Origin of the sequence: Aurantiacibacter zhengii (assembly GCF_003584125.1) — a bacterium.
GTDB lineage: Bacteria > Pseudomonadota > Alphaproteobacteria > Sphingomonadales > Sphingomonadaceae > Alteraurantiacibacter > Alteraurantiacibacter zhengii.
In genome coordinates, this window is record NZ_QXFL01000010.1 from 1 (window position 1) to 56415 (window position 56415).

The window sequence follows — 56415 nt, forward strand, 5'->3', positions numbered from 1 at the left end:
ACCTACGTCGAGCACGACTGCGTCGATTTCGGCATGCAGGACCAGAAGATACCGGGCGACGGTGTCGTGACCGGCAGCGGCACGATCAACGGGCGGCTGGTCTATGTCTTCAGCCAGGATTTCACCGTGTTCGGCGGCTCTCTCAGCAAGCGTCACGCGGAGAAGATCTGCAAGGTGATGGACAATGCCATGAAGGTCGGCGCGCCGGTGATCGGGCTCAATGACAGCGGCGGGGCGCGCATCCAGGAAGGCGTGGCCAGCCTTGGCGGCTATGCCGAGGTGTTCCAGAAGAACGTGCTGGCATCGGGCGTCATCCCGCAGCTCAGCCTGATCATGGGGCCGTGCGCGGGCGGGGCGGTGTACTCACCGGCCATGACAGACTTCATCTTCATGGTGAAGGACAGCTCCTACATGTTCGTGACCGGGCCCGAGGTGGTGAAGACCGTCACCAACGAGGAAGTCACGCAGGAAGACCTCGGCGGCGCGGTGGTGCACACGACCAAGACGAGCGTTGCCGACCTTGCTCTCGAGAACGATATCGAGGCGCTGCTGGCCGCGCGCGAACTGATCGGCTTCGTGCCGGAGAGCAACCGCGACCCGCTGCCGCACCTGCCGACCGACGATCCGTGGGACCGGCGCGAGGACAGCCTCGACACGCTGATCCCCGCCAGTTCCAACATGCCCTACGACATGCACGAACTGATCCGTAAGGTTGTCGACGACGGCAACTTCTTCGAGATCCAGCCAAAGCACGGCGCGAACATCATCACAGGCTTTGGCCGGATCGAGGGCAAGCCCGTGGGCTTCGTCGCCAACCAGCCGATGGTGCTCGCCGGCGTGCTCGACATCGACGCCAGCCGCAAGGCGGCGCGCTTCGTGCGCTTCTGCGATGCGTTCAGCATCCCGATCGTCACCTTCGTGGACGTGCCCGGCTTCCTTCCCGGCACGAGCCAGGAACACAACGGCATCATCAAGCACGGCGCGAAGCTATTGTTCGCCTATGCCGAGGCGACCGTGCCCAAGATTACCGTGATCACCCGCAAGGCCTACGGCGGCGCGTATGACGTGATGGCATCGAAGCACCTGCGCGGCGATCTCAACTACGCGTGGCCCACGGCAGAGATCGCCGTGATGGGGGCGAAGGGCGCGGTGGAGATCATCTTCCGCCAGGACCGCGACAACCCGGACAAGATCGCCGAGAAGACCAAGGAATACGAAGACCGCTTCGCCAACCCCTTCGTGGCGGCATCGCGCGGCTACATCGACGAGGTGATCTACCCCCACTCCACCCGCCGCCGCATCGCCCTGGGCCTGCGCAAGCTGGCCGGCAAGAAACTCGAAAACCCGTGGAAGAAACACGATAACCTGCCGCTTTAGCTGACATGCATAGGCTCACCACCATCGGCTACGCTCACGCCACGCAGGATGCACTGGTCGCGGCGCTGCGTGAAGCGAACGTCGAACTCCTCGCCGACATCCGCGCATTGCCGCTTTCGCGCCGTGCGGGCTTCTCGAAAAACTCGCTCAAGGCGGCAGTGGAAGAGGCGGGCATCGAATACCGTCACTTCAAGCATCTCGGCACGCCGAAGGAAGGCCGCGATGCTGCGCGCAAGGGCAATTACGCCGCATTGCTCCGCGTGTACGAGGGACAGCTCGAACTGCCCGAGGCGCTGGCGCAGATGGTCGAGTTGCAGGCGCTCGCCGCCGAAAAGCGCACGAGCCTTTTGTGCTATTGCGGCGAGGCGGAGAAGTGCCATCGCTCCCTGCTGATCGAGCACGCCTTTGCCGACACGCCGGTCGCCCATCTGCATCCGCAACTACCGACTTAGGACCGTAATGCGCCCTCATGCGTAAGGAAGGCATGTGGTTCGATACCTCGTCCGACATGTGGCAGATATTTGTCACCACGATCGCCATCTACGTCGCGCTGATCCTGATCCTGCGCGTAGTGGGCAAGCGATCTCTGGCCAAACTCAACATATTCGACCTTGTGGTGACCGTGGCGCTCGGCTCCACGCTGGCCACGATCATGCTGAGCGCGGACACTACCTGGTCCGAAGGGATCGTCGCCTTCGTTACCTTGTGCGGCTTGCAGTGGGGTCTTTCGTGGCTCAGCTTGCGGGTTACATGGTTCAAGGCACTGGTGCGTTCCGAACCGCGGCTCCTGCTGAGCGATGGACAGTTCCTCGACAAGGCCATGCGCGAAGAACGCATCCTGCGACAGGAAGTCCACGCGGAAGTGCGCAGCCACGGCTTCGGTGACCTGGAAGACATCGCCGCAGTTATTCTGGAGACCGACGGCTCTTTCAGCGTCATTCCCAGAAGCCGGGTGGATACAGGCAGCGCGCTAGAGACCGTGCTACGCGAACCGCACGATCCGGTGAAAGGAGCGAAACCCGCGCGCTAGCCGGACCCGTTCGGGCGAGCGGCGCGTTGATGCATCATGTGGTTCGACAACTGGCCAGACATTGGCACCATCGCCCTCACGACCCTCGTGATTTACGCCGCGCTGATCGCGATCCTGCAGATCGCCGGCAAGCGGAGCATTGCCAAGCTCAATATCTTCGATCTGGTCGTTACGGTTGCGCTGGGCTCGATCCTGGCATCGGTCATGCTGACCAGCAGCCTTTCGGTGGCCGATGGCCTGGCCGCCTTCATCGTGCTGGCATTCCTGCAATGGGTGGTATCGTTCCTCTCGGTGCGGTTTGGCTGGTTCAAGCAGGTGGTCCGCTCCGATTCGCGCATCCTCTTCAAGGATGGCGAGTTTCTGGAAAAGGAGATGAAGTCCGAGCGCGTTACCCATGGCGAAATCGAAGCCGCGATAAGGGGCAAGGGTCATGGCGACATGTCGCAGATCGCCGCCGTCGTTCTGGAAACCGATGGCAGTTTCAGCGTGATCGAGGGGCCACCTGCCAGCCAGTACAGCGCTCTCGATCGGATGCTGAAGGGCAACGACAAGTCCGAAACCGGCGGCACCTAGTGCGCCTGTAGCTGCTCGCTCAGGAAAGCGGCGACATCTTCCATCGCTACCTGCCTGTCGACGAAGGCCTCGCCGATGCCGCGCAGCAGGATGAAGGGCAGGGTGCCAGCATCCATCTTCTTGTCGTGCAACATGTGCGCTGCGAGGTCCCGGCCGGTGCAATCCATGCCCAGCGCAGCAATCTCGGTACGCAGCCCCGCCGATGCGATGGCCTGCGTCACCCTGTTGGCATCGTCCAGCGAGATATAATCAAGCCGCGCCGAATACCGTGCCGCCAGCACCATGCCGAGCGCCACCGCTTCACCGTGCAGCAGCCTGTCCGAAAACCCCGTCTCCGCCTCCAGCGCGTGGCCGAAGGTGTGTCCCAGGTTGAGCAGGGCGCGCGTGCCTGTCGTCTCGCGTTCGTCCTGCGCCACGATGCGCGCCTTCGCCTCCACGCTGCGGGTAACCGCGTATTCGAGCGCTTCGGCTTCTCGCGCGGTGACCTTTGCGCCGTTTGCCTCGCACCAGGCGAAGAAGTCCGGATCGCCAAGAATGCCGTATTTGATGACCTCGGCATAACCCGCGCCCATTTCGCGCGCGGGAAGAGTGCCCAGCGTTGCGGTATCGGCCAGGACCAAAGCGGGTTGATGAAAAGCACCGACGAGGTTCTTGCCCGCGCGAGTGTTGATCGCGGTCTTGCCGCCGACACTGCTGTCGACCTGTGCCAGCAAGGTGGTGGGGATCTGCACGAAACCGCAGCCGCGTTTCAGTACGGCTGCGGCAAAACCCGTCAGGTCGCCCACCACGCCGCCACCCAGCGCAAATATATGGTCGCCGCGCTCGACACCGTGTTCCAGCAGCCAGTCGACCAGCTTTTCCAGCACGCCCCAGCTTTTCGCGCCCTCTCCCGGCTCGGCGATGAACCAGTCCACGCCCACCCCGCTCGCGCCAAGGGCGGCTTCCAGCCTGCCGCCATGCGCGGCATGAGAATTGCGATCTGCCACGGCTGCGACCCGGTCCTTGCGAATGAAATCGCGGGCAAGGTAACCCGCATTATCGAGCAACCCGTGGCCGACATGCACGTCATAGCCGCGCCCGGCCAGTTCAACGCGGATCACAGCCATCGGTCGAGTTCCTTCAGAATGCGCGCCACCGCCTCGGTGTGGGGGCCGGCGCTGCTGGTAACGTGTATCGGCGCCCTGGTGTAGGCGGGTTCGCGCTCCGTCTTCATACGCGTCACGATTTCGCGTGTATTGCCGCCCCGCAGCAGCGGGCGCCTGTCGTTGCGGCTGACCCGCTCGACCAGCACGTCGATATCGCTGTCCAGCCAGACGGCGATGCCGCCGTCCAGGATGATTGCGCGCGTTTCGTCCTGGACGAAGGCGCCGCCGCCGGTTGCGATGACGCAGTTGCGGCGGTTCTCTTCCAGTAACCGAGCGATCACGCGGCGTTCACCGTCGCGGAAATAGGCTTCGCCAAATTGTTCGAATATCTCGGGAATGGACATGTTGGCCGCTTCGGCAATTTCGTCATCGGCGTCGATGAACTGCGCGCCCAGCGTCCCTGCCAGTTTGCGACCGACCGTACTCTTGCCCACGCCCATCATGCCGACCAGCACGATCGGGCGTTCGATCCGCCTGCGGATGGCGCGGATTGTCGCATCATCGGGTAAGGGCGTGGCAATGGTCATTGCCGCAAGGCCTATAGTTGGGCTAGTCGCGCTGGCAAGCATGAGCCGTGTTTAGGGCGGCCAAGGGAAGCTATTTGCAAAAGTGTCGAAACGACGGATGACGATTGTGGTTCTTGTGGCTGTGGCGCTGGCGGTGATGCTGGGCGTTGCCTGGTACGATGGCGGGCGCGAAGAACAACGACTGATCGTGGAGCCCGTTTCGCTGCCGGAGGGCAATTCGTGAAACGCGCCGTATTCTTCATTAGTGCTGCCGGGCTGACGCTGTCTTCCTCGCTGGCGATGGCAGGCGGCCCGGAAGACCTGCTGCCCGATATCTTTCGCGATCCGCCGCCGCAGCAGCAACCGTCGCCCACACCTACACCCACGCAAACGCGCCCGGCCACGCCTTCGCGGCCTTCGACCCCGTCCGCTCCTGGTGGCAGCGGCGAGGTGGTGCAGCCCATACCCGACACGTCCAACTCGTCCGGCAGCACTTCGGTCAACGTGCCTGCCGATTTCCCTTCCCTGGCAGAGTTGGAAGGGATGGAAGAGGACGAGATCAACGAGCTGCTGGGCCTGAGGCCGAAGTTCGACATTCCCGCCGCGGCCCGCCGCGCGGTGGAGAATGTTGGCGTGATAGCGCAGGCCGAAGGGGGCTTTCCCAGCCGTTCGCTGGCCAACCAGCCCGCGGCCCTGGTGTCCGCCGTGCTGCAGGCCAGTGACGGTCCGGTGGTTTCGCGCTGGGGCCACATCCTGATGCGCCGCGCATTGGCGAGCAGGCTGGAAACGCCGCGCGGTCTGAACCCGGTGGCCTTTGCCGCGATGCGGGCGCGCGTACTTGCCAACATGGGCGAGGGCGCGGTGGCGCGGGCTTTCGTGCAGGATATCGACGGTTCGGAGTACGATCCCGCGCTCGCGTCTGCTGCATTCGATGCCTATCTCGCCACAGGTGACGTGCTGGGGATGTGCCCTGTTGCCCGCCTGCAGAGCGATCTTGTCGACACGCCCGAATGGGAGATGCTGCAGGCCATCTGCTCTGCCTATCTCGGCGATACGCGCAGCGCCGATCGCCGCCTGCAACGCGCCTTCGGCACCGGCGTGGCGGACGAGATCGACGTGCGCCTCGCACAACGGTACGCCGGCGCTGCCGGGGAAGGTGGCCGTGCAGTCAATATCGAATGGGACGGTGTGGATGAACTGACTCCGTGGCGGTTCGCCATGGCGCGAGCGGTGGGCGAGGACCTGCCGGAGAACCTGCGCAATGGCGGTGGCCTGTCCTATGATATTTCCACCGTCCTGATCCCGGCAACCCCGCTGCTGCAGCGGGTGGAAGTGGCAGACACAGCCGCGGCGCGCGGCGTGCTTTCTTCCGCCGCCATGATCGATCTCTATTCGCAGCTTTGGTCCAGCGACAGCTACGATGCGGCTGACAAGAGCCTCGCCGCCCAGTTGCGAGAGGCATACGTCGCCAATACCCCCGCACAGCGTGTGGCGGCGATGCGCCAGTTGTGGGGGGAGGGTAATGACTATGGCCGCCTTGTCCTGACAGCCTATGCCGCAGCCCGCCTGCCGGTCAGCGAGGATATGGAGGACGACGCGGCAAACCTGATTGCCTCCATGCTGGCGGCGGGGCTCGATCGCAACGCCATGCGCTGGGCCGATGTAGTACCGGATGGAAGCAAGGCATGGGCCCTGCTGTCGCTCGCCCGCCCAGGTGCCGATGGCGCCGTGGACGGGGGCGATATCGACAGTTTCCTCGACGATGATGGCAGCGCCAACATGCGCACGTCCGCTTTCCTCCTTGCTGGGCTGGCGGGGCTTGGCCGGATCGATAGCGACGACCTTGCCGATTTCTCCGAGCGTGTAGGGGCCAACTTCGAACGCCGTAGCGCATGGAGCGACAAGATCGGACGCGCGGGCGAACTGGGCAATTCCACCCTCGTCGCGATGCTGGCCGGGCTTGGCATGCAAGGCCGAAGCTGGGAGCAGATGACGCCGCGGCACCTCTATCACATCGTGCGCGCGTTGAACGCAGCGGGCCTTTCCGCCGAAGCACGGATGATCGCCGCGGAGGCGGTCGCGCGCGGCTAGGCCTGTGTCCGCCGCCATCGACAGCTTCCTGGCCATGCTCGCTGCAGAGCGGGGCGCGGCACCGAATACGCTGGCCGCCTACCGACGCGACCTCGAGGGGAGCGAAGCGGTGATTGGCGACCTTGTTGACGCGACCCGGTCGGACCTCGAAAAACTCCCGCGAGCGTGGAGCGATCTTGCTGCCTCCACCGTCGCGCGAAAGGTCTCCGCGCTGCGACAGTTCTTCGACTTCTGCATCGATGATGGCTTGCGCGACGATGACCCCTCTGCCGCGCTGCCGCGTCCGCAGGCGCGCCGTCCGCTGCCTAAATTGCTGAGCCATGCAGAAGTCGCGAAGCTGTTCGACCAGGCTGAAAGCGAGGCCGCCAGCGACCGTCCTGCGCCGGTGCGCATGCTCACGCTGCTCGAACTGCTCTACGGCTCGGGCTTGCGAGCCACCGAACTTGTCGCCCTGCCGCTGGCCGCCGTGCCGCGCGACGCGCCGTTCCTGACGATCACCGGCAAGGGCGGGCAGCAGCGCTTGGTGCCCGTATCGCGCCGGGCGCAGCACGCCATCGGCAGGTGGCTGGCGCTGCGCGAGGGCAAGTCCGCGTTCCTGTTCCCCTCTCGCCAGAAACATCTCAGCCGCATCAGGCTATACCAGATGCTGAAGGAACTTGCCGCGCGCGCCGATCTCGATCCGGCGAAGGTCAGCCCTCACGTGCTGCGCCACGCCTTTGCCACGCATTTGCTGGAGGGCGGGGCAGACCTGCGCGTGCTGCAGACCCTGCTCGGTCATGCCGATATCGCGACCACGCAGATCTACACCCACGTCGATTCGGCGCGGTTGGTGGCGCTGGTGAATGAACGGCATCCTCTTGCAGGCGGGCGCGGAGCGGAGTAGCGGCTCTGGCATGATTTCTTATCTGGAATTCGAAAAGCCGGTAGCCGAACTGGACGCCAAGATCACCGAACTGCGCGACGCCGCGGGAGAGGATGGCTCGGTCGACATCTCCAAGGAACTGAAGCGCCTGGAGAAAAAAAGCGCGACCCTGCTGGAAAGCACCTATCGCGACCTGTCGCCGTGGCAGAAGACGCAAGTGGCGCGCCATCCCGGGCGCCCGCACTTCCACGATTATCTGCGCCACGGTTTCACCGACTTCATGCCGCTAGGCGGAGACCGCGCCTATGCCGACGACCAGGCGATCATGGGCGGGCTCGCCCGCTTGGGTGAGCGCAAGGTGATGCTGATCGGGCATGAGAAGGGCAACGATACCGAGAGCCGGATCCGTCACAATTTCGGCATGGGCAAGCCCGAGGGTTACCGCAAGGCTATTCGCCTGATGGAACTGGCGGACCGGTTCGGCCTGCCGGTGGTGACGCTGGTGGATACGTCTGGCGCATTTCCCGGTATCGAGGCGGAGGAGCGCGGCCAGGCAGAAGCGATCGCCCGTTCGACCGAAGCCTGCCTTGGGCTGGGCGTGCCGATGGTCGCCGCTATCGTGGGCGAGGGCGGCTCTGGCGGGGCGGTGGCACTGGCCAGCGCGGAACGGGTCCTGATGTTCGAGCATGCCGTCTATTCGGTGATCTCTCCCGAAGGCTGCGCTTCGATCCTGTGGCGCACCGCTGCCAAGGCTCCGGAAGCGGCGGAAGCCATGAAGATGACGGCGCAGGATCTTGCGAAACTGGGCGTGATCGACCGGATCGTGGCGGAACCCGTTGGCGGGGCGCAGCGCGATCCGCAAGCCGCGGCAGAGGCACTGGCAACGGCCATCGGCGAGGAGCTGGACGCGCTGGCAGGACTGGATGCGGACACGATCCGCCGCAAGCGCGAGGATCGCTTCCTTGCCATCGGCAGCAACATCTCTCGCTGATCGCAGCAGGGTCTCTCCGCCCGGTCGGGAACATCATTGCGGCAATTAGGTTTCCTCCTGCAATAACTGCAACGCCAGGTCGTGTGCGTTGCGTGTCCCTTGAGGAGGCCCGAATGCCGCTGAAAAACACCCGAAAATTCACTGCAATGGCGCTTGCCGGAGCCGCCTCGCTAGCGCTGGGCGCCTGTGCAAGCGTTCCCGGTGCGAATGTCGCTCCCGGATCGCCCATTACCGCCGAAGAGGCGCAGCTCGGGGCTGAAAATCACCAGGCCTTCGTTAACGAGTTCGGCGGCGCGATGACCGGGCCCTACGCCCGCTATGTCGACCAGGTCGGCTCCAACATCGCATTGCAGTCAGGCCTCGCCACCCGGCCCGACGCATTCGAGGTGACGCTGCTGAATTCCAGCGTGAACAACGCCTTCGCTGTGCCGGGCGGCTACGTCTATGCGACCCGCCAGTTGGTGAACCTGATGAACAACGAGGCGGAACTGGCCGCCGTGCTGGGGCACGAGGTCGGCCACGTTGCCGCGCGCCACTCCGCCCGGCGGCAGCAGGCCGCGCAGCGCAACCAGTTGCTCGGCCTGCTGGGTGCCGTGATCGGCGGCGCGGTACTGGGCAGCTCCGAACTGGCAAATCTCAGCCTGCAGGGCTCGCAGCTTGCAACGCTTGGTTATTCGCGCAGCCAGGAACTGGAAGCGGACCAGCTCGGCATCCAGTACCTGAACCGCGCGGGCTATGATCCCAACGCAATGTCCACCCTGCTCGCCAGCCTGGCCGCGCAAAACCAGCTGGATGCGCAGTTGCAGGGCCGCGAGAACGCGACGATTCCCGAATGGGCAAGCACGCACCCCGATCCCGCCAGCCGCGTGCAGAACGCGCGTCAGCTTGCCGCAGGTGGTACGGGCGTGGTCAATCGCGAGACCTTCCTCAGCCGCATCGACGGCATGATCTATGGTGACGATCCCGAACAGGGCGTGATCGAAGGGCGGCAGTTCATCCACCCGATCCTTCGCTTCAGTTTCACTGCGCCGCAGGGCTTCTACATGGTCAACGGCACGCGCGCCGTTACCATTAATGGCGAACAGGGGCGTGCACAGCTTACGGTGGGACCGTACAACAACGATCTCAACGCCTACGTGCGCAATGTCTTCAACGCGCTGGGCGGAGAGCAGCAGCAAATCACGCCCTCAAACATAGAGCGCACCACGGTGAACGGGTTGCCCGCTGCCTACGGAACTGCACGGGTGAACAATGGCCAGCAGCAGGTCGATGTCACAGTCTTTGCCTACGAGTTTAGCAACGACACGGCCTATCACTTCGCCGCTATTACTCCGGCAGGACAGGCGGGCGTCTTCAATTCGCTCTACCAGTCGATGCGCCGCGTCAGCGCGAGCGAAGCGGGCAGCGTCGTTCCGCGGCGGGTTGACGTGGTGACGGCGGCGCGCGGTGATACGGTGCGCACCTTGGCCAGCCGGATGGCTTACACCGACGCCCAGGAAGCCCGTTTCCGCGTGCTGAACGGGCTGGGTTCGGGCGATCAGATCGTGCCGGGACGCGAATACAAGATCGTCGTCCGCTCTAACTGAGCCGACGGTAATAAAACGAAAAACGGGCCGGCGCGTGCGTCGGCCCGTTTTTCATGGCGCGTTTGTTTCGCGCAAAGAAAAGGGGGCGCCAGGTTTCCCTGACGCCCCCGAATTCCGTCCTAACCAGTTAGCCTTGGTTGGCGTCGTTTGCAGCGCTCAGCTCGGTCTGAACGTTCACGAAGGTGTTCGTCAGTTCGCCGCCGAGGCTCTGCATGGCGGTGATGGCAGCAACAGCGATAAGAGCGGCGATCAGGCCGTATTCGATGGCGGTCGCGCCCTGTTCGTCCTGGACGAGGTTCTTGAAGAAGGTCATTTCAAATCTCCTGGTTGTAATCTTCGGTACCCGGCTCAACCGGATGTCACCGTTCGAGCAATTTGATTTCTACGTAGAAGGTGTTGAGAAATTCCTAACCGCCTTCATTGTTGTTGACGGCTTCATATTTGTCGCTCACGTCGCCCCACATTCCGACGGTCTCGGTTGCGAGACCCTGCAGGGCGGTTACCATCGCGATCACGATAAGCGCCGCGATTAGGCCGTATTCGACAGCTGTCGCCCCCTGGGTGTCGCGCAGCAGGCGCTTGATGAAATGTTTCGCAAACAACGCTGGTCCCCTGGTTAAACTGCGACAGCATGCGGTTTCGCACTTGAGGTTTAAGGATTCCTTTAGTCGTATGGTTGACGTGCAAAATATTCCGACATGGTTGCTGGTCGTGGCGCTTGCCCTGTTCGACCAGGAAGGCCGCGTCCTGCTGCAGCAGCGTCCCCCCGGGAAGCATCACGGCGGCATGTGGGAATTTCCCGGCGGCAAGGTCGAAGTGTCTGAAAAACCTGTAAAAGCGCTTATCAGGGAGATTGCGGAGGAGCTGGGCCTGGAACTCGACGCAGCGATGCTGGAACCGGCCTTCTTTGCCGAGGAAGGCACCGATCCGGCGATTGTCCTCAATCTTTACACTTCGCGCCAGCCGGTGGGAGAGCCGCGGGCACTGGAAGGGCAGGACTGGGGCTGGTTCTCTCTTGCACAAGCGGCGGCATTGCCACTGGCACCGATGGACCGAAAACTATTGTCACGCTTTGCCGGATAGGGGTTGCCAAGCTGCAAAACCCTCCCTATTTGCCCGCCTCTCAAGTGCGCCAGTAGCTCAGCTGGATAGAGTACCTGACTACGAATCAGGCGGCCGGAGGTTCGAATCCTTCCTGGCGCACCAAGAAAGGGACTGACCTGAAAGGGTCGGTCCCTTTTTTGGTTCTGTCGCAGAAAAGTTCGGACGGCCGCCTTATTTCGTGATCGGTGCAGGGCCAGGAATCGGTGACCCTGCCTTTTCGTCCATGCTGCGGAACCCTTGCCTGCGCTCGCCTGTTCATGGTGCAAATACATTCAACAGGAGTTCGCCACGTGTCCCACGACATCTTTGCCCGCCTCAAGGAAGATCACGAATCGCACCGCGCCATTCTCGACAAGCTTGCCGAGACCCACGGCGAGAGCAACGAGCGCAAGGAATTGCTGGAGCAGTTCACCAAGGAAGTGAAAAGCCATGCGGCGGCGGAAGAGCAGGCGCTCTATTCCACGATGCTGCGCAAGCCGCCGACCACCGACATGACGCGTCACTCTGTGGCCGAGCATCACGAGCTGAACGAGCTGCTGAACGACCTAGCGGCGCAGGACATGTCGACCTCTGCCTGGATGGCCGCTTTCAAGAAGCTGGACCACGATTATCGCCATCACATCAACGAGGAAGAGGAAGATCACTTCCCCGAATTCGAGCCATACCTTACCGACGAAGACCGCGAGCACATGCGCAGCGTCTTCGACCGCCGCAAGGCGGAGGAAAAGGACGAGGCCGAGGTGACGCCTGAAAAGATGGAAGACGCGAAGGAATAGGCGCGAGCCGCAGCGGAGGGCGCGTTATTGGAAAGAGTTGAAAACCGGGTCGAGGACTACGATGATTCCTCGATAGAACCGGGCGTCTGGCGTTATGCCAGGGCCCGCAAGGTTCGAGTCGTCATTGACGGAGCGGATTATTTCGACCTGATCCAGCAGGCCATGCTGAAGGCGCGCCAGCGCATCCTGTTGATCGGGTGGGATTTCGACACCCGCATCCATCTCAAGCGCGGTCGCCGCTGGTGGCAGAAGGGCTGGAAGAGCGAGTACCCCTCGCGCCTGGGCAGTTTCATCATCTGGCTGAACAACCATCGGCCTGATCTGGAAATCCGCATCCTGAAATGGAGCTATGGCTTCCTGAAGTTCTTCGGGCGCGGGGCCATGGCGTTCGACCTCCTTCGCTGGTGGCGCCACCGGCGAATCGATTTCAAGTTCGATACCGCGCACCCGGTAGCATGCTCACACCACCAGAAACTGGTGATCATTGACGACGATTTCGCCGTCTGCGGCGGCATCGACATGACAACCCGGCGGTGGGACACGCGCGAACACCTGGAGGACGAGCCCGGTCGCAAACGGCCCGACGGGACACCCTATGGCCCCTGGCACGATCTTACGATGATGATGGAAGGCGAGGTAGCCAGCGAACTGGAGCGCCTGGGCCGCGCTCGCTGGGTAAGGGCAGGGGGAAAACCGCTTTCAAAGCCGCATCCCGACCCTGGAAGCGCCTGGCCCGATAACCTTGCGCCGCATTTCGAGGACGTCGAGGTCGGGATCGCCCGCACCCGTGCCGAATACGACAAAGACCCCAAGGTCGACGAGATAGAAACGCTCTTCCTGCGGCAGATCGCCGGCGCGAAGCGGTTCGTCTATGCGGAGAACCAGTATTTCACCTCGCGCACCATCTGCGAAGCGATTGCCAAGCGCCTGTCGCAACCGGACCCGCCCGAGTTCACCATCGTCATGCCGCATACCGGGGAAGGCTGGGCAGAAGCGACCGCGATGGATCCCGCGCGCGACGAGCTGGTCGCCGCGCTGGAGGAACTCGACACGCATGACCGCTTCAATCTCTACGTCCCCCACAGCGGAGAGACGCCTATCTATGTTCATGCCAAGCTGATGATCGTGGACGACCGCATCCTGCGCGTCGGCTCCGCCAACATGAACAACCGTTCCATGGGACTGGATAGCGAATGCGATGTGTTCATCGACTGCGACAGGCCGGGTAACGCCAAGGCAGAACCGGCCATCCGCGCCATCCGCGAATCGCTGCTGTCCGAGCATCTGGGCATCTTCAAGCAGGACGTGTCTTTCCTGATCGAGAAGCACGGCAGCATGGCGGGGATGATCGATTACATCGGTGACCGGAACAGGCGTTACCTGCGGCGTCTGCGGCCTGCCAGGCACGAAGACTGGGAACGCGGACTGGCGCTCGACGAAAGGCTCGATCCGGAACAGCCGGAGGAGCTTTTCGATTTCGACAAGTCAGACCGTGGCCTTTTCCGGCGGGGCAGCCTATTGGCCAAGGCGCACAGCAAGCTGAAGAGAAGGCGCAAACCCGCGAATGAGTAGCCTTGTAGGTCCGGACGAGGACGATCCCCGGGGCAAACCCCCGGTTCCCGAAGACGTGCAGGAGGCGATCCGCACGCTTATCAAATGGGCGGGCGACGATCCTACCCGCGAAGGGCTGCTCGACACGCCGAAGCGCGTGGCACGGGCGTGGAAGGAATACTGCGTCGGCTATGCCGAAGACCCCTCCCATCACCTTGCCCGCGTGTTCGAGGAAGTGGGCGGTTATGACGAGATCGTGCTGCTGAAGGACATTCCGTTCCAGAGCCACTGCGAGCATCACATGGCCCCGATCATCGGCAAGGCGGCGATTGCCTATCTGCCGACCGACCGGGTGGTGGGCATTTCCAAGCTGGCACGCGTGCTGCACGGCTTTGCCCGCCGGCTTCAGGTGCAGGAACGCCTGACCGCAGAGGTGGCCCAGTGTATCCAGGATCATCTCAACCCCCGCGGCGTTGCCGTGGTGATCGAAGCCAGCCATGCCTGTATGACCGCCCGCGGCGTGCGCACCCCAGGCGTGAGCATGGTGACCAGCCAGGTCATGGGCACATTCCGCAGCGACCCGCGAAGCCGCGAAGAAGTACTCAAGCTGATGGGTTACTGAGCAGGCCGACTGGCCGCCGAGACGAATTGAAAGGAAAAGAATGACTGCATTGCGCGTAAGAGGCGGGCAGAAGCTGGTCGGCAAGATCGAACCCTCCGCCAACAAGAACGCGGTGCTCCCGGTGCTGTGCGCCACGCTGCTGAGCGAGGCGCCGATCATGCTGCGCAACGTTCCCGAGATCACCGATGTGCAGCGCATCCACGCATTCTTCAGCGAGCTTGGCTCCACGGTTGAGTGGGACAAGTCTGCCAAAACCCTCAGGATCGATCACTCGACCATTTCATCCAGCGCGAAAGCCAAGCTGCCGCAAGCCATGCGCGCATCGATCATGATGATCCCCGGTCTTCTCTCGCGCCTTGGCGAAGCACGGCTGGAACACGAGGTGAAGGGCTGCACGCTGGGCGCGCGCGAGATCGATCCGCACGTACAGGTGTTCAAGGCGTTCGGCGCGGATGTGTCCTACGAAGGCAAGGACATCGTGTTCCGCAACAGCCACAAGGCCGACGGCACGCGCATGTGGCTGGAATATGCCTCCGTCACCACGACCGAGAATTTCATCATCAGCGCGCTGACCGCCAACGGCACCAGCCAGATCGTGAACGCTGCGTGCGAACCGCATGTGCAGGAAATGTGCACCTTCCTGGAATTGATGGGCGGCACCATCCGGGGGAAGGGTACCTCGATGGTTTCGGTCGACGGGTGCAGCAGCTTCAAGGCAGTCGATTACACCTTCGTGGAGGATTTCCACGAGATCGCCACCTTCCTCGCGTTGTCCGCGATCACCGGCGGCGATGTCTCGGTGCGCAATACGCGGCCCGAGGATTTCATGCTAATCGACAAGACGTTCGAGAAGTTTGGCGCCCATGTCGAGCACAAGGATGGCTGGTCGCGCCTTGCCGCGCCAGAGGAGCTGGTGGTGCAGAAGAACTTCACCAGCCACCTGACGACCAAGGTGGAAGCCGCGCCGTGGCCCTATATTCCGGCTGACCTGCTACCGATCTTCATTGCCCTTGGCGTGAAGGCGCGGGGACAGACGATGTTCTGGAACAAGGTCTACGAAGGTGGCCTGACCTGGCACACAGAGCTAAGCTTGTTCGGCGCGCACACGCTTCTGTGCGATCCGCACCGGCTGATTACCTTTGGCGGACAGAAGCTGGTTCCGGCCACCGTGACCAGCCCATACATCATTCGCGTGGCTATTGCCCTGCTGATGGTGGCTGCATCGATCGAAGGCGAATCGACCATTCTCGACGCCGATCCGATGCGCCGCGCGCATCCCGATTTCGTACCCAATATCGACAGCCTCGGCGTCGACGTATCCTGGGACGACTAGACAGGGGGAAGGGGCCGTATGGTTCCGCTCCAATTTGCAAACTCGATTGAAAACAAGGAATTGAAAATGCGCAAGATCGTACTCGCTGCAGCCATGGCCGGCACGGCCCTTACCCTCAGCGCCTGCGGCGAAACCGCCGAAGAGCCTGAGGAAGCCGAGCCGATGGAAACCGTCGAAGCCGGCATTCCCGCCGACACCGAAACCGGTGCCATTACCGACGCCAGCACGGCTTCCGTCGAGGAACTCATGGCTGTCGACGGCGTCTCGCAGGAACTGGCCGATGCCATCGTCGCCGGGCAGCCCTATGCCGACGTTACCGAACTGAACGCCGTGCTGCTAGCCAACGTCAGCGAGGAAGAGGCGGCAACGGTGCTGGAAAACGTTTTCGTGCCGATCAACCTCAACGAGGCATCCAACGAAGCCATCGCGCTGATCCCGGGCATGAGCGACCGCATGATCGGCGAATTCCTGGAATATCGTCCCTACGAGAACATGGATGAGTTCAACCGCGAAATCGGCAAGTACGTTGACGAGGACGAAGTCGCTCGCCTGCGTCGCTACGTCACTCTCTGACGCTGCTGGATAGCTATCTTCACGATCTCGATGGCGGCCATGATCCCGATGTGGATCCAGGCCGTCGTCGGATCGAAGCTGGCCAGAACCCAGTGCACGAACATCAGCACCGCCGCCGGGTAAACGAGGCGGTGCAGTTTTTTCCATGACCGCTTCATGGCCCGAACGGCCTTGTCGTTCGATGTGATCGCCAGCGGGATGAACAGCGCCAGCGCTAGCCAGCCTGTCAGCATGTCGGAATTGCCGGCCTCTTCCAGCACCGGCTGAAACGCCCCCTTGTGCCATAGGTAGATGGCGGTGTGAGCGGCTGCATAGGCGAAGCTGGCCACGCCAAGGTCCCGCCTCCTGCGCAGCAACCAGATGGCCCAGGGAGACTTGCGAAACAGCAGGCGGACCGGCGTCACGGCCAGTGTCACCATCAGCAGCCACGCGGCCCAGTCCCCGGTGTCGCCGATCGCGTGACCGTATCCGTAAAGGTCCGGGGTCATCACCCAGCGCCAGCCGATCCAGATTGCGGGAAGGGCGAGGGTCAGCCAGAGGAATGGCCGTGATCTCAGAAACTGCATGGTTTGTCCGTAGCCCTGTTCCATAGCTACAAAAAGGGCGCCGCAGCGGGCGCCCTTTTCTTTGGTCGATGTGGCGAAGGTCCTAGAGCTGGCCGAGCATGTGCTCCGCGCTCGATACCTTGAATTCGCCGGGATTTTCCACGTTGATCTCGGTAACCACGCCATCTTCCACGATCATGGAATAGCGGTTGGAACGGGTGCCCATGCCATAGCCGCTCATATCGGCGGTAAGGCCCAGCGCCTTGGCAAATTCGGCACTGCCGTCGGCCAGCATCGTGATCTCGTCGCCGCCATCGGCCTTGTTCCAGGCGCCCAGCACGAAGGCATCGTTCACCGATGTGCAGGCGATCTCGTCCACGCCCTTGGCCTTCAGTTCGTCGGCCTTATCAACATAGCCCGGCAGGTGCTTGGCAGAGCAGGTCGGCGTGAAAGCGCCCGGAACCGCGAAAAGGGCGACCTTGCGGCCCGCGAAGAAATCGCTCGACTGCACGGCTTCGGGGCCATCGCTCGTGGGCTTTACCAGCTTCACGTCGGGAAGCTTGTCACCTTTGGAAATCGTCATTTAATAATCCTCCTGTCACCGTCCGGGCTCCGACATAGGTGCTGCCGCCAAGTCCGCAAGCGGAATGCCATTTACCCGGCATTAAACAGGGGTTGTCCCCCGTCGCGCCGCCCACTATGTGCGGTCGCAGCATAGGCGTTGCATGGAGCCCCGGCGACGCATTACCCGAACACGACAGGAGACGTGCCCGTGGCCGACGCCGCTTTCAACGACTACATCATCAAGGATATTGCGCTTGCCGACTATGGCCGCGCGGAAATCAACATTGCCGAAACCGAAATGCCGGGCCTGATGGCCACGCGCGAGGAATTCGGCGACGCGCAGCCGCTGAAGGGTGCCCGCATCACCGGCAGCCTGCACATGACGATCCAGACCGCCGTGCTGATAGAAACGCTCACCGCGCTGGGTGCGGAAGTGCGCTGGGCCACCTGCAACATCTTCTCCACGCAGGACCACGCGGCCGCTGCCATCGCCGCGCAGGACATTCCCGTTTTCGCCGTGAAGGGCGAAAGCCTGGCCGAATACTGGGACTATGTCGGCAAGATTTTCGACTGGTCGACCGATGACGACCAAGATCAGACCGCCAACCTCATTCTCGACGACGGCGGCGACGCCACGATGTTCGCGCTGTGGGGCGCGCGCGTGGAAGCGGGCGAGGACCTGCCCGAGCCCAACAATGCCGAGGAAGTCGAATTCCAGCGTTCGCTGAAGGAATTCCTGAAGCGCAAGCCGGGCTACCTGACGAAATCGGTGAAGAACATCCTGGGCGTTTCGGAAGAAACCACCACGGGCGTCCACCGTCTCTATGGCCTTGCCAAGAAGGGCAAGCTGCCGTTCCCGGCCATCAACGTGAACGATTCCGTCACCAAGTCGAAGTTCGACAACCTCTACGGTTGCCGCGAATCGCTGGTGGATGCCATCCGCCGCGCGACCGACGTCATGCTGTCGGGCAAGGTTGCCTTGGTTGCCGGCTACGGCGACGTGGGCAAGGGCAGCGCACAGTCGCTCCGCAATGGCGGCGCGCGCGTTCTCGTGACGGAAATCGATCCGATCTGCGCGCTGCAGGCGGCGATGGAAGGTTACGAGGTCGTGACGATGGAAGAAGGCGTGAAGCGCGCCGATATCTTCGTCACCACCACCGGTAACGAAGACGTGATCACTGCCGAGCACATGAAGGCGATGAAGCCCATGAGCATCGTGTGCAACATCGGCCACTTCGATTCCGAGATCCAGATCAGCGCTCTCGACAACTACGAGTGGACCGAACTGAAGCCGGGCACCGACCTGGTGAAGTTCCCCGATGGCAAGGAAATCATCGTCCTGGCCAAGGGCCGCCTGGTTAACCTAGCCTGCGCCACCGGCCACCCCAGCTTCGTGATGAGCTGCTCCTTCACCAACCAGGTGATGGCACAGCTGGAACTGTGGGAGCGCCACGAGCAGTACGAGAACGATGTTTACGTCCTGCCCAAGAAGCTGGACGAGAAGGTCGCGGCCCTGCACCTCGACAAGCTGGGCGTTAAGCTGACCAAGCTCAGCAAGCAGCAGGCCGACTATATCGGCGTGCCGGTAGAAGGTCCGTTCAAGCCGGAACACTATCGTTACTGATCTGCGGTTTGCACCGATGAAAACACGAACGCCCCGGCCATTCGCGCCGGGGCGTTCCTTTTTGGGCATCAGGACTGTCGGGATTTGCCTGCCGCCCATTGCAACTGCGCCCCCTGTCCCATAGCTGCATAGGCAATGGAATTGACCCCATCCGCGATGGCCCTGCTGGGGCTGATGCTGGCCGCGTGGACCTTTGGCGCGGTGTGGCTGGTCGTGGGCTCCCTCCAGCGCGCCCGCGCGGCGCGCCATGCCCGCAACACCGTTCGCCGCCTGTCGCGCATGATCGACGATGCGCCCGCCATTCCGCTGCTGGTGCGTGCCGATGGCAAGATAGAGGGGCCGGACAGGCTGGCCAAGTGGATCGGACTGGATACCCTGCCGGGATTTCTCAGTGAGCTGGGCGGCGGTCTGGTGGACGAGGAACTGAAGGACCTGCGTGAAGCCGTGCGCCGCACGCAGAAAACGGCCGCACCGTTCAGCATGGTCGTGACACCCAAGGGTTCCACAAAGAGCCTTGCCGTGCGCGGGCAGCTGGCCGATCCGGTCATCGCCACGGGCGGAGCTGCCATGGTATGGTGGTTCGACTTTTCCGAAAGCCAGGGCGAACTTGCTCGCCTGCGCGAGGAAACCGCCCGCGCGCGCAACGATTTCGCTGCGCTGGTCGGCCTGATTGAGGCCGCGCCCATGCCGATGTGGTTCCGCGGCCCGGAAATGGACCTGCGCCTGGTCAACAGCGCCTATGTCACCGCAGTGGGCGCGAAGGATGCCGCGAGCGTGGTGGACAAGCAGATCGAACTGGTGGAACCGGTGGACGGTCTTTCAGCAGCGCAGATCGCCGGACAGGCGCACAGCCGCGACCTGCCGGTGGAGCGGATCGTCCAGGCAACCGTGGGCAACCAGCGCCGCACACTCCGCGTGTCGGACCTGCCGCTGGGAGAGGAAGGCGTTGCCGGATACGCCATCGATATCGAGGAGATGGAGGAGCAGACACGCGCCTTCCGCGCTTTCCGTGCGGCCCAGCGCTCAATGCTCGACCAGCTTTCCATCGGCGTGGCGCAGTTCGATCCCGACCGCCGCCTCGCCTTTTCCAACCAGCCATTCCAGCGCATCTTTGCATTGCCCGGTTCCGCCCGTGTGGACCCGCCCGATTTCGACCGGTTCCTGGACCTTGCCCGCGACGCTGGCCGACTGCCCGAAACGCGCGATTTTCCGTCGTGGCGGGCAGAACTGGCGGCATGGTTTACCCAGGATGCCCCGGTGGAGGATGCCTGGACGCTGCCTGACAGCACCCACCTGCGCATCGTCGCCCAGCCGCTGCCCGACGGCGGTCTCGTGCTGGTGGCGGAGGACAGGTCCGAACAGCTTGCGCTTTCGGCCACGCGCGACACGCTGCTGCGCACCCGGACCGCCACTTTCGATTCGCTTTTCGAATCGCTCGCGGTGTTCGCGCCCGACGGCCGGATGCAGCTGTGGAACCGCCGGTTCCCCGCCATCTGGAACCTGCCGGAAGAGTTCTTCGACGAGCATCCCCATGTCGACGAATTGCTCGACCGAATTGCGGACCGTCTGGCGCGGCCCGGTCAACGCACCGCCATTGCCGAAGTCGTGCGCGCTGCCACGCTGGACCGGCAGCAGCGCGGCGGGCGGGTAGTGCTATCCGACGGGCGTACGCTGGAATTCGCCGGTGTTCCCTTGCCCGATGGCAACGGCCTGCTGACGGTGCTGGACGTAACCGATTCCACCAAGGCGGAAGAGGCCCTGCGCGAACGCAACCAGGCGCTGGAGGAGGCGGACGCGGTGAAGACGCGGTTCCTTGCCAACATGAGCTACGAATTCCGCACGCCGCTGACATCCATCGGCGGCTTTGCCGAATTGCTGCAGACCGGGGTCGCGGGCGAACTCTCGGACCAGGGCAAGGAATATGTGGGCGCGATCATCGCCTCGGTGGAGCGGCTGTCGCAACAGATCGAATCGGTGCTGGACCTGACGCAGAGCGAGGCTGGCCTGCTGCCCATCGCCACCGAGGAATTGGAACTGCTGAGCTTTGCCACACAGGTGGTGCGGGCGCGGGAAGACGCCATCGAGGCAAAGAATATCACCCTGGACCTGCGCGGCGACAAGAGCGCGGGATCGGTACAGGCAGACCGCCGCCAGTTGAGCCGCGCGGTGGGCAACCTGCTCGACAATGCCATTGCCGCGACGCCTGAAGGCGGGCGTATCCTCGTCGCGCTGGGCCGCCGTAAATCGGGCGCCCGCATCGTGATTTCAGATAATGGCGAGGGGATGCGCCCCAGCGAACTCGCCCGCGCGCTGGACGGCTATCGCCTGAGCGGCAGCGACGGAAAGGATGGCAAGCGCGGCCTCGGCCTGCCGCTCGCCCGCCAGTTGATCGAGGCCCATGGCGGCAGGCTGGAAATCCAGTCGGAGAAGGGCGGAGGCACAACGGCGACGGTGAAGCTGCCTTGAGGATCGAACTTCCGGACCTGAAGGCGATGCAGGGCTTCGGCCAGCGCATCGCGGCCCGGCTGCAGTCCGGCGATGTCGTGGCGCTGACAGGTGGCCTCGGTACTGGCAAGACGACCCTCTCGCGCGAAATCCTGTCCGCACTGGGCCATGAAGGCGAGGTGCCTTCGCCGACCTTTACGATCATCGAAACCTACGACCATCTCGATCCGCCGGTGGTCCACGCTGATTTCTACCGCCTCGAGCATCCGTCGGAGGCAGAGCAGCTTGGCCTCGACGATTACCGTGAGGGCGCAGCCTTGCTGGCCGAGTGGCCCGACCACGCTGGCGGATTTGCGAATGAGGCAGCCTGCCTGCAAATCACGCTGGAAATTGCCGGTGTCGGACGCATTGCCGTTGTGGAACCGGGCGCAGGTTGGCAAGGACGCTGGCCATGACATCGACTCTTCCCGCAGGGCTGGACGAATTTCTGGAAACCGCCGGTTGGCATGGCGCCGAGATCGAGCCGCTGCCCGGCGACGCCAGCTTCCGCCGCTATTTTCGTGTCCGCTCCGGTGACAATCACGCCATGCTGATGGACGCACCGCCTCCGCACGAGGACCCCGGTCCATTCCTGCACGTCGGTAAATGGCTGACAGGCCAAGGCCTGCGCGCACCGCAAATCCTGGCGGAGGCGCCGGAGCGCGGTCTCGTGCTGATCGAGGATTTCGGACACGACCGCATGCGCGACTGGCTGGAGGTCAATCCGGCGGAAGAACGCCGCGCCTACCGCGATGCCATCGATGCGCTGGTGAACCTGCACCAGTGCCCGCCTGGGCCGTTCGAAAGCTATACGCTGGAGACCTACCTCCGCGAGGCTTCGCTGTTTCCCGACTGGTTCTGCAAGACCGCGGGCATGAACGTCGATTCGATGGGCTTTGCGACCGCGTGGCGCGAAGCGCTGGGGCCGCTGCTGATCCGCCAGCAGCCGGGCGTCACCGTTCTGCGCGACTATCATGCCGAAAACATCATGCTGCTTGGCCCGCAGGGGGAATATTCGGGCGAGCAGGGGCTGATCGACTTTCAGGATGCGCTTGTGGGGCACCCCGCCTACGACATTGTCTCGCTGTTGCAGGACGCGCGGCGCGATGTGTCCGCCGATCTCGAAGCCGAGATGTTGCAGCACTACAGTAGCCGGATGGACGTGGGCGAGACATTCGCGGCGGATTACGCCGTGCTGGGCGCGCAGCGGAATGCGAAGATCGTGGGCATCTTCACCCGCCTGTGGAAGCGTGATGGGAAGGAGCGTTACCTGCCGATGATCCCGCGCGTCTGGGCTGCCATGGAGCGAAACCTTGCCCATCCCGCGCTGGAACCTGTCGCCCGCTGGTTCGCTGCCAACATACCGGATACGGTCCGCGCAAGGCAGGGAGGCATTTTCGGGTGAGCAAATTGGCCAGCGATACCGCGATGGTGCTTGCTGCCGGTATGGGCAAGCGCATGCGCCCGCTTACGGCCACCCAGCCAAAGCCGATGGTGCGTGTCGCGGGCAAGGCGCTGGTGGATCACGCGCTGGACAAGCTGGCCGATGCCGGCGTCGCGCGCGCGGTGGTGAACGTGCACTACCTCGCCGATTCCATCGAGGCGCACCTGGCGGAGCGCAAGCATCCGCAAATCATCATTTCCGACGAGCGCGAGCAGTTGCTGGAAACCGGCGGCGGGATCGTGAAGGCGGCAGAGCACCTTCCCGATCCGTTCTTCTGCCTGAACTCCGACAACATTTGGCTGGATGGCCCGGTCAACGCCTTTGCCGACCTGTCGGCCTTCTGGGATGCGGACAAAATGGACGCCCTGCTGCTGCTGGTGACGCACAAGGCGGCGCACAATTTCAGCGGCAAGGGCGATTTCCACATGGATGCAGAGGGCCAGTTGCGGCGCCGCCAGTCGGGCAGGATCGCGCCCTACATCTTCACCGGCATCCAGCTGATTTCCACGCGGCTGATGCGCGATGCGCCGGATGGCGCGTTCTCCACCAACGTGTTCTGGACCCGCGCGATAGAGGAGGGCCGTCTGTACGGTACGGCCTTTACCGGGCAGTGGTTCGAGGTGGGCACGCCGCAGGCCATCCGCCCCACCGAAGAAGCCCTTTCGGAAGTATGAAACCGGGTCTAGGCTGACCTGATGGCGGGGCGGCAAGACATTCAAACACCTCAGGTTTATTCCATTGCTGCGCATCGCGGATTCGCCGATGCGCTGGTGGCGGGGCTGGTGCCGCGCTACGGCGAGGACGCCTTCGGCCTTGCCCGCTTGACGCTGCTGCTGCCCAGCGCGCGAGCCGCGCGGACCATGAGCGAAGCGTTTGTCCGCCATGCGGGCGAGACTGGCCGGCCGGGTCTGCTGATGCCCCGCATGGTGCTGGTGGGCGATCTCGATCTCGACGAATCGCTGGGGCCGCTGTTCGATTCGCTGGGTGCAGGCGCTGCGATCCCGCCCGCCGCCGATCCGACACGCCGATGGCTGCGCCTTGCCACGCTGATCCGCGAAGTCCGCGGCGACAAGGCCCCGCGGGGCGCCGCGCTGCTCCGCTTGGCGCGCGAAACCGGCCAGGTGATGGACCGCCTGCTGGTGGAGGAGATCGCCCCGGACGATCTGCTGTCGGACGGCGTGCTGGACATGGTGGGCGACCTGTCGGAGCACTGGCGGTACAACCTGCACCTGTTCGCCACGGTACAGCGCTTGTGGCTCGACGACTTGCAGAAGCGCGGGGAGCGGGACGCTGCCGCCCGGCGCAACATGCTGTTCCGGGAGGCCGCGCGGCGCATGCGCGAAACACCGCCCGAAACGCCTTTCGTCGCCGCCGGTGTCACCAGCGCCGCACCCGCACTGGCACGGTTGCTGCGTACGGTATCCGAATTGCCGCAGGGCGCGGTGGTGCTGCCCGATCTCGACCTGTCGATGGGAGACGAGGTGTGGGACGAACTGGGCAGCGCGGGAGATACGGCAGGCGAAACCCCCTTCGCCAGCGGCGATGCGCTGACCCATCCGCAATATCATCTGAAACTGCTCCTGAACCGCATGGGCGTGGCGAGGGCCGAGGTGCAGCAATGGCACCGTGCCGGTCTCGCCAAGGGTCCGCCAGAGCGCACGCACGCCATTTCCAGTCTCTTCCTACCGCCCGAAGCGAGCAAGGCATGGGTGAAGCTGCCCGCGGCAAAACGACGTATGTCGGGCGTGAGACTGGTAGAGACTGCCAATCCGGAAGAGGAAGCGCAGGCCGTCGCGCTGATGGTGCGGGAGGCGCTGGACGAGCCGGAAAGGCGTGTTGCCGTCGTCACCCCCGACCGTGGCCTTGCCAGCCGTGTGGCCCAGCACCTGCGGCGCTGGCACATCGAGGCAGACGATTCCGCTGGCCGCCCGCTGGGCGAAACCGCTGCGGGGCGCGTCCTCCTTTTGCTGGCCGAAATTGCTGCTGAGCCCGCCGCACCCGTTCCCCTGATTGCCCTGCTGGAGCACCCCCTGGTGGCAGCGGGTGAGGGCAGGGCCGCGTGGCTGCGCGCCGCCCGCCGGTTCGAGCTGCAACTGCGCGGTCCGCGGAAGGCACCCGGTCTCGCCCCGCTGCACCCGCTGGCCAGGAAGGCGGGCGTCGAGCCGTGGTGGCAGGATGTCGAAGCTGCTCTTACCCCGCTGCTGGGTGCCGGTAGCGAAGCCGATCTCGCCACTTGGCTGGACCTGCTTGCCGAGGCGGGGGAGGCGCTGTGCGGCGAGAGCCTTTGGGCACGCGAGGATGGCCGGTCGTTGTCGGCCTTTGTCGAGGACCTGCGCCTTCACGCGCGCGATATCGCCACGCCGCTGGAAGCCGACGAACTGCCTTTCGTGCTGCGCGATGCGATGGACCGCGTTGCCGTGCGACCTCCCTATGGGGGTCATCCGCGGGTGGCGATCTACGGCTTGCTGGAAGCGCGCATGACGCGCGCGGACCTGGTCATCTGCGCGGGCCTGAACGAAGGGACCTGGCCGCCGCGTCCGGCAACCGATCCGCTGTTGGCACCGGGCGTCCTGCGTGCGCTGGGCGTGCCGGGCGCGGATTTCCGCATCGGCTTTTCCGCGCACGATCTTGCCGGGGCTCTCGGCGCGCCGGAGGTGGTGCTGACCCGCGCGCGGAGGGATCTTGCCGGGCCTGCCATCGCCTCCCGCTTCCTGCTGCGCGTGCGGGCCTTGCTGGGGGAGGACCTTGTTGCGAGGCACGAGGACAGGGAAGTCGTCACGCTCGCCCGCGCGCTCGACGATCCACCGCAAGTGCCGCACGCCCCGCGCCCGCAACCGTGTCCTCCTGCCGAAATGCGGCGGCAGGACATCAGCGTTACCGCGCTCGATAGGCTGCGCAGCGATCCCTACCAGTATTACGCCGCCAAGCTGCTGCGATTGGGCGAACTCGACCATGTCGATGCCCAGCCAACGCCTGCCTGGCAGGGCGAACTGGCGCATGCGATCCTGGAGGACTGGCACAACGGCAAGGGTGAACTTGCCGAGCTGGCCGACCGTCACCTGCGCGAAATGTCCGCCCACCCATTGATGCGCGCCCTGTGGCGGCCACGCCTGCTGGCGGCGCTGCAATGGGTTGCCGAAGCGATAGAGGCCGACCCGGAGCGCAAGCCAGTCGCCATAGAGCAATGGGGTGAAATGACCGAACGAGGCATCCGGATCTTCGGCAAGGCCGACCGGATCGACAGGCTGGCCGATGGCTCGCTCGCCGTGGTCGATTACAAGACCGGCAGTCCGCCAACCGGCGCGCAGGTAGAGGAAGGCTTTGCGCTGCAACTCGGCACCATCGGCCTGATTGCGCAGGCCGGCGGGTTCGACAACATCACCGGCGATCCGGTGAAGTTCGAATACTGGTCGCTGGGGAAGGCCAAGGCCAAGGACCACAAGACCGGCTTCGGCTATGTCTCCACCCCGCTGCTGGAAGGAAAGAAGCGCACGGGCATCCCCCCAGAAGATTTCCTGCCCGAAGCGCGTCGATACCTCGACGACGCCTTGGATCGCTGGCTGCTGGGGAATGAGCCTTTTACCGCGCGCTTAAACCCCGATGCGCCGGGCTACGACACCTATGACCAGTTGATGCGGCTTGCCGAGTGGCAGGGGCGGGACGAGGCATGAGCGGCCCAAGAACAGGTCGGGTCTTCCCCCTCAAGGACAACCAGTCGCTGGCTGTCGATCCGCGCGACAGCGTGTGGCTGTCCGCGTCGGCGGGCACCGGCAAGACGCAGGTGCTGTCCGCCCGCGTGCTGCGCCTGCTGCTGACGCCGGGCGTGCGGCCCGAGCATATCCTGTGCCTCACCTTCACCAAGGCAGGCGCCGCCGAAATGGCAACCCGCGTGAACGAGGTGCTGGCGAACTGGGTCCGGATGGAGGACGACCGGTTGGTGGCCGACCTGCGGGCCATCGGCGCGGATATCGATCCCGAAACCCGCGCCCGCGCCCGCACGCTGTTCGCAGCCGTGCTCGATTGCCCCGGCGGGGGGCTGCGGATCGACACGATCCACGCGTTCTCGCAGTGGCTGCTGGCTGCATTCCCGGAAGAGGCTGGCCTGATCCCTGGCACCCGCCCGATGGAAGATCGCGACCGCGACATGCTCGCCGAGCGCGTACTGCGCGAACTGCTGGTGGACTGGGAGAAAAGCGACGCCGCGACGCAATCGGCGCTGGAAAGCCTGTCGCTGCGCATGGGCTCGGACGGGGCGCGAGGCTGGCTGATGCGCTGCGCGGCGGCGCGCGGCGTGTGGTTCGGTCCGGGTGCATGGCAACCACCAATGGAACCGCGCGTGAAGCGGCTGCTGGGCTTGGATGCCGACGCCTCACGCCAGGATCTTGCAAAACTGTGCGCGGATGACGCGTTCGATACCGATGCATTGCGGCAATGGCGGGCCGCGCATGCGGCGTGGGGCACGAAGACGGCGCTCGGTTGCCTTGAAGCGATCGATGGGTGGCTTGCGGGTGACCACAATGCGCGCTTCGACAGGTGCGAGGACCTGACCAAGGCGCTGTTCACCCAGAAAGGCGATGTCCGCTCGCTCGCCAGCCTCGAAAAGCACGACCCATACGTTGCCGATAGCGCCGCCCGCGTTGCAGAGCATCTCGCGGCCATACAGGAGCAGGCGACCCTGCTCGACCTTGTCGACACCATCACCCCCGCACTGGAAGTAGGCCGCAAGTTCGCCATAGCGTGGGACGAGGCCAAGGCACGCGAGGGGCTGGTCGATTTCGACGATCTGATCATGCGCGCCGCCCGGCTTCTAGGCAATTCGGACATGTCGGCATGGATCCGCTACAAGCTGGACCGCCGCTTCGACCATATCCTAGTGGACGAGGCGCAGGATACTAACGCGGCGCAATGGGCCATCATCGACGCGCTGACCGATGATTTCTTCGCCGGGCTGGGACAGGCCGAAGACAGGCTGCGCACGATCTTCGTGGTGGGCGATTACAAGCAGGCGATCTTCCGTTTCCAGGGAACGAGCCCGGAGAACTTTGCCGCAGCACGCGCCAGCTATGCCAGGCGGCTGTCCGACTGGGTGCAGGGCGCCGCGCAGGCGCGCCAGGGGATCGATGCGCGCACCTTGCAGGACCTTGGGCTGGGCCGGTCATACCGCACGGCGCAAAGCGTCCTCGCCTTTGTGGACGAGGCGATCGAGGCTATCGGTCACGGCAATTTCGGCCTCGACCGCAAGCCCGACCCGCACATCGGCGATGATCGCCCCGGACTTGTCACGCTGTGGGCGCCTGTTCACGGACACCCGGACGAGGTGGAGGAGGAGGGCGAAGACGGCCCCGAGATCGGCGTCTCCGAACCCGAACGCCGCATGGCCGAAAAGATCGCCGACCAGATCAAGCGCATGTGGGACGGCGGCTTCCCGCTGGTGAAAGACAAGGCAAACCCGCGCAATGCCACGCCGGGCGACTTCATGGTGCTGGTGCGCAAACGCAAGGAACTGGCCGGGCTGATCGTGGCGAAGCTGCACGCTGCGAACGTGCCCGTGGCCGGTGTCGACCGGTTGCGGCTTGGCGCGCCGCTGGCGGTGAAGGATTTGATGGCCGCGCTCCGTTTTGCCGCGCAGCCGCGCGATGACCTGAGCCTCGCCTGCCTGCTTGTCTCGCCGATTTTCGGATGGAGCCAGGGCGACCTGCTGGAATATGCCGCGCGCGACAAGGGCGTGGCGCTGTGGGATCACCTGCGCGATCTCGACGCTGGAAGGCCGCAGGAAGCTGTCGCCATGCTCTCGCAACTGCTGGCCCTCGCTGATTTCGAGACGCCGCAGGCCCTGCTCCACTGGGTGCTGCTCGGTCCGTGGAAAGCGCGCGGCAAACTGGTCGCGAGGCTGGGCCGGGAAGCCAACGACCCGATCGACGAACTGCTTAACGCCGCGCAGCAATTCAGCGCCTCCAGCACGCCCAGCCTGCAGGGCTTTATCCGCTGGTTCGATGCGGGCGACGGGGAACTGAAGCGCGAGGCGGAAGGTGCGGGCGACATGGTGCGGGTGATGACCGTGCATGGATCGAAGGGTTTGCAGGCACCCATCGTGATTCTGGCCGATGCCTGCGGCGATCCCGATGCCTCGCGCGCGTCCGGTCTCGAACTGGAGGAAGATCTGCCGGGCGGGGAGGGGCGCACCATCCCGTTACCGGCGCTGCGCAGCGAAGAACGGGTGGGCCGCATCCAGGCCGCTGCCGATGCCGCCAAGGCGGCCGAGCGGGAGGAGCACTGGCGACTGCTTTACGTGGCGATGACCCGCGCCGAGGAAGCGCTGTTCATCGGCGGTGCGCTGGGCAAACGGGAGAAGGAGCCTGCCGAGGACAGCTGGTATGCCCGCCTTGCGCCGCTGTTCGATGCCGTGCCGCTGGACGATCCCACTTGGGGTTGGCGGCTGGAGCGCGGAGAGCATGCCGAAGCCGTGCCGCACAAGTCGCAACAGGCATTGCCGATCCCGCCGGTGCTGCCGAGGTGGGCGACCACGCCCATCGGACCCGAACCGCGCCCGCCGCGCCCTCTTGCGCCGTCTGCCGGGATGGATGAGCAGGGCGCGGATCCGCCGCTACCCGCCGATCAGGCCGCCATCGCCGCGCGGCGCGGGGTGCTGATCCACGCGCTGCTGGAGCGTCTGCCCGACACCCCGCGCGACCTGCGCGAAAGCGGCGGGCGGGCCTGGCTGCAACGGCACGGGCCGGATCTGTCCGATGCCGAACGCGACGAGATGCTTCAGCGGGCCTTGGCAGTTATCGACGAACCCGAGTGGCAGGGCCTGTTCGGCCCCGATGCACTGGCGGAGGTGCCGCTTGCGGCGACCGTCGGGGAACAGGTGATCGCCGGTACCGCAGACCGGCTGCTGGTAACGCCCGACCGGGTGCTGGTCGCCGATTTCAAGACGGCGCGCCGTCCACCGGGCAGTCTGGCGCAGGTTCCCGAATCGACGCTGCGGCAGATGGGCGCCTATGCCGCAGCACTGGCGGTGATCTATCCGGACCGGGCGATAGAGGCCGTCGTGCTCTACACCCAGACACCCCGGCTCATCGCCATTCCCGCGGACGTGCTGGCCCGTCACAAGCCCTAGTGTTGGCGGCCCCAAGGAAAGCTTTTGTTACCCAAGCATTGAGTCCCTGAACGAAGCGCCTAGTTAGGGTGCCAATTGAATTCAGGAGAACATTGATGGCGACCGTGAACGTAACCGATGCCAGCTTCCAGTCAGACGTGCTGGACGCCGACAAGCCCGTGCTGGTGGATTTCTGGGCCGACTGGTGCGGCCCCTGCAAGATGATCGCGCCCGCACTGGAAGAGATTTCGGACGAGATGGCGGACAAGGTGACGATCGCCAAGATGGACATCATGGAAAACCCCGACGTGCCCGGCCAGATGGGCGTGCAGTCGATCCCCTACCTGGTCGTGTTCAAGGACGGAAAGCCAGTGGCCCAGCAGATGGGTGCCGCGCCGAAGAACGCACTGAAGAGCTGGCTCGAAAGCGTTCTCTAAGGCCGTCAGGCTTCAAGCGAATTGAGCCGCGCCGCCATGTCGTCCCACAGGGACGGTGTGGCGGCGGCGACCAGACCTTTGCGGTCCCATTCGTCCACCCTGTAGGGTGACCCGTCATCGGGGCGCGCAACCTTGCCGCCCGCTTCCTCCAGCCACAGGCAGCCCACGGCATGATCCCATGCCAGCGTGCGCTCGAATATCGACACGTCGTTCTCGCCCAGTGCGAGGCGCGGGTATTGCTCGGCAGCGCAATAGGGAATGTCGGTGAGGCGATAGTTCGGGCAGATGTGCTCGATCATCGCGGCGCGCTTGGTATCATCCATGAAAATCAGCGAGATCGCGGCCACGGGCGGGTCCTCTCCGGTGGTACGTGCGGTGATGCGCTCTCCGCCGACATAGGCTCCCTTGCCGCGATGGGCGGCGCAGAACCGGCCCGAAAGGCAATCGTAGATCCACCCGCTTTGCGCGACGCCATGATCGGCCTGCGCAATAAGAATGCCGAAGGGCGGCTGTCCGCTAGCGAAGTTGCGGGTGCCGTCGATCGGATCGACGATCCAGCACGGCCCCTTCAACCGTTCGAGCACCGACTTGTCCTCGTGCGCGGCTTCTTCCCCTACGCAGAGCAGGCCGGGGGCAAGCTTTGCCAAACCTTCCTGCAAGGCGACCTCGCTCTCCCTGTCGGCGATGGTGACGGGGTCGTTGCCACCCTTGTCCTCAACTTGGTGATCGGCAAGGTTGCGGTAGCGTGGCAGGATGACCCGTTCGGTCACGTCACGGCACAGGGCCAGGATCTCGCGGTCGATGACGCTCATGACCGGTAATCCGCATTGATCGCAATGTAACCGTGGGTGAGATCGCAGGTCCATACCGTTGCCCGGCCTTCGCCAAGCCCCAGGTCGACGTCGATGTCGATCTCATTGCCCTCAAGATGTTTCGCCACGGGTGCTTCGTCATAGTCGGGAAGGGGAAGTCCATTTCTCGCCGCCCACACGCCGCCAAATGCGATGCCCAGCTTGTCGCGGTCGGCAGGCTCGCCCGCCTTGCCCACCGCCATCACGACGCGGCCCCAATTGGCATCGCTGCCCGCAATCGCCGTTTTTACCAGAGGGGAATTCGCGATGGCGAGCCCCACGCGACGGGCGCTCTCGTCCGATTCTGCGCCAGTGACATTCACCGCGATGAATTTCTGCGCGCCTTCGCCGTCGCGCACCACCAGATGCGCCAGCTGGCGGCACACATCGTGCAGCGCTGCCATGAAGGCATCGGCCCCGGCATCGTCGAAACCTGCAAGCGGCGCGTTGCCTGCCTTGCCGGTGGCGAATGCCAGCACGGTATCGCTGGTGGACGTGTCGCTGTCCACGGTGATGCAGTTGAACGTGCCGGCACTGGCTGCGGAAAGGCACTGTTGCAGGAAGGCCGGGTCGACCGCCGCGTCGGTGAAGATGTAGCCGAGCATCGTCGCCATGTCGGGCGCGATCATGCCGCTGCCCTTGACGATACCGTTCAGGATAACCTTCGTATCGCCCAGCATGGCGGTGGCGGTGGCACCCTTGGCGAAGGTATCGGTGGTGCCGATGGTTCGGGCTGCGTCCTCGTAGGAAACCTCTGGTGCATCCAGAACCCGTGCGATGCCCGCCTCGGCCTTGTCCTTGGGCAGCGGCACGCCGATGACCCCGGTGGAGGACACCAGAACGTCCGACGGCTTGCAATCGAGATGATGCGCCACCTGCGCCATGATCTGCTCCACCGCTTCGCGTCCGCGATAGCCGGTAAAGGCGTTGGAATTGCCGGCATTGACCACCAGCGCACGGGCCTGGCCCAGCTTCACCTGTTCGCGCCCCAGCTCCACCTCGCTGGAACAGCAGACGTTGCGGGTGAACACGCCTGCCAGCGCCGTGCCTTTTGACAGTTCGGCATAGGTGAGATCGGCCCTGTCCCAGTTCTTGTAACCCGCACGGCCAACGCGGAGTGTCACACCCTCGATCGCGGGCATATCGGGAAAGGGCAGGGCGAGGGGCGATCTTTCTAGGTCCATGCCCGCCGCCATAAAGGCCCTTTACCTGCGCGCCAACACGACAATTCACGGCTGTAAAAGCATCGCTGGTGGACTTTGGGGAATGACGCGCTATCTGGAAGGCGAGATGTTACGCCAACTGCTTACCCTCCTTGCGCTTGTTTCGGGCCTCGGCCTGGTTGCCACGCCTGCCGTGGCGGCACAGGCCAACGTGGTCAGCGTGGCGGCATCGGGCGATACTTCGGACTGCCAGGTCGTCAGCCTGCCGCTGGAACTGGTGCGCGGCAAGGCGCGTGATCCGCAGGTCCGGCAGCCATGCAGGCCGCGGCCCCTCATCGTCCACACGCCCACCGTGCAGTTGCAGGCAGACCGCGCGCACGAATAGTGCCGCATGCTCCTTACATCGCCTGATTAATTCCGGCTGCGCACCCATGCGCGGCCTCTTTCCATATTATCTGACAGGATAGGCCCATCATGTGGCAGACCATCGCCAAGTCCGTTTTCGGTTCGTCCAACGACCGTTACGTCCGTTCGCTCGACAAGATCGTCGGGCGCATCAATGCGCTTGAAGAGCAGCTCGAGGATTTCTCCGACGACGAGCTGAAGGCGCAGACTCTCAAGTTCCGCAAGAAGCTGGAAGAGGGCGCGACCCTCGACGATATTTTGCCCGAAGCTTTCGCCACCGTGCGCGAGGCATCGAAGCGCGTCATGGGCATGCGCCACTACGACGTGCAGATGGTCGGCGGCATCGTGCTCCATCGCGGCGAAATCGCCGAAATGAAGACGGGTGAGGGCAAGACGCTGGTCGCAACGCTGGCCACCTACCTGAACGCCATCGAAGGCAAGGGCGTCCACGTCGTTACCGTGAACGACTACCTCGCCCGCCGCGACGCGGAATGGATGGGCCAGCTGTACGGCTTCCTGGGCCTGACCACGGGCGTGATCGTGCCGAACCTGCCCGAAGCTGCCCGGCGCGATGCCTACGCCGCCGACATCACCTATGGCACGAACAACGAATTCGGTTTCGACTACCTGCGCGACAACATGAAGCAGGAGCGCCGCCAGATGGTGCAGCGCCCCTTCAACTACGCCATCGTCGACGAGGTGGATTCCATCCTGATCGACGAAGCGCGTACCCCGCTGATCATCTCCGGCCCGACCGAGGACAAGAGCGACCTTTACATCGCGCTGGACGCGATGGTGAAGCAGATCGTGAAGGACCAGGAGGCGCTGGAGAAAGAGCGCGGTGATGAGCTGACCGAAGAGGAAAGCTTCTACACCAAGGACGAGAAGACCCGGAACATCCAGCTCACCGAAGAGGGCGTGGAAGAGATGGAAAAGCGGCTGATCGCCGCCGGCCTGCTCGAAACCGACAACCTCTATGACGTGGAGAACACGCAGGTCGTCCATCACCTGGACCAGGCGCTGCGCGCGGTAGTGATGTTCAAGAAGGATACCGATTACATCGTCAAGGACGACAAGGTCGTGATCATCGACGAGTTCACCGGCCGTATGATGGACGGGCGGCGCTGGTCGAACGGCCTGCACCAGGCGGCAGAGGCCAAGGAAGGGGTGGAAATCCAGCCCGAGAACCAGACAATGGCCTCGATCACTTTCCAGAACTATTTCCGCATGTATCCCAAGCTTTCCGGTATGACCGGCACCGCCGCCACCGAGGCGAGCGAGTTCTGGGACATCTACAAGCTGAACGTGGTGGAAATCCCCACCAACGTTCCCGTGGCGCGCGTGGACGAGGAGGACGAGTTCTACAAGAACACGCTCGACAAGTTCGCCGCCATTGCGAAAGCTATCAAGGAAAAGAACGAGATCGGCCAGCCGGTGCTGGTGGGTACGGTCTCCATCGAGAAATCCGAGCTGCTCAGCCAGTTCCTCGACAAGGAAGGCGTGAAGCACGCCGTCCTGAACGCCCGCATGCACGAACAGGAAGCCCACATCGTGGCGCAGGCGGGCCGCATCGGTGCCGTTACCATCGCCACCAACATGGCCGGTCGCGGTACGGACATTCAGCTTGGCGGCAACGTGGAATTCCGCGTCGGCGACGAGCTTGCCGAGATGGAAGACGGCCCTGAAAAGGATGCCGCGATCGAGCGCATCAAGGCCGAGGTGAAGGAAGAGCGCCAGAAGGTGAAAGAGGCAGGCGGCCTGTTCGTGCTCGGCACCGAACGCCACGAGAGCCGCCGCATCGACAATCAGCTGCGCGGCCGTTCGGGCCGCCAGGGCGACCCTGGCTTGTCGCGTTTCTACCTCTGCCTGGAAGATGACCTGCTGCGCATCTTCGGGCCGGACACGCTGTTCTCCAAGATGATGAACGCCAACCTTGAAGATGGCGAGGCCATCGGCTCCAAGTGGCTTTCCAAGGCCATCGAGACCGCGCAGAAGAAGGTCGAGGCGCGCAACTACGAAATGCGCAAGCAGGTCGTGCAGTACGACGACGTGATGAACGACCAGCGCAAGGTCATTTACGACCAGCGAGCCGAAATCATGGATTCGGAGCGCGTGGACGATGTCGTGCTCGACATGCGCCAGGATGCCATCAACTCGCTGGTGGTCGAAGCCTGTCCGCCAGGCTCCTACCCGGAACAGTGGGACGTCGAGGGGCTGAAGGAAAAGGTCGCCGACGTGCTGGGCCTCACTCCGCCGATCAACGACTGGATGGAAGAGGATGCGGTCGAGCCGGAACTGATCGAAGAGCGCCTGCAAGACCTGGCCGAGGAGCGGCTCAACGAACGGACTGCGGAAATTCCCGAGAACTCGTGGCGGCGGGTGGAGAAATCCATCCTGCTCGAACGGCTCGACTATCACTGGAAGGAACACCTCGCCACGCTGGATGCGCTGCGCCAGGTGGTGTTCCTGCGTGCCTATGCTCAGAAGCAGCCGATCAACGAGTACAAACAGGAAGCCTTCGGCCTGTTCCAGACCATGCTCGACACCCTGCGCGAGGACGTGACGAAGGTTCTGATGACGGCGCAACTGCGTCCCGCGGCTCCGCCGCCGTCGCCGCGCGCCCTGCCGGATCTGCCCGACTTCCTGACCGGGCACGTCGATCCGTTCACGGGTGAGGACGACAGTAACGATGGCGACGGTTCGGAACGGATGCAGCCGCTGTTCGGCACCCTGGCCAGTTCGCCCGTGGCAAGCACCGGCACCGCCGGTTCCGCCCAGCGCGAAAATCCCTATGCCGACAAGAACGTCAGCCGCAATGCGCCGTGCCCGTGCGGTTCGGGCAACAAGTACAAGCATTGCCACGGCGCGGTCGCCTAACGGCTTGCCTGCAAGTTTGAAGCAGATAGCATGGGGGCGAAGGAGAGCCCCCATGCCATCCACTTTCAGGCCCATCGTCGCCGCCACGTCGAGCCTTGCCGCACTAACCCTCGCCGGCTGTTCGGCACTCGAATCGCCAGCCCCGGTCAGTTACGCGCTGGCCGACATGGGCGATTACATCATGGCCGCAGTGCTCAGCCCGGCGCGCCCGGCCGAGGACAAGGCTCGCGATGAAGCGCGCCAGCCGGAGGAGATCGTCGCATTTGCCGGCGTGCAGCGCGGTGACACGATTGCCGAGATGGCGCCGGGCGGCGGTTATTACACGCGCATCCTGTCACAGACAGTCGGGCCAGAGGGCAAGGTCTATGCCCTGATGCCGGCCTTTTATGCCAACCGCGAAGGCGGGCTCGACACCATCAATGCCATCGCCGAACAGTATGGCAATGTGGAGGTTGTCGTGGTGGAAGGCTACGATGCGATGTCCCTTCCGGAACAGGTCGATCTCGTCTGGACGACGGAAAACTACCACGACTTCGCCAACGGCGATATCGGCGTGACAAATGCCTGGGCCTTCGATGCGCTGAAGCCCGGCGGCATCTACTTCGTGGAAGACCACGCTGCCCCCGGCACCGGCCTTGCAGCCACCTCGACCCTCCACCGCATAGATCCTGCCGCCGTGCGCGAGCAGGTAGCCGCCGCCGGCTTCACGCTGGAAGCGGAGAGTGACGTGCTGCGAAACCCGGCAGACCCGCACACGGCCGGACCGCGCGAATTCGGCGGCGTGACGGACAAGTTTGCTTTCCGGTTCAGAAAACCGGGTTAACAAACCCGACCTCTGGCCTTGATTGCGCCGCCCGAAATAGTTGCAAAAAATTTTTTGTACGTGGCGGAACCGCTCGCGATTTAGTGCATTACTGCGATTACAAGGCTGCGCTTTCTCCCTGGCTGACGAGTCAAAGAAGCGCGGCCTTTGTTTTGTCCGGACTGGACAGCTTTGCGTGAGCAGCTCGCCATCCCGCACTGCTGGTAGCCAACTTTGCCCGCATGGCTCCCATGGTTAACTTCATATTAGCCGCTTGCTGCGACACCCCCTGGTGACACACGCGAAGGGGCCAGTGATGCTGCACTCGATTTCTTTCTCGAAGAGCCAACCCCTGTCGCCGACGCATGTCCGCTAGACAGGGCAGGGCGCTGGGTATGACACGGCTTCACGGTCTCGACGCGCTGCGCGGCGTGGCGGCACTCGCCGTGTTCCTGCACCACCTTTGCCACTATTACTTCCTGCCGGACCTGCTGCCGATTGCGGGGCGCTCGGTCGACCTGTTCTTTGCGCTTTCCGGCTTCGTGATGGCGCGAACCTATGACGCCAAGCTGCGCGAAGGGCTTGGTGCCACCCGCTTCCTGCTGAAACGATACAACAGGCTCGCCCCATGCGCCTTCATAGGCGGGGGGATCGGCCTCGTCTTCGCCGTGGCGACCGGATATTTTCCGAACCATGTCGTGGTAGCAGGTGTGATCGGGACGATCCTGTTCCTTCCCGTACCCATCGGCGCATTCACCTATCCCCTCAACGGCGCGGCATGGTCTTTGACGGTCGAGCTGTTCCTGAACTGGGTGCACGGCGCTTTCCTGGCCCGGCGCGAACGGCTGTGGCTGGTGCTTGCCGTGGCTGTCGCGCTCTATGCAGTCGTCGCCTGGCGCGACGGCGGTACGCACTCGCTCAGCAGCATGGCTTACCTGCCCAATACCCTGCTGCGAGGGCTGTCGTGTTACGTGATCGGGGTGATCCTTTACCGCACCTGCGGCGACCGCGCCCTGTGGCGCAGTGCTGCGCCAGCGGTGATCGCCTTTCCGTTCGTGACAGCGGCCTTGCAGTACGCCCTCGCAGACTGGATAGCCTCGCTGGTATTCCTCGGCCTGATCCCCGTGTTCATCCGCGGTACGCTGGGGCAGATGCCGGCTGCCATCGGCGGCGTACTGGGCGGCCTGTCATACCCGCTTTATGCGACCCATTTCCCGATCATCCTGTTCAGCAGGGCGCTGGGCATCAGCCCGCTTGGCACCACCGTAATCTGTCTGGCGGTCGCCGCATTGCTGATGCTGACAGTGGAAGCGGCGCGGACCGGGAAGAGCAATACGCGCGCGTCCGATCAGATGCGTGCGCCGCATCCGGGTTGATCGCTTCCGGCTGATTTGCGTTGAGCTTTCCACCGCGAACCGCGTTCAGCGAAGTGGAAAATGGCTCCCCGAGTTGGAACCATTCCCTTTATCGCTGGCCTTCGCTTGCCTTCGATCTTTCCCAGATTTCCTAGGGCCTTCCTCGCCGCATCCTTCGCACCCCTTCGTTGCAATTCGCTAGAAGCCGCATTATGATGTGGGAGTAAATGAGGGATAGACCTGTGCCGAAGCTTACTGCTCTGAAAGTCCAGAAGGTAAAGACACCCGGTCGCTACGGTGACGGGGGCGGGCTGTATCTGCTCGTCGCAAAACCGGGCAAGGGATCGTCGGAACCCATCGGTTCGAAGTCGTGGATGCTGCGAACGGTGGCAAAAGGTTCGGATGGGAAAACCCTTCGTCGCGACATTGGCCTTGGTCCTGTCGATCTCGTTTCCCTGGAGGAAGCGCGCGACAAGGCGCGAGAATTACGCAAGGTGGCTCGCGCTGGCGGCAATCCGATTGCACACCGCGATCAGCGGGACGAAACGCCCCCGACATTCCGTGAAGCCGCGAAGGCTTGCCATGATGCCAAGCGGGCAGGCTGGTCCGAGAAAAACGCAACGTCCTTCCTTTCCAGCTTAGGACAGCACGTGTTCCCTGTAATCGGAGATAGCCCGGTCAACATGGTGAGCGATAAAGACGTGGCCGCTACGCTTGCTCCGCTCTGGACCACAAAGGCTGCAATGGCGAAGAAACTGCGCGCCCGGATCGGCCTCGTTCTGAACTACGCGAAGGCAGAAGATTGGCGGGCAACTGGCGCTCCGCGTGAAGCGCTTTCAACCCTGCTGCCTAAGCAACCCAGCGAAGGCAACTTTGCCTCGATGCCATACGATCAGGTGCCCGCGTTCTTTGCCAAGCAAACCGGCAAGGGTGACACGCCTTCACGGCTGGCCCTGCTGCTTCAAATACTGACAGGCGCTCGTCATGGTGAAGTGCGGTCGGCCATGTGGTCGCACTTCGATCTTGAGAAAGCGCTCTGGCACCGGCCAGCCGAATTGATGAAGTCGGGCGAAGCGCACACCGTCACGCTGTCTCCCCAAGCCCTAGCCATATTGGAGCGGGCGCAGGCGATCAGGACAGACGCGCGGGATTGCCTCGTATTTCCTAATCGCAACGGTGCTGCGCTGACCGACAACGCGATAAGCAAGCTGGTGCGGCCTACTGGTTTCACGGCCCACGGTTTCCGCGCGTCGTTCCGCACTTGGGCGGCTGAACGCATGTCTTCAATACCGGAGGCGGTCGCGGAAGCTGCGCTTGCCCACAAGATACCGGATCAGGTCGTGCGCTCCTACAATCGCGCGAAGTTCCTCGACCTGCGGCGAACCCTGCTCGATGGCTGGGGCGCGTTTGTCGCGGGCGAGGGCGCGAAGGTGGTTCAACTCCCGCTTCGAATGTGAAAACTACGTTAAATCATGTATTTAGTGCGTTAGGGCGTTAAATAGCGAAGATCGCGCATTTCGTGAACATTCCTCTGCACCCGCTGGCCTTCGCCAGCTTCTCGCAGAAGGAAATACAGATGGAACCTCTTGCCCTACCTCCGAAAGAAGCCTTTGCCGCAATTGGTGTGGGAGTCACCAAAGGCTATGAACTGATTGCTTCCGGCGATCTTCAAACGTTCAAGGTTGGCCGCGCCACGCGGGTAACAACCGAGAGCATCCGTGCATACGTCGCCCGGCAGATTGAATTGTGCAGCAAGGCTGCATGAGAAATGGAACGCCACGAAAGGGCCGGCACCCATAAATGCCGAAGCCGCCACCCTGGGCAAGGGCAGCGGCTCTGGAATGATCAGCTTGGCGGCGATCACCGATTTTCTACCGCGAAACGCCCGCTGCTGCAAGCCAATCGCGCCATGAGGGACCGCCTCGCGATCCTTCGATGGTCGCACCCCTGGTATCCGCGCCGGAGGGTTTTAGCATGACAGTCCTGAAACACCCGGCGCGTCCGGTCAGGGCCATCCACGTTCGCGGCGTCTTCGGCGATTGGCAAACAAGCTTTGCGGGCGACAACTGGCGTCCTGCCTTCCGAACCGAATGGGGAAGCCTGCAATCTGTATTGCGCGAAGTCGAATTTTCCAACGTGCGACAAGGGCTACCGATCATCGTCCATACCGAGGATTGGGAGGTTGCGATATGATCCCGCCACTCGACCCCTCTCGCGCGGCCACTGACGCTGCGCGGCCTACCGCAGTTCGGTGTGGACTGACACACGTGTCGGTCGGCCCCCTCGGTGATGATTGGACTGCTGTGTCATGGTCGCCCAAGAGTGGCCCGAACCCGCTCTGTTTGCCGCGTCCGTATGAACTCGCGGTGGATCATGCGCGGGCTTTCGTCGCCTTGCGCCCCCTCCGCTGTGTTCTCGACCTGCCCAATGGGCTGGGCGATATGGAGGGGCGCGGCCTTATCCACGTGGAGGCAAGGGGCGCCGCCGTTGAAATCGTCCACGAAAGCGCGAGCGGCAGTAGCTTCGCAATTCTGCACCGCTTCATGCTGGGCAATGAAAAGCGCGCTCTCCTTTTCGCCCTCGACAAGCTGACGGAATATCCGAACCGGAAGGGCGCCAGCCGCCTTGGGCGGGTGTCGGTATGATGGACTTCAATCAGCGAGTCTATCGTGGCGATAGCCAGAGGCCTCAGCCTCTCGACCTGGACGCGATACGCGCCGACCATCCCCTTCCGGCAGTTGTCGCCAATGCCGGTGTCAAGCTGCAGCGAGCCGGAGCGGAATGGAAGTGTTGCTGCCCGCTTCATAGCGACCGCACTCCCTCGTTCACGATCTTCGACAATGGGCGGCGGTGGTGGTGCTTCGGCTGCGGTGTGGGCGGTGATGTGCTGGACTTCATCCAGGCGCTGCACGGTGTCGGGCTGCGAGAAGCTGCAGCGATGTTGGGTGAGCATGGCACCCCTGCAGTATCGCTGCCTACAAGACCGGCGGAGGAAACCGGCGACCGGACTGGCGAAGCACGGGAAATCTGGCGCGCCGCCTCTCCCGTGAAAGGCACGCCAGCCGAAAGCTACCTGCGCTCGCGCGGTATCACGGTAGACCTCCCGCCTTCGCTGCGGTTCACCTCGATCCCCTACGGCAAGCGCGGTGGTGCAATGCCCTGCCTTGTCTGTTGCATACAGTCGCCCGATGGCCCGGTTCAGGGCATCCAGCGCGTCTATCTTGCGCCGGATGGCTCTGGAAAGGCCGATGTGCCGAAACCCAAGCTGTCGCTTGGCAAGGTGGCGGGGGGTGCCCTGCGTCTCGCCCCACTTGATGGCAAGGAACTCGTCGTAACAGAGGGCCCGGAAGATGGCCTGACGCTGTTGCAAGAGCTTCGTCGACCGGTCTGGGTGGGATGTGGAACATCCATGCTCCCTGCGATGCAATTCCCTTCCACGGTGCGCAGCGTAGCGATTGGTGGGGACAACGATGAGGCCGGGCGGACGGCGGTTGAAAAGGCCGCCCACACCTACGCCAGCCGGGGCCTGACGGTGCGGTCATTCTTCCCGCCGGAAGGCAGCAAAGACTTCAACTCGTTTCTGAACAAGGAGGCCGCGCAATGACGGCTCAATCTATCCAGTCGCGTTTCGACGAGGGCGAACGTGTAAGCATATGGCCGGTCCCGGATATGTCGGTGCTCAATGCCGGTCGTCGTTCTCCGGTGCCCATGCCCACTGGCCTTTTCGGGGATGCCTTCTCCCTGCTGGCCGATATCGCGGAAGGGACCAGCACGCCGCCCGATTATCCCGCGATTGCATTTCTCACTGCCTGCGCCAGCCTGATCGGCGGCAAGCGGCGAGTTCGTCCGTATTCTACTGCGTCCTGGGCTGAGCCTTGCATAATCTGGGCCGGTGCCGTTGGAGACCCCAGTTCGCGCAAGTCTCCTGCCCTCGACACGGTGACCGAACCCCTTCGCAATATCGAGCGGGATCATGCCGAGAATCATAAGTCCGCCCTGCGAACGTGGCAAGAGAACATGGAGGCCGCGAAGGCCACCAAGAAGAACTGGCAGGACAAGCTGTCGAAGGCTGTGAAAGAGAACCTGCCGCCACCATCGATGCCGGACGGTGCTGAAGAGCCGCAGGAGCCTGTTCGTCGCCGCACGGTAATCATGGATGCGACTCCGGAGGCGGTTGGGGCCATCCTGGGAGGCAATCCGCAAGGCACGCTCCACTTTCGCGACGAGCTCGCCGGGTGGCTGGGATCATTCGAGCGCTACAGTCCGGGCGGGCGAGAATTCTGGCTAGAAGCCTACGGCGGTCGCGCGTTTACGATCGACCGGAAGGGATCTGCCAAGGGGCCGATTATCATTCCGTTCAACGGCGTCTCGGTCTGCGGGGGCATTCAGCCTGCCAAGCTGGCCGATGCGCTGCTCTCGTCGCCTGACGATGGTCTGGTTGCCCGCTTCCTCTGGGCATGGCCGGACAAGTTGAGCGTGGTGCAGCGCCCTCGTCAGGCTGCCGATATCGGTGCGCTTGAAGGGGTCTATCGCCGCCTTGATGGTCTTTCGTGGGGTCAGGATAGCGAAGGTCGGCAGACCTACATCACCTTACCGCTGTCGGACAACGCGGCGGATATCTTCGAGCGCTGGCAGCAGGACAACGCGGCCCTCGATGATGACGCCTCGGCGCTGTTCAAGTCCTTCGTCGGCAAGATGGACGGCACCGTTCTGCGCCTCGCGCTGGTTGCAGAACTGATCGCCTGGGCATGGAACGGCAGCGCGGAGCCGCGCGAAGTCTCGGCCACATCGCTGATCGCAGCGGCAGAATGGGTGGACGACTATGCGAAGCCGATGGCTGAGCGGGTCTATGGCGATGCCGCCCTCCCCAAGGTGGAGCGCAACGCTTCAGTCTTGGCGCGCTACATCGTCAAGCAGGGCTTCGACCGGATCAACCTGCGTGCGCTCAAACGCTCCCCGCACAAAAGCAAGTTGTCGGGGCTGCGTTCCGGCGATGCGATGAACGCTGCGATCGAATGTCTGGTGGACGCGGGTTGGTTGCTTGCTGACCTGGCACGCGATGGCGAAGCACCCGGACGCCAGCGTTTGGATTATCTCGTCAACCCAGCCGTTCATGGAGGTGCATGATGAGCTGGAAAGAATATGCCGAAAGCATCCAGAGAGCCGGGGACGTTAGGGACAATAGGGACAGTAGGTGCGAAAGAGCGACTAGCGCCCCTCGCCCTTCCCCTGTGCCAAGGGTGGTTGCCGATAGCCTTTACCGCGAATGGGTGAAGGCATTGAACGCCATTGATCCCTGCGACCCGAACGACGGCTTCCCCCAAGAGCACTGGAGGCGGTTACACACCGCCTCTTTCTGGTGGCTTGAGGGCTACGGTAGGCAGGCAGCGCGTGACGGCTGGGTAACAGGGGACGTGTTCGGTCTCCGGAAAGGTTGTGAGCGAAGGGGCGGACTGATCGACCAGATGGACGGTTGCCGCGCTTTGGTAATGGAGGGCCGTCGGGCGCGCTGGCGGTCCTATGGCGTGGCCTTCAGCTATGCGGCTGGGGCATATCCTGATCTGCCTGCTTGGTGGTCGGTTTGAGGATATCCGCAATCACACGGGTCAAAGCGACTGCAATCGGTTTCGGCGCGGCTCAGTCCAATTCGACCTGCTTGCCGAAGGACTTGCGCATTTGTGCTTCCCAAAGACTGAAGTCTGCCCTTTCAAGCACAGCGATCTCGCCGCTCGCACGATTAAGACTTACTGCGATGCGGGCCAGCCGGACTCTCCCGAAAGCTGTTCTGTAAATCGCCGCGCCATAAATGAAGGCGATCAAGCTGTCGTGACCAATCTGTTGGGCCCCGCCGCCGAAAACGTATGAGCTGTCAGCACCAATAAGTGCGTTGGTGGCATAATCGGTATCGCTCAACACTAGATTTATCGGCCCCTGTGGTGGGGCATCGCTGGCGCACAAGTCGGCAATCAAAATGACAACGCCGGTTCGTCCCATATTTCGCAAGGAAACCGTGACAACGTCTTGTGAATTTTGAACGATCTTCGGCACGAGGAAACCAGACTCAGCAGTTTGAAAGAGGGAGACGCTAGCCTCCGCGGCTTTAGAAGCAGCGCTTGCCGCGAACGCGGCCCAGGCCGTAAAGCTAATCGTTATGATGAGCGCCACGATCTCGAAGAAAGTCAGCCATAGTTGGCTAGCCGCGAGGCTGTTAGATTGGTCTGTAGCGCCAACCATCGCCCATTGAGCGCACAGATCGGCGTCTTCCCTGTTTTCGGGTGCCGAGCATTTGGGCTCATACCTTTGAGGAGATGTCTCGCTGTTATTGGTTGCTTTCGGGAGCCTCGCCTCTCTGGCGGGCTGATAAGATTGCTGGGTTGTATTGGCTTCTTCAATCGCCCGCAAAAGGTTATAACCGGTGTATGATCCGCCACCGATTACCGCTATTCCTGCGACGAGCAAGACGATACGCCAATAGCGCTTAAACATAATATCAGAAGCACCCCTGTGAGCTTGCCCAGCTTGATTATGGTCCGGTTTCTTGCAGAGTGTCTACCTTCGTCGAACAAAAACGCGAAGTTGCGTTGTCAATTAATTGGAAGGCTTCTGAAGAGGCACGACAGCGGAGCGCCTAAATGATAATTGCGGGTAAGGGATATGCCGGAATTATGTTAGCGATGTCCGCGATTGCCGGGTGTGGCCCGAGGGACGGCGACTCAAATGTTGTGATGGCCGATAGCAGTACATCATCGGCGGAAGAGACGATGAGTAGCGGCCCGCGCCCTGCTAAGAACGATCGTAGGCATATCACACAGTCGGAAAATGAGATGGCTAGCGAGCCATCGGACATTGAGCCTGGCCTATCCATGCCGGCCCCTGCCTCAGTCGAGCGCGTGGAGCTTGTCGAAGCAGGGCAACGTAGCCCAGGGCGCGCATTCACTTCGATAGCAGCTTGCGAGAGAGCTAAGGAAGCGTTGGCGAAACACGACGAGGAAACTTGCGATCCGCGTGCGCTTCTTTGCGTGCCAAATCAGCGGACTTGTGTGTCTCTCGATTGATTTGAGAAGGTAAGGCAAACTGGGTGATGCTTACAGCACCATCGCAGCGGCAATCGCCCCCATTAGCGTCTCGATCGGCACCGGCACGTTGCTCGACCGATAGCCCGGGTTCATCGCGAACCGCTCGCCGTACTGCTCGATCCAGTGGCGGCCGTTCAGCCGCCAGGCGCGCTGCAGGGGCGCCACCGGTAAGAGATAACAACGGCGGCTGGGAGCGAAGGCATAGGCAATAAAATCACAAGCCAGAGGCTTCTGTATCCAGCCAGGCTTGCCTCGCTGCGCGTCGCTCCAACGCTCTAGCAGGATATCAGGCCAGTCGTTCATGCGGACCTTCTCGTCGACCGTATAGACCCGGCCCGACGCGAGAGTAATTACCCGGTCGATACCGCCGCGCTGTGCCCATCCGTCCTGTCGGACGCTAACGGCGCTGATCATCGTAGGGAAGGCGCGCAGGTAGAGTTCATGCCACCATGGCGCATCGGTGAACTTTTCGGACAGGGCGAGGCTATCCCGGAATTCGTGTATCTTCGGCACGTTAAAGCGCCCCGACGATGAAGCCGGGGCGCTGCTGGTTTGTTGGAAGCGGCTCGCCATTATCGCGCCTGTTTCACCGATCACCCTAGAAGGCGTCGGTAGTCCTCCACGGTCTGCGCGACATAGGACCAAGACCAAGATTGGGTGCCGCCGTGGCAAGGCTCTAGCACCTTATCCAGCTTCCAGCGCAAAGCCTCTGCGTCGGGCGCTGGCATGTCCAACAAGGCGCTTTGTGCATCGCAGAACACATCGCAGAGACGTTCCAATTCGTCGTGCGCTGCGTGGTAGTCGTGGGCCTTGGCGACAACCTCGCGCCGCTTCTCGTCGTATTGAGCGGTCCCTTTCGTCACGCCGTTAGAGCGCAAGCGCGCTTCTAAGGCATCCTCCAAGGGCTGCACCACGTTGCGATAATACGCGTCGCAGGCCGCGTCGGCTTCCTGCATCTTGCGCATGGCCGCGTCCCATTCGGTGCGGTCGGCTGGCGCTGCTGCTACGCTGGCGGGAATGGTGGAGGCCGCGACAAGCGCGGCGCTTCCGGTGATGAATTGGCGACGGTCGGTCATGCTGCTTCTCCCGCCAGACGGGCCATGTCTTGCGCAACAATCTCGAAAGCATCGCCGCTTAGATCGCGGTCGTTCCAAACTTCGTCGCGTTCGATCATTTCGACCTTAAAGAGAGCGGCGGCAAGATCGGGCGCTGGAGTATTGGCCAATGCCACCTGCGCTTTCCAGAGGGGGCGATAGAATCGCTCTGTGGTCTGCTCTTCCTCGCGCACAACTCGGTCGATTGCAGTCTCCCATTCGGCCAAGGCTTTGGGGGGGGCGTCCTTACGCCAGTTGCGGCCAAACTTGAACTCTAGGTCCAATTCAATCCGGTCAGATGCCTCACGCAGTTTCGCGGGTGCGCCATATTCCTCCCATGCGCGGGATAGCGCTTGCAGGCGAAGGTAGTCCGCAAGGCGCTTGTCCCATTCGGTCCGGTCGGCGGACAGGTTAGTGATTGCGCTTGTCGCGGCCTGCGCAAGCATCGAGGCGTAGCCGTTCTGGGGGTGCCAGTTGTTGCCAATGTAAGTCATGCTGCGCCTCCCGCGTCCAGCTGCTTCGCTGCTCGAAGTATATTCGCAATCTTCGTCTCGCGGGCGGCAAGCGATGGGAGCGCCTTGGGGAAGGCGATGATCTGCGCGCAAGCCGGAACGGCGCGGCTGTTCGCTTCCTCGATGATGGTTGTGCATTTGCGCTGAGTCCAGCGTGCCAGCTTCATGGCTTGATGAATGTCGAGCGAGATTGTTACCTCGTCGTTGCCGCTGGGTATAGTGATAGTGATACGGTCGCCGTCCTGGTTGGCGAACGGTTCATCCGTGGCTAGTATGTGCATAGTCGTGCCCTTTCAGAGAGGGTGAGATTAGCGGCGGGTGGAAAGGTAGTAGCTTCCGCTCGCCGCGCCTCGGCTTCATGCCTTGGCTGATAGTTTTCTAACAGTCCGTTTGATTGACAGTCAAGCCCTGTTGTTATATTTCTATCACCCATGAATGGAAAACAATGCAGGATGGCGCGGGCTGGCCTTGGCCTTTCGCCGCAAGACTTGGCCGACCGCGCGGGTGTCCATTATATAACCTTGCGTCGGCTCGAAGCTGGCGAAGGGGTTTCGGAAGACACGCGCGGGAAGATTGAAAAGGCGCTCGCTGATGCTGGCGCAACCTTCTCAAAGCGCGGTGGCCGGATCGGCGCGACGGTGCCGGAATAATTCTAGCGGTCTAAGCGCGGTCGTCCCGCTCGTCTGCTACGTCTGCGAACCTGCCAAGCGTGCGCAGATATTGTCGGTCGCCAAGATACCACGGCGCGACGGTCGCAAAGACAACTAGGCCCACGACAACCTGCGCAGTCTCTCCGGCTCCAAGAAACTCTAGCGCAGCTTCGGTTAGCGCCGCCAACAGGCCAGCGCCGACGACGAACAAACCAATGAAGGCGAGAAGCCAGAGGCCGCGCTTCCAGCGCTCCACGGCGCGAAATACTGGCGAGGGGCTGTCGAGGCTCTTGCTACGGTCCACGGCGTTTCTATGCCACAACTGCGGGCGGCGGTCTATTGGCTGTCCTGCTCCCGTAGTGCCAGGATAATTGCCTTTCGTGCACGGTGTGAATGGGAAGCGCAGTGGCGGCTTTCCCACGGTTCACGCCGAAAGCGGAAATTCAGCTAACGACCCGTTAGCGGACCAAACGAATTTGGGTTAAAGCCCAGTATGCCTCTACGTATTCGGACCTTTTCTCCTCTGCTCCTGCTGCCAGCTTTGTCCAGCTGTAGCTATGCCTATGATCTACTGGCCGTGATGATTGATGGACAGTTGGCCTTCGTGGTGGATACCTCATCCGACTATCAGCCAGACTGCCTGAACAGCATCGACGTCCAAGCTGATGATGATGGACCGCCAGCGTCACCAGCACCCGGCGATGACAGACGACTTGTCGAGAATGGCAACGTTTACTGGTGGGATTACAGAGATGTCCGCTCTTGCGAGGATGGCTTTCCGATTTTCTACGGACGCCCACTAACCGGCCCTCGGGCCGAAAACATCGGTTATGTGAGTGCGAAGCCGTTGAAGACAGGAGTGGTCTATAGTGTGGGCACCTCGGGCGAAGGGGCTTACGGCTTCGGCTGGTTTCAGATCCTACCCAATGGTGAGATCAAGAATTATCAGAGCGACCCAACTCCGCCACTCCGCGACGACGAAGGCTATCTCGTGGAAGGGCGGTCGGACACTTCGAGCTAAGGTCCGCTTCCCACCCATCTCGGACATTCCGCCCGAAAATGCTGCATCTCGAAAGCAGACATTCCCATAAAATCACTTGGAATCATCGACTTATCCGTTTCTGCTAACCGCAAATAGCTGCGTGAACCGGACTATCAACTCTGAATGGCTGCTTTTGAAAAAATCACGCCGAAACCGGACATTCTGCTAACGACCGAGTGCGGACATTGTTGACGTGCAACTGGCGAGTTATTGTACGGCTAATGACTTTTTCCAAGCACCTCATCTTAGGTCTCGTCGGAGCACTTTCAGTCACTGCCTGTGATGACGACGATGCGGCGGTATCTCGTAGCTTGGTTGACGCCGGATTTTGGCAGTCGAAAGATGTTTCCGCAGACGAGGCGATCGAAGTATTTTGGAACTTGGGCGGAGGCCTCAATGACGAACCTACGCACATCCTCTCATATCAGATCGGGCCAGGAAACACGCTGAAGGTTGCCCACCTTGAACGATTGGGTGCAACAGACCGGACCATCGCCGAAGAAGTGTTTCAGTTACCGGCAAATGTGGCGGACAATGCCAGAACTCAGTTATGGCGCCTTCGACCGAGGAAACTTGGGAGCTTCGATGACCCTAGTATGTTCGTTCGACCAATCGGTTGCGAGCCTATTAGCGCACACGATGTTGCAGAACTGAACGTCGCTTTCCTGAACGATAATGATACCTCGCAGGTCACTGAGGATGACCTGATGGCACTTTTTGAACTTCCCAGCAGGAGAAGTTGCGACAACGATCATGCGAGACAAGCTCGACAGCTACTTTCGAGGGTGATCGAAGGACTTCCAAAATCGCGCGTGACAAGAGATTTCCTCGAAGTGGACAAATGACTGCTTTCCACCCATTAGCAGACCTTCGACAGCGCGGGCGATCCACCCAAGACCGGACTGGCAGCTTTGCCACGGTGGAGCCGAAAGCAGCCTGTCAGCTAACGACCCGATTGCAGTCATTCATCGCGCAGGGCAGACTACGCTCATGGGCAAACGATCTGGCGTTCCTCACCGAGCTGAAGAGTTGGCCGCACTCACAAACGAAGAGTTGCAGTCGGAGTTAGAGCGTTCGCGCGCGCGATTGAACATCGCACCTTCCGCCAAAATGGCGAAGCTGTGGCACAAACGAATCCATTGGCTTGAGAGTGCGATTGCTTCTCGGTCTAAATGACCGCTTTCCACCCTACATTCGGACATTCAGCTTTCTAATTCGCCACGCCAAAAGCAGTCATTCCCTATCGCGTAGCGCCAGGACGATCTCCGGGCACAGGTTGCGCAACTCGATTAGCGCCATGTAGGCTTCGCCCCTTACCTGAAACAGACCGTTGTGGACCCCTGCCTCGGGGAAGGTCTTGCACCTGTCGAAAGCATTTTGGACGCGGTGGGCGAGTTCTCTGCTCATGCGTAGCCAATGCCGCAAAGGCACGATTCGGGAAAGAACAAAGCGAGGACGGGAAGCGTTAGGCCGTTAAGTAGCGTGGTGGGAAAGCTTTGGGCAAAGTTGGTGCGAAAGGAAGCGCCATGCATCGAACAATCCATTGCACGCCCATCAAGTTTCATGCGCCCCAGAAGCTAGTGGACGCCATACATGAGGAAGCCGCCCGACAAGGGATGAACCTCTCGGAATTCATGCGTTCTATCGCGCGTGAAAAGGTGGGGCTCAACTGATGCTTATCGACTACGGCCAAGCGCTCCTCGCTGGGAAGACCCTTGTCCCTGGCTATCACGAGATGCAGCAAGAGCGCGAACGCTCCACGCAGATGGCACTGCTTAACGAGCGTGCCCGACAGGAGATGAAGATCGCACTCGCGAACCAGCAGCGCGAAGAGGACTATCTCGCCGATGCTGCAATTACGTTCCAGAACCCTACCGCGGAGAGCGTCGCTAAACTCCATGCTCGCTACCCCCAGCACTCGCGAGCGATTGCAACGGCCTGGGAAGCGCGCGACGAAGAGACACGACAGAACGAACTGACGCAGTTGTCGACCATCGTTCAACGCATTCGCATGGGCAACATCGAGGGTGCCGCGCAATTTGCTCGCCAGCGATACGAGGCCGATGTCGAGGCAGGGACCGCCGATGATGGAGACCTCTTTGTTGTCCGTGCCTTGGAAAGCGGTGATCCCGATGCGGTTGCGCGCGTTGCGAACGGCCTTCTCATCGAAATGTCGGCGGCGGTAGGTCCGGAGCGCTTCGGTGCAACCTGGGAGAACCTGCGGCAGGAAGAGCGCCAGCAGGATCGTCATGCTGCGGTGTTGGCCAAGGATGAAGCCGAAGCTGGGGTCGCTGCGGCAGAGGCAGCAGCCGCGCCACAATACTACGGTGCGCGGGCCGAACGTGAGGCGGCGAACGCCGATATCGCTGAAAGTGATGCCCGGTTTCGCGATCAGGAAAACCAGTCGGAGATCGCAAACCGGAACGCGCGAACCGTTGCCACCACACGCCGCGATGCCAGAGCAGCGGCAAGAGCAAGTGCACCGCGCGGAACGTCTCGCCCACGCCGTCCGACCTATTCGCAGTATGCCAGAAATGCTGATGGGGTTCGCATCGGGTTCAACACTGCAACGGGCGAGTGGGAAAGGGTCAACTGATATGGGACTTATCTCGCGCGAACTGTTGGCTATGTGCGGCATGGACCCAGATGACCCGAACGCCATCAAGAAGAGGGCGGCTGAACTGGACCGGCTAGACCGCGCTCCGGTGAAGGTTCTCGACCCCTGCGGCGATAGCCCTGCGACGGTGCATTGATGGCCAGCGCTGCAACGCCTCCCACCGGTTTCGTGCTTGAGGAAGAACCACGCGCGACCCGACGCTCCGACGCCCCGCCACCTCCGCCGGGGTTTGCTCTGGAAGTCGATAGGCCTGATACGCCGGAACCGGACGCCCGGCGCACACCTGCCCGCGTCATTACCGGTGAAGTCGTCGACGGTGACACGATCCGAAGCGATGGCCCGAACGTGCGCCTGTGGGGTGTCGACGCGCCGGAACTGAATCAGCCGGGGTGGAACAGGGAGGGTGAACGGGTGCCTGTCGGGGAAGTGTCTCGCGATGCGCTGGCCGCATACCTGGCGCAAGGCACTCCCCTCATGGGCGATACTGCAATGGAGTCTTGGGGGCGACCTGTCGCACCAGTGACGGTTGATGGCAGGGATGTAGGCCGGGACATGCTGCGCTCTGGCGACGCCTTCGCCGCGCCCGATTACCTGTCTGCCGACCCTGATCGTCGTTTCGATTATGTAGGCGCTGAACGGCTCGCTCGCCTCAATCGGCTGGGCGTGCATGGTGTCCAGACGCAAGACCCTGCCGACTACCGGGAGAATGGCGAGCTCACGCCGGAACAGCGCAGGCGCGGGCACTCATGGTTCAACCAGACGCCTTTCGAGGGACTGACGGAGGAAGGCCGGACGCAGTGGCTGGGCGTCCTGCGAACGGGCACGGCAGACGAGATTGCAGCGAAGGCGCGCGAACTCGGCTTCACGATTGATGAAGATCGAAACCGTGACTGGGTAGCGTGGCGCGACAACGAGCGCTCGGCTGGCCGGGAGCCTGTCATTGACCGCGTGCTTTACGAGCGGGAGGTGCCCAAGCCTCTGATCGATGGCGGCGGCGGGCAGCTAGGCGCTGGCGTGCGCGGCTTTGGCGACGAGTTTGTTCTAGGCGGACTTGGTGAAGTCGGCGCGGTGGTCGATGCGCTGGGTGGCACGGAAGGCCGCGAAAACATCTGGAATAGTGATCGCCGCCTTGCCGACATTTGGCACAACAATAATGACCAAAACGCTGCAATACTCGGCTACGATTCCGCGAACTATCCCGTCACCTCCACTACCAGCCGGATCGGCGGCGCGCTCACTTCGGGCTTTGTCTTGCCGTATGCCCAAGGGATGCGCGCCCGGAACCTCGCGGCTTATGGCGCGGGCTATGGCGCTACTTCCGGGTTCCTCGGCACTGACGGTTCGCTAGGGGACAGGCTAACGGGTGCAGCTATCGGAACGGCGGTGGGTGCCATTGCTGACCCTGCACTTGCCAAAGGCCTCGATCTGGCTGCGCCCTTCGTGGCGCGCGGTGCGCGTGCTGTGAGTGATCGCGTCCGTGGTGCTGGCACAAGTCGCCGCGCCGTGGAAACCACAGGCAGCGAAGCGGCGATGAACAATGCCCTCGATCTGCCGCAAGGCAAATTGCCGCCCCTTCCTGCTGGCGCTCGCTTGAACACTACCGCAGCGATGGCCGATGATCTGGGCGAAGCAATCTCGGCCCCTGTGCAACGTCCGCAGCGCCTAGACCAGCCGTTAGAAGATCCAGCACGCCGGGAGATTGCCGACAACATCAACCCGCGTGATGTGCTGCCCATGCCGTCCAACCGGGTCGATGGGGTGGAGGAAGCGGCAAGCATCGACGCTGGCCGTTACGCGGAAGCGCGGGCACCGAACGAACGGGACGAATTGCAGCGCCGCACTGTGCGCAACGTCATGGGGCGCGAAGTGCCCAAGGTCGGCCCGATTGATCTGGTGGGCTGGCTGCGCCTTCGTGGCGGTCTGCGTGAAGAGAACGGCGAACTTGCCAGCTTGGGCATTACGAACAACGCTGCACGCCGGGGAATGGATTTCGCAGGGCAGGAAATGCGTTTTGGCCCGATGCTGGCCGATGACGGCATGACCCTCGATGATGCCGCGTTTGCCGCATGGGAGGAAGGCTACTTCCCGGAACTGTCAGAGCGGCCCGATGTGAACACGTTTCTTGAGGCGCTGGGGGAAACCTACAACGGCGGCTCCGGTCGGCGCTTCCATGTTGACGACTTCGCGGAACTCGATGCTTACTATGGCAGGCAGACCGAACGCCTCGACCTGGAGCAACAGCGTTATGAAAACGGGGAACCCGTCTATGAGGACCGGGCCGTTGCCGCTGCCGCAGACCAGCCGTTCCCGCCCGTGGAAGCCTATGAAGAATGGCCTAGCGATGCGATTGGCCGCGTGGGCAACATCGACGTTACGCGCCTCGATACTCCGCAGGACATTCGCCGCGCCCTGAAAACTTCTCACAATGCCTTGGGCGGATTTGATGCCGCCACACGCGGGCGCATTACCAACGCAGAAACCGAACGGCTGGCCTCCGAACTGAACATGACGGCGGACCAACTGCTAAAGCGTCGTCGCGGGCAGGCGTTCAATGCAGAGGAAGCCTTGGCCGCTCGCCGCATACTGGCGAAGTCTGGCAACGAACTGGTGAACACTGCACGGCGCTTGCGTCAGATGGGCGACAATCCGGGGAGTGAAGCAGAAGCAGAGTTTCGCAAGAAATGGATGCGCCACGTTGCCATTCAGGAACAGGTCGCGGGCATGACGGCGGAAGCTGGCCGGGTGCTGCAACAATTCCGGCAGGCGGCGAACAGCCGGGAAGTGCGCGGCGATGTGCTGGAAGCCCTTATCCGTGGTGGTGGCGGCTCGAGGCGGATGCAGGAAGCTGCCGATGCCCTGATTGATATGGCCGAAACGTCACCGGGCAAATTCAACGCCTTTGCTGAAAAGGCAATGAAGCCCAAATGGCGCGACAAGATCAGCGAACTTTACATTAATTTCCTGCTCTCCAATCCGCCTACGCATGTCGTGAACATGGTAAGCAACACGCTTACGGCGCTCGCGCAGATTCCCGAATATGCGACCGGGGCGGCTATCGGTGCAGCTCGTCGCGCTGTGATGCGCGATCGGGCGAAGGATGCGATCCGTGCCAGTGAAGTCGGCGCTCGCACCATCGGACTGTTGCAGGGGGCCAAGGAAGGCGCTCGCCTGTTCGCCCGCGCGCTTCGCTCTGGCGAGCCTGACGACTTCGTATCCAAGGTCGAGGGCGATCAATACAACGCTATCAGCGGACTAAAGGGCGAGGTTATCCGCGTGCCGACGCGCCTGCTCACGGCGGAAGACCAATTCTTCAAAGGCATTGCTCGCCGGATGGAACTCAACGGGCAGGCTGCGCGCATTGCCAGCCGGGAAGGGCTGCGCGGCGATGCGTGGGACGCCCGCGTTGCGGAACTGGCCGCGAACCCGACCGATGAAATGCTGCAACGCTCGCTGGACTATGGGAAATATCTCACGTTCCAGACCAAGCTGGGCGAGACCGGGCGGCATGTGTCGGGTTTCGCGCAATCCAACATTCTCGCAAAGGTGGTGCTGCCCTTCGTTCGCACGCCCATAAACCTGATGAAGTTTGCAACGGAGCGGTCGATTGCAGCGCCGCTCCTGGGCGAATGGCGGGCGGACTTCCGGGCAGGTGGTGAGCATAGGGACTTGGCCGTTGCCAAGATGCTGCTCGGCACCGGGTTTGCAACGCTGTTCTATGAAGCTGCGCTTGAGGGCCGGATTACCGGAGGCGCTCCCCCTGACCCCGCCAAGGCTCGGTTGATGTATGCGGACGGCTGGCAACCCTACTCGATCCGCGTTGGCGACCGCTGGATTTCCTATTCTCGGCTTGACCCGTTCTCCACCACGATTGGCGTTGCTGCCGACATGGCGACGCTGCCCGATGGTTTGAGCGACAGGCAAAAGGACGACAAAGCAATGCTCCTCGTTGCCTCGATCTTGGGCAACCTTGCTAGCAAGACCTGGCTCTCTGGTGTCTCGGCATTCAGTGAAGCACTGATGGAGCCGGGGCGCTATGCGGACAACTGGCTGCAACGCACGGCTGGCGCTTTTGCGGTACCCGCTGGTGTGGCTGGCGTGACGCGCGCTGTTGATCCTGTGATGCGGAATACAGACAGCGTTGGCGAGGCGATACAAGCCCGCGTGCCGGGTATGTCCAGCGGCCTGATGCCGCGCCGCGATGTGTTCGGGGAGCCTATCGAGTTTGACAGTCTCGGCCCGGACTTCGTGTCGCCGTTCTGGCAATCGCAGGCGCAAGACGATCCGGTCGTGCGGGAAATGCTGCGCATCGGAAAGAGCGTTAGCGCGCCTGGTCGGCAATACACCGAAGATGGCGAACGGGTGGATTACACGCCGGAAGAATATGACCGCTATTCCGAGATTGCGGGTCGCCTGACCTACAACGCGCTGCTCGGTGAGATTGCTTCGCCGCGATGGCAGAACGTAAGCGACAAACATCGACATAAGCTGGCCACCGACGCGATCCGAGAGGCCCGTGCAACCGCTCGTAGCGTGATTGACGATATGTCCTACGAGCTACCGGAACGCGGTGCGGTGCCTGAATTGATGCCAGCCGATACGCGGGCGGAGCCTGCCCCTCTCCCGACGGGGTTCTCCGCCGACGGTGTTCCTGCACCTCCTCCCGGCTTCACGGTGGAATGATGGAGGAGGAACCGAAAAAAACCGGGCGGAAACCGGATGGCACGTTCGCGCCAGGTAACAAGATGGGCGGTCGCCCACCGGGTTCGCTGAACAAGACGACACTGGCCGTTCGGGAACTGCTGGATGGTGAAGCGGAAGCCCTGACGCGCAAGGCTATTGATCTTGCGCTTGCGGGTGATGGACGTGCACTGCGCCTTTGTCTGGACCGCATAGCGCCGCCACGGAGGGACGGACCAATTGAGTTCGAACTTCCCCCAATAAAGACGATGGAAGACGCAGCGAAAGCATCTGCGGCGCTGTTGGATGCGGTGGCGGCTGGTGAAGTCACGCCCGATGAAGCGGGACGCGTGATGGCGTTACTCACCGCTCATAAGCAGCTTGTCGAAAGCGGTGACTTGGAAGCCCGGATTGTGGCCTTGGAGAATAGACAATGAGAAACCTAGAAAAGCGCGTGTCCGAACTTGAAATGTCCCGCGTAGATGGAAGGGCAGAAGTCCTGGTTGATCGTTGCGCAATGACAGATGCGGAGTTGGTGGCTTTCGATGAAGCTGCTCGCCGGTACCGCGAAGTCGGCCCCCGCAAGATGCAAGACCACGAGTTGCGGGCGATCTTCAACGCGCCGCGTGTCGATGCGATGCCTTTGGTTGCTGTTCAATGACGGGCTTAAGGAAGCGTCTGCAATTGCTAGAACAGGGCAATTCCGGAATTGTCTGCATTCCGCTGGGCGAGGGTGAAGCGCCGGAGAGTGCCGCCGCCAAATACGAGCGGCGGACCCCTTCCACCGGAAAACAAACTATCGTGTGCCTGACGGCGCTCGATCTCGCCCTTTAGCCCGGCTGCTCTGCCGGGCACGGTATGGGGCTACTGTCCCATTCGTCCCTATTGTCCCGCCTGCCATTCTCGCAGCGGCAACGATCTGGCGGGAACCGAAAAGCCTGATACGCTATCGTCTCGCTTTTGGATCACAAACCCAT

General features: G+C 62.6%; 57 protein-coding genes and 1 tRNA gene. 43 read left to right on the forward strand and 15 right to left on the reverse strand.

The genetic code is table 11. From position 1 onward, the window contains the following. From D2V07_RS16410 to D2V07_RS16425, 4 genes are all read left to right on the forward strand, one after another. Positions 1 to 1377 (forward strand): acyl-CoA carboxylase subunit beta (locus tag D2V07_RS16410; protein ID WP_147367047.1); only part of this gene is annotated, 1377 nt, incomplete at its 5' end. A 5-nt stretch (positions 1378 to 1382) separates the two neighbouring features. Next, a complete protein-coding gene (locus D2V07_RS16415; protein ID WP_119587996.1) occupies positions 1383 to 1829 on the forward strand; it encodes a DUF488 domain-containing protein in 447 nt (148 codons plus the stop codon). Positions 1830 to 1846: 17 nt separating this feature from the next. Continuing rightward, a complete protein-coding gene (locus D2V07_RS16420; RefSeq protein ID WP_233548475.1) occupies positions 1847 to 2407 on the forward strand; it encodes a DUF421 domain-containing protein in 561 nt (186 codons plus the stop codon). 36 nt (positions 2408 to 2443) lie between these two features. Beyond that, entirely contained in the window at positions 2444 to 2980 is a 537-nt protein-coding gene (locus D2V07_RS16425; protein ID WP_119587997.1) for a DUF421 domain-containing protein, read from the forward strand. Here D2V07_RS16425 and aroB read toward each other — a convergent pair. Beyond that, positions 2977 to 4086 carry a 3-dehydroquinate synthase gene (gene aroB / locus D2V07_RS16430; RefSeq protein ID WP_119587998.1) on the reverse strand — a complete coding sequence of 370 codons (1110 nt, stop codon included), beginning with the start codon at positions 4084 to 4086 and terminating at the stop codon, positions 2977 to 2979. The two genes, D2V07_RS16425 and aroB, sit on opposite strands and share 4 nt — an antisense overlap. Continuing rightward, positions 4077 to 4652, reverse strand: a complete 576-nt coding sequence (locus D2V07_RS16435) for a shikimate kinase (protein WP_119587999.1) — start codon at positions 4650 to 4652, stop codon at positions 4077 to 4079. The genes aroB and D2V07_RS16435 overlap by 10 nt, the downstream gene beginning before the upstream one ends. A 97-nt stretch (positions 4653 to 4749) precedes the next feature. On the opposite strand from D2V07_RS16435, the gene D2V07_RS19030 reads away from it, so the two are divergent. The 5 genes from D2V07_RS19030 to D2V07_RS16455 all read left to right on the forward strand — a co-directional run bounded on the left by D2V07_RS19030 (position 4750) and on the right by D2V07_RS16455 (position 10161). Next, entirely contained in the window at positions 4750 to 4875 is a 126-nt protein-coding gene (locus D2V07_RS19030; RefSeq protein ID WP_267899768.1) for a hypothetical protein, read from the forward strand. Next, positions 4872 to 6722: a hypothetical protein gene (locus tag D2V07_RS16440; protein WP_233548476.1), complete on the forward strand. Its 1851-nt coding sequence runs from the start codon at positions 4872 to 4874 to the stop codon at positions 6720 to 6722. The genes D2V07_RS19030 and D2V07_RS16440 overlap by 4 nt, the downstream gene beginning before the upstream one ends. A gap of 4 nt (positions 6723 to 6726) precedes the next feature. Continuing rightward, positions 6727 to 7605 carry a tyrosine recombinase gene (locus D2V07_RS16445; RefSeq protein ID WP_119588000.1) on the forward strand — a complete coding sequence of 293 codons (879 nt, stop codon included), beginning with the start codon at positions 6727 to 6729 and terminating at the stop codon, positions 7603 to 7605. A 10-nt stretch (positions 7606 to 7615) separates the two neighbouring features. After that, the gene (locus D2V07_RS16450) at positions 7616 to 8575 is read left to right on the forward strand and encodes an acetyl-CoA carboxylase carboxyltransferase subunit alpha (RefSeq protein WP_119588001.1); all 960 of its coding nucleotides are present in this window, start codon (positions 7616 to 7618) and stop codon (positions 8573 to 8575) included. Positions 8576 to 8688: 113 nt separating this feature from the next. After that, complete coding sequence (locus D2V07_RS16455) at positions 8689 to 10161, forward strand: M48 family metalloprotease (RefSeq protein WP_233548477.1); 1473 nt, start codon at positions 8689 to 8691, stop codon at positions 10159 to 10161. Between the two features lie 127 nt (positions 10162 to 10288). Here D2V07_RS16455 and D2V07_RS16460 read toward each other — a convergent pair whose 3' ends face one another. Both D2V07_RS16460 and D2V07_RS16465 read right to left on the reverse strand, forming a co-directional pair. Then, the gene (locus tag D2V07_RS16460; RefSeq protein WP_119588002.1) at positions 10289 to 10474 is read right to left on the reverse strand and encodes a Flp family type IVb pilin; all 186 of its coding nucleotides are present in this window, start codon (positions 10472 to 10474) and stop codon (positions 10289 to 10291) included. Positions 10475 to 10568: 94 nt separating this feature from the next. Next, a complete protein-coding gene (locus tag D2V07_RS16465) occupies positions 10569 to 10763 on the reverse strand; it encodes a Flp family type IVb pilin (RefSeq protein WP_119588003.1) in 195 nt (64 codons plus the stop codon). A 79-nt stretch (positions 10764 to 10842) separates the two neighbouring features. On the opposite strand from D2V07_RS16465, the gene D2V07_RS16470 reads away from it, so the two are divergent. From D2V07_RS16470 to D2V07_RS16500, 7 genes are all read left to right on the forward strand, one after another. Further along, positions 10843 to 11244 carry an NUDIX domain-containing protein gene (locus D2V07_RS16470; protein ID WP_233548478.1) on the forward strand — a complete coding sequence of 134 codons (402 nt, stop codon included), beginning with the start codon at positions 10843 to 10845 and terminating at the stop codon, positions 11242 to 11244. Between the two features lie 46 nt (positions 11245 to 11290). Further along, positions 11291 to 11367, forward strand: a tRNA-Arg gene (locus D2V07_RS16475). A 188-nt stretch (positions 11368 to 11555) separates the two neighbouring features. Then, on the forward strand, positions 11556 to 12041 hold the full coding sequence (locus tag D2V07_RS16480) for a hemerythrin domain-containing protein (RefSeq protein ID WP_233548479.1): 486 nt from the start codon (positions 11556 to 11558) through the stop codon (positions 12039 to 12041). 27 nt (positions 12042 to 12068) lie between these two features. Continuing rightward, positions 12069 to 13613: a phospholipase D-like domain-containing protein gene (locus D2V07_RS16485; RefSeq protein ID WP_233548480.1), complete on the forward strand. Its 1545-nt coding sequence runs from the start codon at positions 12069 to 12071 to the stop codon at positions 13611 to 13613. After that, a complete protein-coding gene (gene folE / locus D2V07_RS16490; RefSeq protein WP_119588005.1) occupies positions 13606 to 14214 on the forward strand; it encodes a GTP cyclohydrolase I FolE in 609 nt (202 codons plus the stop codon). The genes D2V07_RS16485 and folE overlap by 8 nt, the downstream gene beginning before the upstream one ends. 40 nt (positions 14215 to 14254) lie before the next feature. Then, positions 14255 to 15547 carry a UDP-N-acetylglucosamine 1-carboxyvinyltransferase gene (locus D2V07_RS16495; protein WP_119588006.1) on the forward strand — a complete coding sequence of 431 codons (1293 nt, stop codon included), beginning with the start codon at positions 14255 to 14257 and terminating at the stop codon, positions 15545 to 15547. Positions 15548 to 15613: 66 nt separating this feature from the next. Beyond that, entirely contained in the window at positions 15614 to 16120 is a 507-nt protein-coding gene (locus D2V07_RS16500) for a helix-hairpin-helix domain-containing protein (RefSeq protein WP_119588057.1), read from the forward strand. Here D2V07_RS16500 and D2V07_RS16505 read toward each other — a convergent pair. Then, positions 16105 to 16686, reverse strand: a complete 582-nt coding sequence (locus tag D2V07_RS16505) for a protein-methionine-sulfoxide reductase heme-binding subunit MsrQ (RefSeq protein ID WP_119588056.1) — start codon at positions 16684 to 16686, stop codon at positions 16105 to 16107. The genes D2V07_RS16500 and D2V07_RS16505 overlap by 16 nt on opposite strands. Before the next feature lie 82 nt (positions 16687 to 16768). Continuing rightward, positions 16769 to 17248, reverse strand: coding sequence for a peroxiredoxin (locus D2V07_RS16510; protein WP_119588007.1), 480 nt, complete (start codon positions 17246 to 17248; stop codon positions 16769 to 16771). Between the two features lie 189 nt (positions 17249 to 17437). Between D2V07_RS16510 and ahcY the strand changes: the two genes are divergently transcribed. The 8 genes from ahcY to trxA all read left to right on the forward strand — a co-directional run bounded on the left by ahcY (position 17438) and on the right by trxA (position 30317). Beyond that, on the forward strand, positions 17438 to 18853 hold the full coding sequence (gene ahcY, locus D2V07_RS16515) for an adenosylhomocysteinase (RefSeq protein WP_233548481.1): 1416 nt from the start codon (positions 17438 to 17440) through the stop codon (positions 18851 to 18853). Between the two features lie 135 nt (positions 18854 to 18988). Beyond that, positions 18989 to 21319, forward strand: coding sequence for a PAS domain-containing sensor histidine kinase (locus D2V07_RS16520; RefSeq protein WP_119588009.1), 2331 nt, complete (start codon positions 18989 to 18991; stop codon positions 21317 to 21319). Continuing rightward, complete coding sequence (tsaE, locus tag D2V07_RS16525; protein WP_119588010.1) at positions 21316 to 21753, forward strand: tRNA (adenosine(37)-N6)-threonylcarbamoyltransferase complex ATPase subunit type 1 TsaE; 438 nt, start codon at positions 21316 to 21318, stop codon at positions 21751 to 21753. The genes D2V07_RS16520 and tsaE overlap by 4 nt, the downstream gene beginning before the upstream one ends. Beyond that, positions 21750 to 22742: an aminoglycoside phosphotransferase family protein gene (locus D2V07_RS16530; RefSeq protein ID WP_119588011.1), complete on the forward strand. Its 993-nt coding sequence runs from the start codon at positions 21750 to 21752 to the stop codon at positions 22740 to 22742. Before tsaE ends, D2V07_RS16530 begins: the two co-directional genes overlap by 4 nt. Beyond that, positions 22739 to 23455, forward strand: coding sequence for a nucleotidyltransferase family protein (locus D2V07_RS16535; protein WP_233548482.1), 717 nt, complete (start codon positions 22739 to 22741; stop codon positions 23453 to 23455). The genes D2V07_RS16530 and D2V07_RS16535 overlap by 4 nt, the downstream gene beginning before the upstream one ends. Before the next feature lie 21 nt (positions 23456 to 23476). Further along, on the forward strand, positions 23477 to 26452 hold the full coding sequence (locus D2V07_RS16540) for a PD-(D/E)XK nuclease family protein (protein ID WP_119588012.1): 2976 nt from the start codon (positions 23477 to 23479) through the stop codon (positions 26450 to 26452). Further along, positions 26449 to 29901, forward strand: a complete 3453-nt coding sequence (addA, locus tag D2V07_RS16545) for a double-strand break repair helicase AddA (protein ID WP_119588013.1) — start codon at positions 26449 to 26451, stop codon at positions 29899 to 29901. The genes D2V07_RS16540 and addA overlap by 4 nt, the downstream gene beginning before the upstream one ends. 95 nt (positions 29902 to 29996) lie before the next feature. After that, positions 29997 to 30317 (forward strand): thioredoxin, encoded by a 321-nt coding sequence (trxA, locus tag D2V07_RS16550; RefSeq protein WP_119588014.1) that lies wholly within the window; start codon positions 29997 to 29999, stop codon positions 30315 to 30317. A gap of 5 nt (positions 30318 to 30322) precedes the next feature. On the opposite strand, the gene D2V07_RS16555 is transcribed toward trxA, so the two are convergent. Together D2V07_RS16555 and argJ are read right to left on the reverse strand one after the other, a co-directional pair. Next, complete coding sequence (locus D2V07_RS16555; protein WP_119588015.1) at positions 30323 to 31129, reverse strand: inositol monophosphatase family protein; 807 nt, start codon at positions 31127 to 31129, stop codon at positions 30323 to 30325. After that, entirely contained in the window at positions 31126 to 32352 is a 1227-nt protein-coding gene (gene argJ / locus D2V07_RS16560) for a bifunctional glutamate N-acetyltransferase/amino-acid acetyltransferase ArgJ (protein ID WP_119588059.1), read from the reverse strand. The genes D2V07_RS16555 and argJ overlap by 4 nt, the downstream gene beginning before the upstream one ends. Before the next feature lie 82 nt (positions 32353 to 32434). On the opposite strand from argJ, the gene D2V07_RS16565 reads away from it, so the two are divergent. The 10 genes from D2V07_RS16565 (at position 32435) to D2V07_RS16610 (ending at position 42897) form a co-directional block, all read left to right on the forward strand. Beyond that, on the forward strand, positions 32435 to 32716 hold the full coding sequence (locus D2V07_RS16565) for a hypothetical protein (protein WP_119588016.1): 282 nt from the start codon (positions 32435 to 32437) through the stop codon (positions 32714 to 32716). Between the two features lie 89 nt (positions 32717 to 32805). Continuing rightward, complete coding sequence (secA, locus tag D2V07_RS16570; protein ID WP_119588017.1) at positions 32806 to 35613, forward strand: preprotein translocase subunit SecA; 2808 nt, start codon at positions 32806 to 32808, stop codon at positions 35611 to 35613. Positions 35614 to 35665: 52 nt separating this feature from the next. Beyond that, a complete protein-coding gene (locus D2V07_RS16575) occupies positions 35666 to 36436 on the forward strand; it encodes a class I SAM-dependent methyltransferase (protein WP_199698823.1) in 771 nt (256 codons plus the stop codon). A 344-nt stretch (positions 36437 to 36780) separates the two neighbouring features. Next, on the forward strand, positions 36781 to 37791 hold the full coding sequence (locus D2V07_RS16580; protein ID WP_119588018.1) for an acyltransferase family protein: 1011 nt from the start codon (positions 36781 to 36783) through the stop codon (positions 37789 to 37791). 206 nt (positions 37792 to 37997) lie between these two features. After that, positions 37998 to 39227 carry a tyrosine-type recombinase/integrase gene (locus tag D2V07_RS19165; protein WP_119588019.1) on the forward strand — a complete coding sequence of 410 codons (1230 nt, stop codon included), beginning with the start codon at positions 37998 to 38000 and terminating at the stop codon, positions 39225 to 39227. 62 nt (positions 39228 to 39289) lie between these two features. Next, positions 39290 to 39535 carry a helix-turn-helix domain-containing protein gene (locus tag D2V07_RS16590; protein ID WP_233548484.1) on the forward strand — a complete coding sequence of 82 codons (246 nt, stop codon included), beginning with the start codon at positions 39290 to 39292 and terminating at the stop codon, positions 39533 to 39535. A 209-nt stretch (positions 39536 to 39744) separates the two neighbouring features. Then, on the forward strand, positions 39745 to 39963 hold the full coding sequence (locus D2V07_RS16595; protein WP_147367048.1) for a hypothetical protein: 219 nt from the start codon (positions 39745 to 39747) through the stop codon (positions 39961 to 39963). A 173-nt stretch (positions 39964 to 40136) separates the two neighbouring features. Then, complete coding sequence (locus D2V07_RS16600) at positions 40137 to 40415, forward strand: hypothetical protein (protein ID WP_119588021.1); 279 nt, start codon at positions 40137 to 40139, stop codon at positions 40413 to 40415. Further along, positions 40412 to 41374, forward strand: coding sequence for a DUF7146 domain-containing protein (locus tag D2V07_RS16605; protein ID WP_233548485.1), 963 nt, complete (start codon positions 40412 to 40414; stop codon positions 41372 to 41374). The genes D2V07_RS16600 and D2V07_RS16605 overlap by 4 nt, the downstream gene beginning before the upstream one ends. Continuing rightward, positions 41371 to 42897, forward strand: a complete 1527-nt coding sequence (locus D2V07_RS16610) for a DUF3987 domain-containing protein (protein WP_119588023.1) — start codon at positions 41371 to 41373, stop codon at positions 42895 to 42897. Before D2V07_RS16605 ends, D2V07_RS16610 begins: the two co-directional genes overlap by 4 nt. Positions 42898 to 43407: 510 nt before the next feature. Here D2V07_RS16610 and D2V07_RS16620 read toward each other — a convergent pair. The 5 genes from D2V07_RS16620 to D2V07_RS16640 all read right to left on the reverse strand — a co-directional run bounded on the left by D2V07_RS16620 (position 43408) and on the right by D2V07_RS16640 (position 46733). Then, positions 43408 to 44256, reverse strand: coding sequence for a hypothetical protein (locus D2V07_RS16620; protein ID WP_119588025.1), 849 nt, complete (start codon positions 44254 to 44256; stop codon positions 43408 to 43410). A 599-nt stretch (positions 44257 to 44855) separates the two neighbouring features. Then, positions 44856 to 45359, reverse strand: a complete 504-nt coding sequence (locus tag D2V07_RS16625) for a hypothetical protein (protein ID WP_233548486.1) — start codon at positions 45357 to 45359, stop codon at positions 44856 to 44858. Between the two features lie 80 nt (positions 45360 to 45439). Next, the gene (locus tag D2V07_RS16630) at positions 45440 to 45922 is read right to left on the reverse strand and encodes a hypothetical protein (RefSeq protein WP_119588026.1); all 483 of its coding nucleotides are present in this window, start codon (positions 45920 to 45922) and stop codon (positions 45440 to 45442) included. Further along, positions 45919 to 46434 carry a hypothetical protein gene (locus tag D2V07_RS16635; protein WP_119588027.1) on the reverse strand — a complete coding sequence of 172 codons (516 nt, stop codon included), beginning with the start codon at positions 46432 to 46434 and terminating at the stop codon, positions 45919 to 45921. Before D2V07_RS16635 ends, D2V07_RS16630 begins: the two co-directional genes overlap by 4 nt. After that, positions 46431 to 46733 carry a hypothetical protein gene (locus D2V07_RS16640; protein ID WP_119588028.1) on the reverse strand — a complete coding sequence of 101 codons (303 nt, stop codon included), beginning with the start codon at positions 46731 to 46733 and terminating at the stop codon, positions 46431 to 46433. The genes D2V07_RS16635 and D2V07_RS16640 overlap by 4 nt, the downstream gene beginning before the upstream one ends. Positions 46734 to 46904: 171 nt before the next feature. Between D2V07_RS16640 and D2V07_RS16645 the strand changes: the two genes are divergently transcribed. Then, a complete protein-coding gene (locus tag D2V07_RS16645; protein WP_267899769.1) occupies positions 46905 to 47102 on the forward strand; it encodes a helix-turn-helix domain-containing protein in 198 nt (65 codons plus the stop codon). A gap of 10 nt (positions 47103 to 47112) precedes the next feature. On the opposite strand, the gene D2V07_RS16650 is transcribed toward D2V07_RS16645, so the two are convergent. Continuing rightward, the gene (locus tag D2V07_RS16650) at positions 47113 to 47406 is read right to left on the reverse strand and encodes a hypothetical protein (protein ID WP_147367049.1); all 294 of its coding nucleotides are present in this window, start codon (positions 47404 to 47406) and stop codon (positions 47113 to 47115) included. 273 nt (positions 47407 to 47679) lie between these two features. Between D2V07_RS16650 and D2V07_RS16655 the strand changes: the two genes are divergently transcribed. Together D2V07_RS16655 and D2V07_RS16660 are read left to right on the forward strand one after the other, a co-directional pair. Beyond that, positions 47680 to 48123, forward strand: coding sequence for a hypothetical protein (locus D2V07_RS16655; protein ID WP_233548487.1), 444 nt, complete (start codon positions 47680 to 47682; stop codon positions 48121 to 48123). Between the two features lie 242 nt (positions 48124 to 48365). Next, entirely contained in the window at positions 48366 to 48989 is a 624-nt protein-coding gene (locus D2V07_RS16660) for a hypothetical protein (RefSeq protein WP_119588032.1), read from the forward strand. 388 nt (positions 48990 to 49377) lie between these two features. On the opposite strand, the gene D2V07_RS18615 is transcribed toward D2V07_RS16660, so the two are convergent. Further along, positions 49378 to 49551: a hypothetical protein gene (locus D2V07_RS18615; protein WP_158586869.1), complete on the reverse strand. Its 174-nt coding sequence runs from the start codon at positions 49549 to 49551 to the stop codon at positions 49378 to 49380. Between the two features lie 119 nt (positions 49552 to 49670). Here D2V07_RS18615 and D2V07_RS19170 point away from each other — a divergent pair, with 119 nt between their 5' ends. The 6 genes from D2V07_RS19170 to D2V07_RS18620 all read left to right on the forward strand — a co-directional run bounded on the left by D2V07_RS19170 (position 49671) and on the right by D2V07_RS18620 (position 56272). Next, positions 49671 to 49817, forward strand: coding sequence for a ribbon-helix-helix protein, CopG family (locus tag D2V07_RS19170; protein WP_119588033.1), 147 nt, complete (start codon positions 49671 to 49673; stop codon positions 49815 to 49817). After that, positions 49817 to 50740, forward strand: a complete 924-nt coding sequence (locus D2V07_RS16670) for a hypothetical protein (RefSeq protein ID WP_119588034.1) — start codon at positions 49817 to 49819, stop codon at positions 50738 to 50740. Before D2V07_RS19170 ends, D2V07_RS16670 begins: the two co-directional genes overlap by 1 nt. A 156-nt stretch (positions 50741 to 50896) precedes the next feature. Next, complete coding sequence (locus D2V07_RS16675) at positions 50897 to 55441, forward strand: thermonuclease family protein (RefSeq protein ID WP_119588035.1); 4545 nt, start codon at positions 50897 to 50899, stop codon at positions 55439 to 55441. Then, positions 55438 to 55875: a hypothetical protein gene (locus tag D2V07_RS16680; protein WP_233548488.1), complete on the forward strand. Its 438-nt coding sequence runs from the start codon at positions 55438 to 55440 to the stop codon at positions 55873 to 55875. The genes D2V07_RS16675 and D2V07_RS16680 overlap by 4 nt, the downstream gene beginning before the upstream one ends. Further along, positions 55872 to 56099 carry a hypothetical protein gene (locus tag D2V07_RS18440; RefSeq protein WP_147367051.1) on the forward strand — a complete coding sequence of 76 codons (228 nt, stop codon included), beginning with the start codon at positions 55872 to 55874 and terminating at the stop codon, positions 56097 to 56099. Before D2V07_RS16680 ends, D2V07_RS18440 begins: the two co-directional genes overlap by 4 nt. Before the next feature lie 23 nt (positions 56100 to 56122). Then, positions 56123 to 56272 (forward strand): hypothetical protein, encoded by a 150-nt coding sequence (locus tag D2V07_RS18620; protein ID WP_158586870.1) that lies wholly within the window; start codon positions 56123 to 56125, stop codon positions 56270 to 56272. Positions 56273 to 56415: the final 143 nt, after the last annotated feature.

Bases quoted from the DNA above. Each gene is read 5' to 3' on its own strand.
- folE (WP_119588005.1), top strand. From the start codon at position 13,606: ATGAGTAGCCTTGTAGGTCCGGACGAGGACGATCCCCGGGGCAAACCC.
- D2V07_RS16510 (WP_119588007.1), bottom strand. From the start codon at position 17,248: ATGACGATTTCCAAAGGTGACAAGCTTCCCGACGTGAAGCTGGTAAAG.
- D2V07_RS19170 (WP_119588033.1), top strand. From the start codon at position 49,671: ATGCATCGAACAATCCATTGCACGCCCATCAAGTTTCATGCGCCCCAG.
- D2V07_RS16565 (WP_119588016.1), top strand. From the start codon at position 32,435: ATGACGCGCTATCTGGAAGGCGAGATGTTACGCCAACTGCTTACCCTC.
- D2V07_RS16645 (WP_267899769.1), top strand. From the start codon at position 46,905: ATGGCGCGGGCTGGCCTTGGCCTTTCGCCGCAAGACTTGGCCGACCGC.
- D2V07_RS16670 (WP_119588034.1), top strand. From the start codon at position 49,817: ATGCTTATCGACTACGGCCAAGCGCTCCTCGCTGGGAAGACCCTTGTC.
- D2V07_RS18615 (WP_158586869.1), bottom strand. From the start codon at position 49,551: ATGAGCAGAGAACTCGCCCACCGCGTCCAAAATGCTTTCGACAGGTGC.
- D2V07_RS16640 (WP_119588028.1), bottom strand. From the start codon at position 46,733: ATGCACATACTAGCCACGGATGAACCGTTCGCCAACCAGGACGGCGAC.
- D2V07_RS16660 (WP_119588032.1), top strand. From the start codon at position 48,366: ATGACTTTTTCCAAGCACCTCATCTTAGGTCTCGTCGGAGCACTTTCA.
- D2V07_RS16495 (WP_119588006.1), top strand. From the start codon at position 14,255: ATGACTGCATTGCGCGTAAGAGGCGGGCAGAAGCTGGTCGGCAAGATC.
- D2V07_RS16675 (WP_119588035.1), top strand. From the start codon at position 50,897: ATGGCCAGCGCTGCAACGCCTCCCACCGGTTTCGTGCTTGAGGAAGAA.
- D2V07_RS19165 (WP_119588019.1), top strand. From the start codon at position 37,998: ATGAGGGATAGACCTGTGCCGAAGCTTACTGCTCTGAAAGTCCAGAAG.
- D2V07_RS16505 (WP_119588056.1), bottom strand. From the start codon at position 16,686: ATGCAGTTTCTGAGATCACGGCCATTCCTCTGGCTGACCCTCGCCCTT.
- D2V07_RS16435 (WP_119587999.1), bottom strand. From the start codon at position 4,652: ATGACCATTGCCACGCCCTTACCCGATGATGCGACAATCCGCGCCATC.
- D2V07_RS18440 (WP_147367051.1), top strand. From the start codon at position 55,872: ATGAGAAACCTAGAAAAGCGCGTGTCCGAACTTGAAATGTCCCGCGTA.
- D2V07_RS16575 (WP_199698823.1), top strand. From the start codon at position 35,666: ATGCCATCCACTTTCAGGCCCATCGTCGCCGCCACGTCGAGCCTTGCC.
- D2V07_RS16605 (WP_233548485.1), top strand. From the start codon at position 40,412: ATGATGGACTTCAATCAGCGAGTCTATCGTGGCGATAGCCAGAGGCCT.
- D2V07_RS16680 (WP_233548488.1), top strand. From the start codon at position 55,438: ATGATGGAGGAGGAACCGAAAAAAACCGGGCGGAAACCGGATGGCACG.
- D2V07_RS16450 (WP_119588001.1), top strand. From the start codon at position 7,616: ATGATTTCTTATCTGGAATTCGAAAAGCCGGTAGCCGAACTGGACGCC.
- D2V07_RS16500 (WP_119588057.1), top strand. From the start codon at position 15,614: ATGCGCAAGATCGTACTCGCTGCAGCCATGGCCGGCACGGCCCTTACC.
- argJ (WP_119588059.1), bottom strand. From the start codon at position 32,352: ATGGACCTAGAAAGATCGCCCCTCGCCCTGCCCTTTCCCGATATGCCC.
- D2V07_RS16595 (WP_147367048.1), top strand. From the start codon at position 39,745: ATGACAGTCCTGAAACACCCGGCGCGTCCGGTCAGGGCCATCCACGTT.
- D2V07_RS16580 (WP_119588018.1), top strand. From the start codon at position 36,781: ATGTCCGCTAGACAGGGCAGGGCGCTGGGTATGACACGGCTTCACGGT.
- D2V07_RS16610 (WP_119588023.1), top strand. From the start codon at position 41,371: ATGACGGCTCAATCTATCCAGTCGCGTTTCGACGAGGGCGAACGTGTA.
- D2V07_RS16455 (WP_233548477.1), top strand. From the start codon at position 8,689: ATGCCGCTGAAAAACACCCGAAAATTCACTGCAATGGCGCTTGCCGGA.
- D2V07_RS16530 (WP_119588011.1), top strand. From the start codon at position 21,750: ATGACATCGACTCTTCCCGCAGGGCTGGACGAATTTCTGGAAACCGCC.
- secA (WP_119588017.1), top strand. From the start codon at position 32,806: ATGTGGCAGACCATCGCCAAGTCCGTTTTCGGTTCGTCCAACGACCGT.
- addA (WP_119588013.1), top strand. From the start codon at position 26,449: ATGAGCGGCCCAAGAACAGGTCGGGTCTTCCCCCTCAAGGACAACCAG.
- D2V07_RS16415 (WP_119587996.1), top strand. From the start codon at position 1,383: ATGCATAGGCTCACCACCATCGGCTACGCTCACGCCACGCAGGATGCA.
- aroB (WP_119587998.1), bottom strand. From the start codon at position 4,086: ATGGCTGTGATCCGCGTTGAACTGGCCGGGCGCGGCTATGACGTGCAT.
- trxA (WP_119588014.1), top strand. From the start codon at position 29,997: ATGGCGACCGTGAACGTAACCGATGCCAGCTTCCAGTCAGACGTGCTG.
- D2V07_RS16620 (WP_119588025.1), bottom strand. From the start codon at position 44,256: ATGTTTAAGCGCTATTGGCGTATCGTCTTGCTCGTCGCAGGAATAGCG.
- D2V07_RS16460 (WP_119588002.1), bottom strand. From the start codon at position 10,474: ATGACCTTCTTCAAGAACCTCGTCCAGGACGAACAGGGCGCGACCGCC.
- D2V07_RS16635 (WP_119588027.1), bottom strand. From the start codon at position 46,434: ATGACTTACATTGGCAACAACTGGCACCCCCAGAACGGCTACGCCTCG.
- D2V07_RS16630 (WP_119588026.1), bottom strand. From the start codon at position 45,922: ATGACCGACCGTCGCCAATTCATCACCGGAAGCGCCGCGCTTGTCGCG.
- D2V07_RS16540 (WP_119588012.1), top strand. From the start codon at position 23,477: ATGGCGGGGCGGCAAGACATTCAAACACCTCAGGTTTATTCCATTGCT.
- D2V07_RS16555 (WP_119588015.1), bottom strand. From the start codon at position 31,129: ATGAGCGTCATCGACCGCGAGATCCTGGCCCTGTGCCGTGACGTGACC.
- D2V07_RS16425 (WP_119587997.1), top strand. From the start codon at position 2,444: ATGTGGTTCGACAACTGGCCAGACATTGGCACCATCGCCCTCACGACC.
- D2V07_RS19030 (WP_267899768.1), top strand. From the start codon at position 4,750: ATGACGATTGTGGTTCTTGTGGCTGTGGCGCTGGCGGTGATGCTGGGC.
- D2V07_RS16520 (WP_119588009.1), top strand. From the start codon at position 18,989: ATGGAATTGACCCCATCCGCGATGGCCCTGCTGGGGCTGATGCTGGCC.
- D2V07_RS16420 (WP_233548475.1), top strand. From the start codon at position 1,847: ATGCGTAAGGAAGGCATGTGGTTCGATACCTCGTCCGACATGTGGCAG.